Source organism: Arcicella sp. (assembly GCF_964672035.1).
This window is the reverse complement of record NZ_CBABQS010000016.1, coordinates 1-57,671: the sequence shown is the minus strand read 5'-3', so window position 1 is coordinate 57,671 and position 57,671 is coordinate 1. Positions and strand designations below refer to the sequence as shown.

Here is a 57,671-nt window from a genome sequence, read left to right as displayed (position 1 = left end):
TCACAAAATAAGATGAACCAAACAAACTACGGCTTCGATGCCCCAAATATCATGCGAAATATGCTCATTTTGGAGCAATAGCTACTTTATCAGGATTTTTAATTTTAACGTTAATTTTATCTTGAAGTACAGCAGTTATTTGTTAATTTTTGCGGGACTAATACTACTCATTCTTGGCACTTCGATGTACATTTATGGCATCAAAGGAAAGTTTATGATGCGAGATTTTATCCTTTCTAAAATTATTTGGAAAGGCGATGAAACCGTTTTAGACATCGGCACTGGGCTTGGATTGTACATGATTGGGGCTGCGAAATACTTGAAAACGGGTAAATCTTACGGCATTGATATTTGGCGAGCCGAAGACCTTTCTGATAATTCAATCGAAAATGCCTACCAAAATGCAGTTTTAGAGGGTGTGAGCGATAAAGTAGAAATCAAAAATGAAGATGCTCGAAACCTGAGTTTTGCCAATGACTCAATAGACGTTGTGCTTTCTATGTTTTGTATTCATAATATTGATGAAAAAGATGGACAAGAAAAAGCCTGTTTAGAAATTGCGAGGGTGCTGAAACCCAGCGGACGAGCGTTTATTGGCGAGTGGATTCCTACGCATGAATACGCAAACTATTTTACGAAAGTGGGCCTGAAAGTAATAAACTCAAAACAATATTTTTCAACAGCTTATTCTTTAATGTGGATGGTGGAAGTAACAAAGTAAAATCCTAAAATCATGATACAACAATCGACCTTAAACTTTTTTAAGGAAATAAAAGAAAACAATAACAAGCCTTGGTTTGAACAAAATAAACCTCGATACGAAGTGGCAAAAGCAAATTATCTTAGTTTTATGGAAGAATTGTTGGTAGAAATCAGGAAAATTGAACCGATTCATGAAAAAGATTTGAAGAAATATGCTTCCCGAATTTACCGTGATATTCGTTTCTCGAAAGATAAAAGCCCCTATAAAAATAATATCAGCTCATTGATAGAAAGAGCTCCTGATTATAAAAAATGCCCTTTTTACTTGCACATTCAACCTGGCGAGAGTTTTATGGGGGGTGGAATCTGGCAACCAGAACCCGATTTATTAAGCAAAGTTAGGCAAGAAATTGACTACAATGGTTCCGAATTCAATAGTATACTCAACAAAAAACCATTTGTAGATTTATTTGGCAAACTCTCTGGCGATGCATTAGTACGCCCACCCAAAGGCTACGATGCTGATAATCCGAATATTGAATTATTGAAATTGAAACAGTACATCGTTAGTAAAAATTTTAGTGATGAAGTGGTTACCTCAAAACATTTTATCACAGAATTATGTACTTGTTACGAAGTAGCTTTGCCATTTTTTTATTTTTTCGATGTGGTGAAGGGAGAGTAATAATAAACTCCAATGATAAATTGTCATACGTTGAAATTGGCAGAAAATGATGACATTTTAACATCCCAGAACCTCTATTCCAATGCACAAACAACGTTTTCACGATTTGCTGTCTTGTGTTTTGGAACAATAGATTCATTATCGGAGTACGAAAAAGAATTTTTAGAAAATACTGACTAATGAATATTTGGAAATTCTTACGCCGAAAATTTTCCAGAACTTGAAAAAGGTGACTTTACCTTTACATTATCATTATCTAAAAATATAATTGATTTTAACGAAATTATATTACAAATTCCACCTCTTTAAAATCAAAATAAATTACATTTCCATCCGTTTCAATGCCTAACTTTCCAGTCTCATCAATCCCTACAATTTGCCCTGAAAATTGCTGTCCATTGCTTCGGTAATAATGATATTCTTGAAACCTAAATAAATTAGATAAATATTTGATTTTCAAGAATTTGTATTCATTATTCTTGATTTTTAGGTAATTTTTTTCAACGTTTTCTAACAGCTTTTTCAACATCTCAGATAGGTCATATTTTAATGGATTTTGGGTAATATTTCGTAGAGAAGTTGCTCGTAAATTAGTAAATTTTACTTGATTAATATTCAGTCCGATTCCGATAATTGAATGCCCAATTTGATAGCCTTGCAAAGAATTTTCAATCAAAATACCGCCCATTTTTTTATCTCCGTAATAAATATCATTCGACCATTTTACAGAGAGATTTTCATCAATAAATTCACCTAAAAAATCAAAAACACCCATCGAAACTGCCACGTTTAGTTGGAATTGGTCACTGGCTTTCAAGAAATTTGGTTTAAGTATGAGCGAAAATGTTAAATTTTCTCCCGTACTTGCTTCCCAAGTGTTGCCTCTTTGCCCTCGACCAGCCGTTTGATTATCGGTAATTATGACCGTTCCTTCAAAAACCATGTTCTCTGACTGAATCATTTGAACCGCAATATCGTTAGTTGAATGACAGCTTGGCAGATATTTTATCAATTTGCCAGTAAATAGTGTATTGGGTTGAATATTGTACAAGGTTATTGTGTAATTTTATAGTCCGAAATTTTATCTTTATATTACTGCAATATTAGAAATATCATTGCTAATATTAGGTGAGAATACAAAAATTAAATTTTTAGAGCATCATTTTAAAAATTCTTGATTCATAATTAATTAAATGACAGAAGTAAAAACAAAAAGAGATATTAGTTCAGAAGAACTTAGCCAATTGGTGGTGAAGGGTATGCAGGAAAGAAAGGCAACCAATATTGTGGTGATGGACATGAGAAATGTTAAAAATGCTTTCACGGATTATTTTGTGGTGGCATCTGGTACGTCCGACACGCAAGTTGAGGCAATTGCAGAATCTGTTGATAAGGAAGTTTGGGAAGCAACTCGCAACCATCCACGTAGCACCGAAGGAAAAGCAAATCGTGAATGGATTCTGGTCGATTACTACGATGTAATTGTTCACGTTTTCAAAAAAGACCGTCGTGAATTTTATAAATTAGAAGAATTGTGGGGAGATGCGGAATTTACTTACATTGAAGAAGAGTAACTCTGATTGGGAGTAAAATTTTGAGCAAATAAGTCCTTTAAATGAGGTTATTTTAGTGTTATTTAACATTTTCAATATGAAAAAAAATATTCATCGTTTATCATTCATAACTCATCATTTAAAATTTCCACTTAAAATTCAATCTTACCATTCCTCATGAAAAAACAAGGTAGGAAACAAAATTATTAATCAGTACGTTTTAATTAGAAACAGATTTGAGGCAATCTAAAACAGTTTGAAAATGCGTTAATTTGAAAATATTTTTTTTAGATTAATTTATTTTCAAATTATACAAAACCTAACACCTCAAAAATTACTTATATAAAAATGGCAGAAAATAATAGTGAAGATAACAAACCACAGGGCTTTCCGAAACGTCGTTCGACTACCCCTGGTAATGGTTTTCAAGGTTGGTTAGTAATAGGATTGGTGATTGCTTTGATTAGCATTTACTTTTTGAGCAAGACTCATGTCCTCCCAAAGGTCGATCAAGCAAAGTATGAACAAATGATTTTGGATAAAGAAGTTTCTAAACTGGCCATTCTGAAAGGAAAAGAGGTTGTAGAGATTACCCTTAAAAAAGATTTTTTGGATAAGTACCGTCAAGAGTTAAGCGAGCAACCAAATGCGGTTGTGAATCAGAATGCAGGCCCACATTTCGAGAAAGAAATTATCTCGTCGGATGATTTTGTGAGAGAGTTGAATGAATTACAGAAAGATATTCCACGTCCAGAACGTGTGACCCCTACCGCAGAAGAGCGTTACGGCATTTTAGAATTCTTGATGGGACCAGGATTTTTTATCTTGTTTTTCGTAGCCATTTATTTTATGTTTTTCCGCATGGGTGGAGCAGGTGGCCCGGGTGGACAAATTTTTAATATTGGTCGTTCAAAGGCAACTTTGTTTGATGGTGATGCAAAGGTGAAAACCACTTTCAAGGACGTTGCAGGACTTGACGAAGCCAAAGAAGAAATCGAGGAAATCGTTGAATTTTTGAAACAACCAAAGAAATTTACGGATTTAGGAGGTAAAATTCCGAAAGGAGCTTTATTAGTAGGCCCTCCAGGAACGGGTAAAACCCTTTTGGCAAGAGCTGTTGCGGGCGAAGCGGGTGTTCCGTTCTTCTCATTATCAGGTTCTGATTTTGTGGAAATGTTCGTAGGTGTTGGTGCGGCTCGTGTGCGTGATTTGTTTAAACAAGCCAAAGAAAAAGCACCGTGTATTATTTTTATTGACGAAATTGATGCCGTAGGTCGTTCTCGTGGACGTGGTGCAATGCCAGGTTCAAACGATGAGCGTGAGAATACTCTGAACTCATTGTTAGTTGAAATGGATGGTTTCGGAACAGATTCTGGAATTATTATCATGGCAGCAACCAACCGTCCAGATGTTTTAGATCCAGCTTTATTGCGTCCAGGACGTTTCGATAGAACTATTTCGGTTGATAAACCAGATATTATTGGTCGTGAAGCGATTTTCAAAGTACACCTAAAACCTTTGAAATTAGCCGCTGATATTGACCCAAAAGAATTGGCGGCTCAAACCCCAGGTTTTGCGGGTGCTGAAATTGCTAACGTTTGTAATGAAGCGGCTTTGATTGCGGCACGTCGTAATAAGACCGCCGTTGATATGCACGATTTTCAAGAGGCAATGGATAGAGTAATTGGTGGTTTGGAGAAGAAAAATAAATTGATTTCACCAGAAGAAAAGAAAATTGTTGCCTACCACGAAGCGGGTCACGCAGTGGCTGGTTGGTTCTTGGAACATGCAAATCCATTGGTGAAAGTAACGATTGTACCACGTGGTATTGCCGCTCTGGGTTACGCTCAGTATCTGCCAAAAGAACAATTTTTGTATCGTACCGAACAATTAATTGACGAAATGTGTGTAACCTTGGGTGGAAGAGTTTCGGAAGATATTATTTTCGGAAAAATTTCAACGGGCGCTCAAAATGACTTAGAACGAATTACCAAATTGGCTTACAGTATGGTAACGGTTTACGGGATGAATGACAAATTGGGGAACGTTTCGTTTTATGATTCGAAAGGGGGTGATGGATATAATTTTAATAAACCATATTCAGAACAAACTGCTCGTGAAATTGATGAAGAAGCTCGTAAAATTATTGCTTCAGCGTATGAGCGTACAAGGGCTTTATTGAGTGATAAACAAGATAAATTGGAAATTTTGGCTCAGGAATTATTGGTAAAAGAGGTTCTTTTTCAAAGTGATTTAGAGCGTTTGATTGGTCCAAGACCTTTTGAACAATTGACAACTTATCAAGAATTTACCCGTAACGAAGATAGAAAAGCGGCAGATTTAGAGAAAGCTAATAAAGAAGCCGAGGAGGCTTTACCTGCGAGTTAATTTTGAAATGACTTCAAAAAGCTTTATTCATTAAATTGAATAAGGCTTTTTGATTTCTGTATGTAACCAGCATTAATTGACTATATGTCTAAACCTCAGTACCTCCTACTTATTATAAATAATTTGGTAGAAGGTATTTACTGTCTGAAATATCTTTTTTGTCAAATAATAAATGGTCTCGTTTAACTTTAAGGAATGGGAATTCAATAAAGTAATTAACATACTTAATAGAGAGAATAGTTGATTTTGCTAATATATTCTCTGCTTATATAGTACATTGCTTGAATAAAAATTTAACCCTACTCTCGTGTTTCTCCTCCTTATTCTCCCGCTTTTTCTATCTTTTTCCATTTCATTTTTTTATATAAACAACAAATAAAAATATTTGAAATTATTTGTTATACTACATTAAGATTGGTATCGTTTACATAGATGCTTAGCATATCAATATATTACTGAACCATTTCTTATACTATTAAGTATTTTTTAGAGCTTTAATGCTTTAAAAAATAAAAATATAGCAATCAATAATATTATATAAGATATACAATAATGCTGATAAATCAACTTTCCTTGCTTCTTGAAAAGATAAAATTACTCATTAGAGTATCCCTTACGCTGTTAATTTATACTTCCTGTTTTTTTACAATCACCGTATTTGCAAAAAAGAGAAATGATGATTTTAATTTGACAGGAACGGTGTATCCACTTCCATTCATAACAAAAATTAATGAAAGATCCTTTTGGTCAGATAACGTTTTCAATTTAAAGCCTCACTCATTAAACTTGGATAAGGCGTTTAACGATGAACGCTTTGAGATGAAGGGGTTATTGCCCAGTTGTGACAATAGCTCATCGCCGTTTGGAATCGCTTCTGTTAGTTATAATAATGGGGAGGTTACCTTCGTTTTTAATGCATCCAATTTAAGTAATGGTAACTGGAGAATTGTGAAATCATCAACTGTAACCAATCAGGGTACTTTCAATCCATCATCAAACACTATTAACTTAAATGTTGGTACTTTATCTGCGGGAACTTACCAACTAATAATCGATGGTGTTAGTTGCTCGGGTAGTGCTTCTAAAGATTTCACAGTGAACAGCACACCCGCACCTCCTCCTTCGGGCGTTAGTTGTGACAATGGTATTACCCCTTTTTACATAATTTCAACGACATTTAACAAAGGCTCATTAACGTTTGAAGTTAATTCTAATAATTTCTCATCTGGTAAATGGACTGTTCTTCAAGGTTCGACAGTTGTTAATAGCTCCAATTTTTCGGTGATCAGCAATATCATGACCCTCAGTACAGGAAATATTGCCGAAGGTACTTACTCTTTTAAGTTGGACGGAATATCTTGTAATGGTAGTACAAATAAAAGTTTTAAGGTTTCAGCTCCGTATCTGCCAGAGTCTTTGGTGAGTGTAGTTCCGTGTAGTTCAGATAATGTTCTGTTCATTCTGGGGGGTGAAAGTAATGCTGGAGGAAGAGCCCTAAATACTGATCTGAGCCCGTTAGAATTAGGGACGAGAGATTCTTTGAAAATTTTCAACAATGATTCTTTTCAATTCGAGAGCTTAAAAGTAGGTATGAATAATTTATTAGACCATTTTACGCTGATAAATGGAACAACCCATGGTTTGGAAGTAGCCCTTGCGAACAGAATAAAACAACCATTTTATAGTAAAGTTGCTTATTTAATTAAGGCGGGGCAAGGCAAAAGTTTAATTACGGATTGGGATAGTTCGGGGGTATATTATAAAACATTAGTTACTCGTACACAAGTTGCCAGACAACTTTTAGCCAATACTGCTGTAAGTTATAAGACCGTCATTTTATATTCGCAAGGCATTAATGACTTGTTAGCAGGCGTTTCGAGTAGTTCGTGGAAAGCCAATACTAAAAAACATTTTCAAAACCTCAGAAATGAGCTTGGTGCCAATACGATGATTGTCATCACCAAATTTATGTCTCAATATAGCGGGTATAATGGAGTCATTGATGAAATATGCAATGAGTTACCCAACACTTTTTCGGTTGAAACGGGAGATGCCAGTTTGGTAGATGATAAACATTGGAATGCAAGCGGATTCAAGTTGATTGGAGACCGAATGTTGAACATTGTGGAGCGTTTTAATTTTAAAAGTTCAAATCGTGGTGCAAATGTTACTTCCACTGCCACCGTTAGTATTTCACCCACCAATATTTGTGAAGGAACCACCCAACTATTAACAGCATTGCCGACCAACGGAGGAAGTACACCCCTTTATGAATGGTATAAAAATAACGTAGCTCTACCATTCTTCATCAATAAATCCACGGCGGACGGGCTGGGAAATAACTTGGTCAATAGTGTTACCGTGACCAGTGATAACACTATTTATGCTGGTACAACGAAGGGATTAGGCATTTCAAAAGATGGAGGTAATACTTTTACCAACAAAATTACGAATGGTAATTCGAGTAGTAATAGTATCAAGGGAGTGGCAGTGTCAAGTTTAGGGGTGATATACGTGGCAACAGCATTTGACGGAATCAATATCTCAGCCGATGGGGGTAATACATTTACTTCTAAAAATACATCAAATGGATTAGCCAGTAATAATACTCTGGGAATTGCGGTTGATGCCCTTGGCAATATATACGTGGCAACGGCAGGTGGATTGAGTATTTCGAATGATGGAGGAAATAGCTTTAATAACAAGAATACTAATAATGGCTTGGCTACCAATATAATACGATGTATTTTTATTGGAAATGACGGCAAAATCTACGCAGGAACAAGTTCTGGTGGTATTAGTATTTCAAATAACGGGGGGAATAATTTCACTACTTACAATACAAGTAATGGATTAGGTGATGGAAACGTTTTTAGTATTTATGTCAATAATACAGGAAAGATTTTTGTGGCTACTGCTTATGGATTGAGTATTTCATACGATGGAGGAGTTCATTTTGATAATTTTACAGCAGCAGCTAATGGTTTGGGGGACGATTACGTTTATAATGTCTTGGTGAGTGCCGATAACAGAATTTTTGCGGGTACATACGGTGGTGGAGTAAGTATGTCAATTGACGGAGGAAGTACATTCACAAACTACACCACTAACAATGGTTTGGGTGATAATCGGGTAAGGACGATGGGAATGGACGGCAACGGTAAATTATTGGTTGGAACAAATGCAGGTCTAAGTATTGGGAATAAAAATAGTTATAATATTGTTAATGCCAAAGGTAACGATAGCTACTCAGTTGGCATGACGAATGTATGTCCTGTAACTGGCGTTACTAATGCTTCCGTTTCGATAACTTCAAATCCAATCATTCAAGTAGTTGCCAATAAAGAGATTTGTAAAAACACCAGTACAGTACTTACCGCCATTTGTAACACGGGTGTGGCAACTTGGTATAATAGCACAGCAAGTACCAATGCTTTGGGAATCAATGCTTTCACAACGGGAAATATCAACGTTAACACAGATTATTACGTTGCCTGTGAAGTTGGTACATCCCCAAAGTGTGTTAGTAGTAGAGTTAAATTGACCGTAAGTGTTAGTATTCAACCGACTAATCCTACGGTGAGTAACCAAAGTATTTGTACTGGCAATAACACTACACTGATTGGAAGTTGTGCCACTGGAATAATCACTTGGTACGGCAATGCAATGGACACTACCCGCCTCGGAATTAACAACTATGGAACGCCTATTCTCACTGCAAGTACCAATTATTACGCAAGTTGTAATATTACCAACTCGGAGTGTAATAGTAACCGAGTATTGGTTTCTGTAACGGTAATTGTTCCTCCGATTGCAACGAGTGAGAATAAAACGATATGTTCGGGTTCATCAATTGTTCTAACAGCAAACTGCACAACGGGTACAGTACAATGGTTCAGTAGCAACACAAGCACAACGGTTTTGGCCAACGGAGATTACAATGCTCCGATATTGACGGCAAATACCGACTTTTATGTTGCTTGTAAAGTAACAGATAATAGTGGGTTAATTTGTAATAGTAGAACAAAAGTGACCATTATCGTTAATGACATTCCTTCTACTCCCACGGCAAATGGCTTATCCATTTGTTATAATACAACTGCATCTTTAACGGCAACTTGTGTGACTGGAACGGTAAAGTGGTACGGCGATGCTACCAGTGAGATAATCTTGGCTTCGGGTAATTTCACAACAGCAAGTTTGATCACAACAACCAATTATTATGTCAGTTGTGAATCTGGCGGCACTACTAACTGTCGTAGCACACGGTTTAGAGTGATCGTGGCGGTGAATCCTCTCATTCCTACTCCAACGGTTGCGAACCAAAGTGTCTATTTAGGAAACTCTATTTCATTGCAAGCAGTGGGTTGTAGTGGCTCGGGTTTTTCCTTAAAATGGTACGAATCAAGTCAAAATAATCTGATTACCATCCCGTTTTCACCATCCATTACAAAAAATTACTATGCAAAATGTGAACAAGTTGTTAATTTGCTCACTTGCAGTTCACTAAAAAGTACTGATATTTCCTTGTCTGTAATTAAAAGGATATTCGTTGATAGTTCCAAAGTTGCTTCCACAACACAAGACGGCAACGCATGGGCAACTGCCTACGGAAATCTAACTACTGGCTTAACTTCTGCCACGAGTGGAATTGAAGTTTGGGTTGCCAAAGGGACTTATAAGCCTACCAGTGGAACCAGCAGAACCACGTCCTTCATAATTCCTTCTGGTGTTAAAGTTTTAGGCGGTTTTACTGGGAGTGAAAGTGTATTAACGCAAAGAATTGCCTCGGCGAATTCATCCGTTTTGAGTGGTGAAATTGGTAATTTATCCACAACAACTGACAATACTTATCATGTAGTTACTTTTGATGCCTCAGATATAAATACATTCTTAGATGGATTTATAATCGTGGGTGGAAATGCTAACTTTACCAATATTAGTGAAATTGATGTTCCTTACAGCCCGACTTCAACTGCTACTGATAATACCGGTGGAGGAGTCGTCATTAAAAATGGAGCGAATCCCACCTTGGTAAATTGTACTATAAAATTGAATGCTGCCAAAGTAGGAGGTGGCGTATTCTGTGCAAATGGAAGTATTGCTGCTATAAAAAGCTGTAAAATAATTGCTAATACTGCCAGTATTGGTGGGGCAATATATACACAACAGGCAAGTAATATAGTGGTAAGGAGTTCTCAAATTTCAGGAAATAAAGGGAATGGGGAGGCTTTTTATAATAATTCAACCATTCCATCGGTAATTAACTGCACCATCGTGGGTTCGGGTGGAAGTACGCTTGCCGTATATAATGGCGTAAATAGTCCCTCAGTATTTCAAAATTGTATCATCTGGGGGTATTCAACACCCTTCAATGACGGTCAGGCCATAGTGAATTACAGTAACATATCGGGTTCTTATTCAGGGATTGGGAATGCCAATATTGACCCTATTTTTATAAGTTCATTGCCAGTAAGTTCCAATATTTCAACTGGGGGTGATTTTCATTTAACGCCCGTTTCAACCATGATTGATGCTGGCAATAGTCTATCGGTCACATTCAATGAAAAAGACATAGAACTTTATAACCGCATTTTTGGTAATGGACGAGTTGATATGGGAGCTTTCGAATTTCAAGGTGCCAGAACGGGCGGGATAATTACGAGCATAAAAACTGGAAATTGGGAGGATAACACAACTTGGGATGTTGGACGTAAACCTTACGCAGGTGATGTCGTAATTATTTCAAATAATCACACTGTTTCAATTAATAGTATTGCCACCGCAAAGTCTATTCAACACGGTTTGAATTCAATGCTAAAATATACATCGAGTTTAACAGGATTGCAGACAGGAATATAGGGGTATTTGTGATTTGAATCCAGCATAAGTAACCTTGCGCAAGGTTGAAATAAACTTGAAATCTGGGTTCAAAACGTTATTTCAAAAAGGTAATATTCCGTTTTAAACCTTCAAATTTCGTCCGTTTCAAAGGAGACCTTTTGAATATTTCTTTGAAAACTTCTTCTGTGATTTCTTCCCAATCGTTGTTCGTAAAGGTCTGTAAATCAGGATTTAGCTGAAATTGTGGCTCTTTATGAGGTTTTGAAAAACGATTCCATGGACAAACATCTTGGCAAATATCACAACCAAAAGCCCAGTTTTTGAATTGTCCACTAACATCCACGGGAATATTTTCTTTTAATTCAATTGTAAAATAGCTAATACATTTGGACCCATCCACCACAAAAGGTTCAACGATGGCATCCGTCGGACAAGCATCTATGCAACGAGTACAAGTGCCACAATAATCTTTTATTTCATGGTCGTATTCCAATTCTAAATCAATGATTAATTCGGCAATAAAAAAGAAACTTCCTTGCTGTTTGTTGATAAGATTTGAGTGCTTACCAATCCAACCTAAACCTGCTTTTTTCGCCCAAACTTTATCCATTACAGGGGCAGAATCTACGAAAGCTCTACCGCCAACTTCACCAATTTCTTGATGAATAAAACTCAATAATTCTTTCAGCTTTTCTTTTACCACAAAGTGATAATCGGTTCCGTAGGCATATTTTGAAATCTTAATATCTTCTTGGCCTTCGGGTAACTTATGAGCTGGATAATAATTGAAAAGTAAGGAAACCACCGATTTTGCATCGTCCACTAAAAGTCGAGGGTCGAGACGTTTATCGAAATGATTTTCCATGTATTGCATCTTGCCTTGCTGATTGTTTCTAAGCCAATTTTCTAATCTTGGCGCTTCTTCTTCTAAGAATCCCGCCTTTGAAATACCACAAAAATCAAAGCCTATTTCTTGGGCTTTTTGCTTGATTTGTTGAGCGCATTTTGTTGGGTTTTGCATAAAATAGTTTAGGATATTAGGCTAAGTATTTCAACTCATTTTAGGTAAAATAAACGTATCTAAAACATTAAATTTTGTAAAATACTACAAATCTACTAAATTAGAGAAACAAGTAAATTTAAAACCTATGAATTTCAGTTACGATAACTACCAAACCGAAGGATTCTTCGATGAAATGTTTGATGAAAATGGCAAGGTCCGTTTGGGCTATGAGGCATTTAAAGAACGTACCGAACAACTCAAAATTGAGGAATTTGTCCGCCGCCACCAAGCAGCCGAACGCTCATTGATGGCCATGGGAATTACCTTTAATGTGTACGCTGAAAACGAAGGTACTGAACGAATTATGCCCGTAGATATTATTCCGAGGGTTATTGAAGCCGAAGACTGGAAAAAGACAGAAAAAGGGTTAATTCAACGGATTACGGCCTTAAATATGTTTTTGGATGATATTTACCATGATCAACATATATTAAATGATGGCATTGTTCCCCGTGAATTAATTGAAACTTCTAAAGATTTTCTTCGTCCGTGTATAGGTATTCGTCCACCCAAAGGCATTTATATCCACATCACAGGTACGGATTTGATTCGGGGTGATGATGGTAAATTTATGGTTTTGGAAGATAATCTTCGTTGTCCATCGGGGGTATCGTATATGCTCGAAAATAGGGAATTGTTGAAGCGAACTTTTCCAGAAGTTTTGGGTAAAACTCGTGTACAATCTATTTCTGATTATCCGAATAAATTGCTTCAAATGTTGCAACATATCTCAGGCAGACCCAATCCAACGGTGTGTGTGTTAACGCCCGGTATTTACAATTCTGCCTATTTTGAGCATTCTTATTTGGCTCAACAAATGGGTGTAGAATTGGTGGATACTCGTGATCTAGTGGTGCATAATGGTTACGTAAAAATGCGTACTACCAAAGGATTCCAAATTGTGGATACGATTTACCGAAGAATTGATGATACTTTTCTCGACCCAACTGTCTTTAATCCACGTTCAATGATTGGGATTCCGGGCATTTTCGATGTCTATAAAAAAGGAAGAATTGCCTTGGCAAATGCTCCAGGAACGGGTGTAGCGGATGATAAAGTGATTTATGCTTACGTCCCTAAAATTATAAAATATTATTTGGGTGAAGATGCCATCCTTCCAAATGTAGAAACGTATATCTGCGGAGAAGAGGACGATTGTAAATATGTATTGGAAAATATTGAAAAATTGGTAGTTAAAGAAGCTAATGAAGCGGGCGGTTATGGGATGTTGATTGGTCCAAAATCAACGAAGGAAGAACAGGAAATTTTCAAGGCAAGAATCAAAGCAAATCCACGAAATTATATTGCTCAACCAACCATTTCACTTTCGAGAGTTCCTTGTTTAATTGATGACCACGCCGAAGGTCGTCACGTGGATTTACGTCCCTACATTCTCTACGGAAATGGCGTTGAGGTAATTCCTGGAGGCTTAACTCGTGTGGCACTGCGAAAAGGTTCATTGGTGGTAAATTCTTCGCAAGGCGGAGGTTCTAAGGATACTTGGGTTTTGTATTGATAGAACAGGATTGAACACGGATTTGAGGGATTAGACACGGATAAAATTAAAAATCCGTGCCTAATCCCTCAAATCCGTGTTCATTTAGTTTAAATTCAACTCTAAAATGTAAAAAAAGCAATTACTAATGATTAATTTTGCATTATGCAAGCAAAAATTACCGAAATACAACAGCAAATTGCTGATTTCCAGATTGACAATAAAGAACAACTCGAAACTTTCCGTATTGCCTACGTGGGTCGTAAAGGCGTTATTGGCGACCTTTTTGATGGATTAAAGAACGTTCTTCAAGAAGACCGCCGTGCCGTTGGACAAGAGTTGAATGCTTTAAAAGAATTAGCTCAAAATAAATTCAACGAATTCCAAGCCTTAATGGAATCTTCGCAGGATAAATCGGTGGCCATTGAATTTGATTTGACCCTTCCAAATATTCCCTACGAAAACGGAACCATTCATCCCCTTACGCTGGTACGTGCCAGAATCATCGAAATCTTTGCAAAAATGGGTTTCAATGTGTCGGATGGTCCAGAAATAGAATCAGATTTTTATAATTTTACGGCGCTAAATTTTGCCGAAAATCACCCTGCACGTGAAATGCAGGATACTTTTTTTATCGAAAAGAAAGGCGGAGAAGTAGCGGACGATATACTTTTGAGAACGCATACATCAAACGTTCAAATTCGTTTGATGCAAAATCAAAAACCACCTTTACGTTCAATTATGCCTGGGCGAGTATATCGTAATGAGGCAATTTCTGCGAGAGCACACTGTCTTTTCCACCAAGTTGAAGGGCTTTATGTTGATAAAAATGTAGGCTTCAAAGACTTAAAAGATACACTTTATTATTTTGCCAAAGAGATGTTTGGGCAAGATACAAAAGTGCGTTATCGTCCTTCATATTTTCCATTTACTGAACCTTCTGCGGAAATTGATATTACCTGTTTAATCTGTAAAGGAAAAGGTTGTAATGTCTGTAAATATACGGGTTGGGTAGAAATTGCGGGTTCGGGTATGGTTGACCCCAATGTATTGGAACAGTGCGGAATAGACTCAAAAGAATACACAGGATTTGCCTTCGGAATGGGAATTGAACGCATTACCATGTTAAAATATCAAATCAAAGATTTACGATTATTTACCGAAAATGATGTACGTTTTTTACGTCAATTTGAGGGGCTTTGATGCGACAGAACACATTCTAAATCTGTGTTGCAAAGTATCTGTCTGATGTGTGTTCCATTTAATCGCAAAGCCAAATGTTAAAAACGTCTTAGCTTAACACTTTTTAACACCTCCATTCTTCACAAGCCAAAGCTATTTTGTATTTTTGGTAACATTATTGTCGTAAACACAAAAGCCCCCTGTCCCCCAGAGGGGTAATTATATCAAAACTCCCTTTGGGGTTGGGGGCTTCAATTTTCAATTATGAATAATTTCAAAAGAATTAATGACCTTACAGGTTGGGTCGTTTTTGCCATTTCCTTATTTGTTTTTACTGCCACTGTTGAACGTACTGCCTCTTTTTGGGATTGTGGTGAGTTCATCGCCTGTGCTTATAAACTGCAAGTTCCTCACCCTCCTGGAGCGCCATTATTCTTATTGTTGGGACGTATGTTTTCGCTTTTGGCGGGTTCGGATGTAACCCAAGTAGCTTATTGGGTAAACATGATGTCGGTGCTTTCGAGCGCCTTTACGATTCTGTTTATGCACTGGACAATCGTGATGATTGGGCGTAAAATTTATAATAAACCTTTTGCAGAACTGTCAATGGGTCAGTCACTTACGCTTTTAGGAGCGGGTGTTATTGGTTCGTTAGCGTATGCGTTTTCTGATACATTTTGGTTCTCAGCAGTTGAAGCGGAGGTTTATGCGATGTCGTCGTTCTTTACGGCTTTGGTGGTTTGGGCGGCTTTCAAATGGGAATTAATTGAGGACGAAGGAGATGCAAATCGTTGGTTGATTTTGGTGGCCTATATCGTTGGTCTTTCAATTGGAGTCCATTTATTGAATTTGGTAACGGTGCCAGCATTGGCTTTGATTTATTATTTCAAGAAAAATCCAAATCCAACTTATAAGGGCGGTTTTATTGCGCTGTTAGCTGGGTTTTTAATTTTAGGAATTATCAATTCACTAATCATTCCAGGAATTCCTTCAATGGCTTTCCAATTTGAATTAATCTTCACAAATGGACTTGGGTTGCCTTATGGCGTAGGCGTTGGGGTATTTTTAGTGGTTTTTGTCGGAGCATTGGTTTGGGGTGTTCGTTATTCAATCCAAAAGGGAAAAGTCAATTTGAATATTGGATTACTTTCGTTAGTATTCGTTTTGATTGGTTATTTGTGTTATACCTTGGCTTTGGTTCGTTCAACTTACAATACGCCCATCAACGAAAATGACCCAAGTAATATCTTGAATTACGTGAAATATTTGAAGCGTGAACAATACGGCGAGCGTTCATTATTATACGGGCCAATTTATACAGGAACCGTTGAAAGTGTGGAACAGGGCAATCCAGTCTACAAAATGAAAGACGGAAAGTATGAAGTTTACGACCATAAACAGAAATTAATATATTCAAAAGACGGGCAAATGTTATTGCCTCGTGTGTATAGTGGCACGCCCCAACACATTCAGATGTATGAAGAAATGTTGGGTTTGGCATCGGGCGAAAAACCAAGTTTTGGGGATAACCTAAAATTTATGTTTACCCACCAAATGGGACACATGTATATGCGTTATTTCCTCTGGAATTTTGTGGGCCGTGAAAGTGATATTCAAGATGCGGGCGTAATTGATTATACTCGTAAAGGAGCTTTACCCGAATTATTAGCTAAAAATAAAGCCCACAACAACTACTTTTGGTTGCCTTTGATTTTGGGTTTAATGGGTTTTGTGTTATTGGTTCGTAAAGGCGAAAAAGACTTTTTGACTACTACTTTAATGTTCCTTTTAACGGGATTAGCCTTAGTAGTTTTCCTAAATTCACCACCTTCTGAACCTCGTGAACGTGATTATATCTACGTGGGTTCGTTTTATTTCTTTGGACTTTGGATTGGTTTGGGTGTGATGCAATTGGCGGAATTATTGGGTAAATTTATGTCAAATTCAGTGGTTACGGGTGTTGTTGCGACGGTTGTAACGGCGGTAGTTCCTGTCATTTTGATTCAACAAAACTGGGATGACCACGACCGTAATCATCGTTATCAGCAAGTAGATTTTGCCAAAAATATGTTGAATTCTTGTGCAAAAAATGCGATTCTATTCACTGGAGGTGATAATGATACATTCCCATTATGGTACGTACAAGAAGTTGAAGGCTACCGTACAGATGTGCGGGTGTGTAACCTTTCGCTGTTAGGAACGGATTGGTACATCGACCAAATGAAACGTAAAACTTACGAGTCGCAAGCCTTGCCAATATCATTATCGAAAGACCGTTTTATGGAAGGAATCAACGAACAGGTGATGTATTACGAGAATCCGAACGTGAAAAATGGAATCAATCTTCAAGAATATATGAAATTGATTAAAGATGATAGCGAGGCAATTAAAGTTCCGTTGCAGGATGGTTCGATGATTAATACTTTGCCAACAGAAAATCTTTTCTTACCGATTAATGTGGATGCGGTGAAAAAAGCAGGGTTTGTTCCGAAAGATTTAGAACCATTTTTGACCGACCAAATGGCTTGGGCAGCAGGAAAAAATGGTGTGATGAAACCAGAATTGATTCAGTTAGATATGATTGCTCAGAATGCCGCATCGGGTTGGAAACGTCCAATTTATTTTGCAACTACTTTGCCATCAGCGAGTTACTTGAATTTGAAAGATTATATGCAAATGGAAGGATACGCCTACCGATTGATGCCGGTGAAAATTCCAGGAGCAAAAGATGGTTACGTGAATTCAGATATTATGTTTGATAATTTAACGAAAAATATGTTCTGGAGAGATTTAGATAATCCAAAAACGTACTATCATTCAGACTTTTATTTACAAGTACCTATCGTAACCGCACGTTTGAGTTTCTTACGTTTGGTTGACCAATTAATCCGTGAAGGTAAATTGGCAAAAGCAAAAGCGGCCTTGGATTTCTGTGACAAAAAGATGCCAGACAACGTAATTCCTTACGACCAATTATCGGCAAATTTCGTAGCCTTGTACATTGCAGCGGGAGATACAAAAAGTGGTCTGAAAATAGCCGATACGATGATGAATCGTAATAACAAGGCTTTGGATTATTATATGAACGACCGAAGAAATAGTGATAGTCGTGATATTCAAACGGCGCTTTACGAAATGCAAATTATCGTAGAAGGTTTGAAAAATGCGAAAGTCGCAGAAGCAGCGAGATATGAAGCCATGATGCAGAAGCAGATTGCGAGAGCGAATTCTTAGGGATTAGTTATTAGAAACTGGTTATTAGTTATTAGAGTATTTGCTCTCATAACTGATAACCAGTTTTTCGTTTTTAATAATTTTAATATTTTGAAGCAATCTTTTGACAACCAGTAACTAATAACCATTAACCAGTAACCAAATCCCATTCCACCCGCAAAACCTTCGACCGCACATTAATACTTTCAAAAAAACGTAACCAAAAAAGCTGTTGATTCGATAAACTATCAGTTGGTGACTTTACTTCGATAAAACTATATTCTCCATCCCCCCAGATAAAAAGGTCTGGAAATCCCCTTAGATTTTGCCGTAAATTCTTTGCCATTTCTAAAGTAATCAACGTAATTTGTTCGGGGGATAATCTTTCTAATAAAGTCAAAATTAAAGGAAAAAGACCTCCATACCATTCCACAAGTGGATTTGTTAGCCCAAATTTCTCAAAAAATATGCGGTTCATATACACCGTTGTGGCATCTTCATCTTCCAACATTTTCAAGCGTTCTTCCATTTTTTCTTTGCGTTTTTCAAAGAAAGTTGGTTTGAATAAATCCGAAGGCGAACGTTGCAAAGGATGATGAATGGCCAAGGAATCGGTATCAAAAATAATGTCCCAAAATAGTAAACCAAACAAACTCCGCCACAAGTGATTTTCGGTAAATTCTGCCTTCATGCCCCGTTCTTGGTAATAATCAATTACACCAAATTCCACTTGCCTTTTCCATGTTGCTGCAATTGTGATAGAATCTGAATTGTGTAATTGTTGCGTTACGGCTTTTTTAGACTTCTTTTTAAGTAAAACTGCCTCAATTCGATTCAGATAATCTTCCGCAAAGAATTGTTCCGTTGCATTTTGTGGTTCGGCTAAAATGAGTTCACAAAGTGCTTTTGCTTCTTCACGATTCTTTTGTTTATCCAAAATTCTTACTTGTCGTTCCCGTGAAGGTGATTCTTCGGTAAGTCTGAAAACGGTGAGCGCTTCATCTAAGGCTTTTTTCTTTTCTAAGTATAAAGCTACCCGCAACGAAAACGTTCCGTAGGTTGGAATGGCAATTTCTGATAATTCCTTTCGGTGCGTTGCCGTCCAATCCATGAACCAGTTGTAAATATCAAGTATCTCAATATCAGCTTGTTGCATTAAATAAAAGTCCTCACGGGCGAGACTCACTTTCAATTTGTCTTCCACTTCCTGACGGGTTTGGAAATACGCCACCATCTTATCCTCATCAAATTTTTCATACGACTGAAAACCTAAATCACGGGTAACAAATTCGGTCATATCACCGTGTCGAGAGCCAAAGAAAAGGAACTTGAGCATTTGGACTTCCGTTTCTTTCTGTGCCCGCACGAGCGAGTGTGGGAATCCGTGGATGTTGGCATAATCTTGGGAATTTAGGAGGTAAATCATGTCTTCCCAATTGCCAACCGCCAAGAGCCAATCCAACACTTCTTCCTTCTTCAAAGAAGCCTTTCCACGGGATTCGAGGTTGAGCATTTTGGCTAATTCAATCAATTCAGATTTACTAAAAATATCCAAAACCTCCGCTGCTTCGGTGAGGTGATTCTCGGAAAGTGGTTCCACAAAACCCTTGTCAATTAAACCATTAAGTGATTCTGGAATGTTTTCTATTTCGGCATATTTCAATTTTTCCGTTCTGAAAAAAGAGCCTGTACGGTTACAGAAACGAATAAAAAGGCATTTCTCATCCTCCGTTAGCGCCTCAAAATCGGCGAGGAATTGCTTTTCCGTTTCGTTGAGAATATGTTGATATTTCTTCTTGACGAAATCAATGAGATACTGAAAGTAAGTCAAGTAATATTTTGGCGGAAGTTCTATTTTTTCTGGGGGCATTTTCTGAGCGAATAAATATTGATGATTTACCAAATTTACTACACAATTACGAAATTTGAATGAATATATTTTTTCTGTATCTTCACACAATAAAACCGTTTACTTCTGTCTAAAACCAACTCATGCAAACCCAAACCCTCCTCCAAAATCTCCAAGAAAAAGGCATTATTTCGCCTGAACAAAGTAATGTCATTTCGGAATATGAAAAAAATAAATCCTTTTCACTTCACTACGAACTACGGACACTTTTATACTTGGGAATTACCTTGCTAACGGGTGGTTTAGGCGTGTTGATTTACCAAAATTTAGATAGTATTGGTCATGGCGTTATCGTGGCTTTAATTGCTATTACTACCTTGGCTTGCTTTGGTTTTGCCTTCTGGAAACGTGAGCCGCTTACTTGGGAAGCGGTGAAAAATCCACATCATTTCTCAGATTTTGTGCTTTTATTGGGTTGCACTTCTTTTTTGATTTTAGAAGGTTATTTGCAATTTCAGTACGATTTGTTTGGCTTAAAATATGGCTTGGTTACGTTTATTTCCGCAATTCTATTCTTTTTCTGTGCTTATTTTTTTGACCATCGAGGTGTACTTTCAATGGCAATTACGGCATTTTCTTCGTGGGTGGGCGTAAATATTGCTCCATTTACAGTGTTGGAAAAGAATGACTTTTCGGCGCCAAATTTTTTATTTATCGCTATTGTATTGGGTTTGGTTTTATCGGCTACGGGTCTGATTTCGGAATACAAAAATCTTAAAAAACATTTCTCGTTTACCTACCTTTTATTGGGCAGTAATTTGACCTTAATTGCGGCTTTGACTGGTATGTTTAGTCACGGTAATTGGTTTATTTACGCCATCATTACGTTGGCTTTATGCGTTGGATTATTTTTCTACGCTCGTAAAACGCAATCTTATATTTTCTTGTTGATGGGAACAATTTACGGATACTTTGCTTTGACATATATCCTTTTCAAATCCGCAGAAGCCGTTGATAATGGATTTGTGTATATGTTTGCGATGTATTATTTCTTACTTTCTGGTGTGGGCGTTATTGTGTTCTTGATGAAGATTAAGCATATTTTGGGTATTGGAGAAAAGGCTTAAAGAAGGCAGGAAAAATGAAGGAATGGAATAAAGGAGAAACGGAGACGGGAAAAAGGAAGGAGAGAGAAAAACACACTCTTATTTATATTTTTCATATCTCCCTTATTCCTTTACTCTTACTCAGAGCTGATAAAAAATCCGTTTTACCCGTTGGCTTACACTCGTGAGAATTTCGTAAGCAATTGTGCCAATTTTATTGGCTAACTCAATCATTGTGAGGTCGTTACCAAAAATAATTACTTCATCGCCTTCTTGTACGTGGAGTACGTCCGTGATATCCACCATCGTCATATCCATACAAACATTGCCTATCACTTTGCAACGATGCCCGTGAATTAATACTTCGCCCACGCCCCGACTGAAGCGGCGGTCGTATCCGTCAGCGTATCCAATGGCAATGGTGGCGGTTTTAGTGTCTTTTGTTAATTCTCCTTTTCGTCCGTAACCAACTGTATCTGAGGATTTTATGTTTTTAATTTGAGAAATAACCGTCTTCAAAGTCCCAACTGTCAAGAGGTTTTCTTGGTCTTCAGGCTTTGCCGCCAAACCGTATAATCCAACGCCCAAACGCACCATATCCAAACGTGCTTCGGGGAATCGGGCAATGCCTGCGGAATTTGCCAAATGCCGAGAAGGCGTATAACCAAGGGCCTCTGAAATTTGCTTGGCCATTTCGGTAAACTCTGAGACTTGATGGAGCGTAAAATTATCAAATTTGTCTTCATCCGCCGCTACCAAATGACTAAAAATGGTGGAAACCCAAAGGTTAGGATTTGATTGAACAGTTTCGATTAAGTCTGATAATTGATATTTCTCAAAACCTAAACGGTGCATTCCCGTATCTAATTTCAAATGAATTTTAGAGCTAATGTTTTGATTGTCAATATATTCTGAAAATTGTTTTAATATTCGGGGAGAATAAATTTCTGGTTCGAGCGAATAGGTAATTAATTGCTCAAAATCATTTTCAGTCGGATTCATCACCATGATGGGTAAATAAATGCCGTTTTGTCGTAAACTCACGCCTTCGTCTGTATAAGCAACGGCCAAATAATCTACGCCATGAAATTGCAATAAATTTGCCACTTCCGTACTGCCCGAACCGTACGCAAATGCCTTGACCATGACCATAATTTTGGTCTGTTGTCCCACTTTATCACGGAAATAATTGAGGTTGTGCGTAACGGCATCTAAATTGATTTCCAAGACCGTGCCATGCGTTTTTTGAACCAAACGATTCACGATGGATTCAAAGCCAAAACGTCTTGCTCCTTTCACTAAGACTACGCTTTCTTGTAGGTCTTTTAAGGTTTGACTATCCAAAAAATCAACGGTATTTCTGAAAAATTGTACGTTATTATCTTTATGTTGAAATAAATTTCTGTTACGAGTTATTACCTCGCCAATTCCGATAAATTGATACAGATTTCGTTGTTTTATCAAATGCGCAATTTGTCCGTATAATTCATTTTCTGGAATTCCAGTTTCTAATAAATCGCTCAAAATCAATACTTTACGAGTGCGTTGTTTCTGTTGGGTTAAGAAGTTTAGCGCAATCGTAAGTCCCGCCAAATCGTTATTATAAGTATCGTCAATAAGATAATTATTTCGGATTCCTTGTTTCAATTCTAAGCGCATCGACACGGGACGAATAATCTGTAAACGGGCTTGAATTTCAACGGCTTTGTATTTCAAAAACCAGAGCGTAACGATGCAATGAATCGCATTTTCGATGGAAGCATCATCGGTAAAAGGTATATCGAAAGTCTCATTTTTCTTGGGAAAATTTAGGGTTACTTTAGTGTTCTGATATTCAGTTTGCCAATCTACTTTTATGGTAGCATTTGCCATTCTCGACCAGCTAATTATCTCACAATCTACATTTTTCAAAATAAATTCGTTGTTTACAATTTTATCAATTTCCACATAATCAGCGCAATAAATTAGTTGTTTTGCATGTTGAAATAGCAATAATTTTTGCCTAATTTTCTGAAAATTATCTTCAAAAAACTCATTATGAGCATTGCCAATATTAGTAAAAATCCCGATTTGAGGTTGTACCACTTTCTGTAAATTTGCCATTTCGTCAGGGCGAGAAATACCGACTTCAAAAATGCCCAAATTATGCGTTTCGTTCATTTGCCAAACCGACAAAGGTACGCCAATTTGAGAATTATATGATTTTGGACTTTTCACAACTTTAAAACGATTGCCTAATAATTGCGAAAGCCATTCCTTCACCACCGTTTTTCCGTTGCTCCCCGTGATGGCAATTACGGGGAAATTATATTGTTCACGATGTCGTTTTGCTACTTCTTGCATTGCCAAAATACTGTCTTCGACTTGCCAGATTTTTGCTTCCTTCATCCGTCCCAATTCACGAATGAGCGTAGGAGTGAGGGCATCACGTTCGACCACAAATTCACGAATACCTTTGCGGTAAAGGTCGTCCAAAAATTGGTGTCCATCGTGGTGTAAACCCTTGATAGCAAAGAAGATAGACCGTTGTGGTGATGATAACTGACGGCTGTCGTTCAGTAAATATTGAGCGTTGGTTTGTATGGGGAGGTTTTGGAAATTCACGGGGGCTTATTGGTAATTGAGTGATTTGTGATTGAGTGATTTCACGCTGTAAATATTCATAAATCAAAAGTCGCAAATCACAATTTTTAATTATCTGGATAAAAAATATTGCTTGAATTCGGTTAATTCTTGCAATTCTACTTCAACGTATTTAGCAAATAATTTCTCGCCAACTTGGCTTTTAAGGGCTGAAATTCCAACATCAATTAGGCGTAATCCTTGTCGTGTCAGAAAGATGTTATCGTAACGTTCTCCCGATAGATTTGAAGGGCGTTTTAAGTCCCGATGGACAAATCCTTGACGATGTAATTCGTTTAATTCATCTTCAAAAACTTCAATTATCAATTTTCTTTTTTCTACTTCAAAACTCCTAAAATCTAAGGGGTACAGTCGTTCCATCACTAACATTTCCCAAGATTTTTTTTCGTCAAAATCTATTTTGATAAACTTGACAATCAAGGTGTTAATCGTATTCGCAACCTTCATTTTCTCTGCCTCCGAACCAATATCCTAACGAGTATCTCCTTCGTATATTTTGGTAACTTCTGTATCTGAAAGGGCAATGACAAGGTTATTTGCTCCGTATGAAAGTTTATGAATGTATTTGTCCATATTTAGTAATTTTTCCAAAGATAATTGTTTTGAGTATAGTAATTACACAATCATAGAATACGAAATATAGCATTCTTTACCGAATAAGAAGCAACAAATTGGGAGAATTGAAATATAAGGGCTATAACTATCATAAGTGATAATAAAACTTCTATAAAAAAAAGGACAGCATCACTCAAAGCGATGCCGTCCTTTTTTTCTATATTTTAATTAAGTTTTACTCCTACATCAAAGCAGCAACGCCAGGCAATATTTTACCTTCCATGTATTCCAACAAAGCACCTCCGCCCGTTGATACATAAGAAACACGGTCACCGTAGCCCGCATTGTTCACCGCAGCGGCAGAATCTCCCCCACCAATTAATGAAAATGCACTGTTTTCTTCCGTAGCCATAACTACTGCATCCGCAATGGCATTTGTTCCATGTGCGAAGTTTGGAAATTCAAAAACGCCCATTGGACCATTCCAAAGCACTGTTTTTGACGATTCAATAACAGTCTTGAATAATTTTGCTGATTCTGGACCAATGTCCAAACCTTCCCAACCATCAGGAATTTCCCCCGTCGCTACTACTTGACGATTCGCATCATTCGAGAATTTATCTGCACACAAATTATCAACTGGCATATAAATTTTTACCCCTTTTTCTGCTGCTTTTTTCAAAATTTCTTTCGCTAATTCTACTTTATCAGGCTCAGAAATTGATTTACCGATTTTACCACCTTCTGCCAACGTGAACGTATAAGTCATGCCACCACCGATGATAAGATTATCAACTTTATCCAATAATTTTTCAATCAATAAAATCTTGTCCGAAACTTTTGAACCACCCATAATGGCGGTGAAAGGTCTTTCAGCGTGTTCCAATATTTTTTGAGCATTTTCAATTTCGGCTTGCATGACAAAACCAGAAACTCTATCTTGAAAAAACTGACCAATAACCGCCGTAGAAGCGTGAGCTCTGTGAGCCGTTCCGAATGCATCATTTACCCAAACGTTACCTAATTTTGATAATTTTTCCGCAAATGCTACGTCTCCTTTTTCTTCTTCTTTATAAAAACGAAGATTTTCTAATAATAAAATTTCACCTGGTTGCAAAGAAGCAGCTTGGTCGATGGCCGATTGACCGATGCAATCATCCGCAAATTTTACAGTACGTCCAAACACGACTGAAAGTGGATTGACAAGGTGTTTTAACGAATATTTATCCGTCGGTCCATCTTTCGGACGACCTAAATGTGACATCAAAATTACCGAACCACCATCGTTCAATATTTTATTAATTGTCGGAATTGTCGCTTTTATTCGAGTATCGTCGGTTATTTCGAAACGTTCATTCAAAGGAACATTAAAATCTACACGAACTAAGGCACGTTTGCCGGCAAAATTGTAAGAATTGACAGTTTGCATTTTTTGTTAGTTATCAGTTATTGGTTGTTAGTTATTGGAGGATTGGTTATCTGTTATTAGTGATTGGATATTTTTGAAAAGCCAAGTTTGACTACTCCTTAATCGTTAAACAATCAATACGCTAATAACTAAATTACAAGTAACCAATAACTAAACATCAAATATACATTTTTGAAAATGATTCACGAAATAAGTCAATGAAATGAGTAGTTTTCCCTAAATTATCAATGAATAGTTATGAAAATTATTTTTATAATTATAAATATCCAAAGGCTATTCATTATAGCCTTTGGATATTTCACTTTTTCTCTTCTAAAACACTGCAATCAGGTAATTCTTTGGCATCGAAACCAGAACTTACGAAGCACTTTCCGTAAACGGATTGATAATAAATGTTGGTTTGAATGGAATCATGATTGTAGAATAATTGAGCAAATTTATGCCCTTCTTTTGATAAAGAAATTTGAATTGGATAAACGGTTTCGTTGGATGCCATCGTCCGACCTTCAAGACCACTTCTACTGTAGCCATTAGACCCCGTTGATAACTCAAAAATATCAGAAAATTCGTGATAAATTTTCCTTCTGTATTTTATTTCAACTTTTTTGATAAGGGCGGGGCCGATGCCTTTATTGGTAATATTTATTTTAAAATTTTCTTTAATTCCAGAGCCATCGCCAAAATTTGTCCCTGAGAGTTCAATGCAAGGCCAAACACCAGCGTGTTGTTGGTCGATGATGAGACGAGTTTGGATAAAATAAACCACCAATGTCATTATACCAATCAGGATTGCTGAAACTGAAAGAATGCGGTCAGTATTGAGTTTTTCTAAAATTGTGCTCATAACTATTATGCGTAAAATTGTGATTAATAATATCCACCAGCACCGCCACCGCCTGGGTCTCCACCCCCAAAACGGAAAGTATCGCCCTGTTGTGGGATTTTAGATTGAACAATTTGCGACATCAGCATGGCTTCTAAATTAAAGCCCTCAAATTCATCATCGGGTTGGTAGGTGAAGCCCATTTTTTCTGTTTTAAGGTAATGAATCAATCCACCTGCGAGGGCCATTAACAAAACTCCGCCTAATGTCAACGCAATTTCTACGGGAAGAACTGCGAAGTAAAAAAGGTAGGTAAAAATTGAGAATCCCAACGTAATGAATCCCAAAATCATAATTAAACGGTCACGGTAACGAAGTCCAAAGAGAATATAACCAATTGGAATGATGGTCGTAAAAAAATAAAACATCGGAGCAAAAGCCACTTGAGGTGAAATGGATAGATATAAATTATTGATTAACGCATTTCCTTCTCTGACAATTAGATAATTTCCACCCAAATAAAAGGTAACCAATGACAGCGTTTTGAGTATCGTTAAACAGGTTTCGTAGTAGAAATAATCCTTACGGGTTGAAAGTCTTTTTACGATAAAATACATTCCTGCCGAAACAATCATAACAATGAAAGGCAAAAAGGTTTTACCCCAAAAAGATTCTAAAGCAATCGTTACAAAAATGCCTAAGATTAGCAAATAGGTTAAAGTACAAACGACTGATTCTGCGTAACGAACGGTTGTGGCCACAAAAAGAGGAAGAAATAATATCAAAAAAAGCCAAGTGGGAGGGTTTAGTTTCTCGAAAAGGAAATAAATGGTCGTGCAAAATGCGCCTAAAGCCATGTAAATTAAGGCATTATCAACGCCTGAATGATACAGATGACGACCTTTGATGAGGTTTTCGAGGAGGAAAAAGAAAATGCCACCAATAATTAAACTCTGAATAACAGCGGCGGTATTTAGATTGTTTTCATAAATTCCAACTAAGAAAATCGACATGATACCGATGGAAAAACCAGCCGCCAAGAGGGTAAAAATAAACAGCCCAATTTTAAGGAAAACATTGGGGGCGAAATAATCGTGAGGATAGTTTTTCTCAATTTCCGAGGATTGTTCTTTATTCAAAAAGCCTTGTTTCAACCACTTTTGAGTAGTTTTTTGAATAAAGTCATTTTCTGACCAGCGTGGATTGTAGGCTTTCATAGTTGTTTCGATTTTTGATGCTTGTTGTTCGATGGTTGGAATTTAACGGTTTCGTGTTTTCCGAACATCGAAAAACTAACATCTCACATCGAATTACACTCTTTTATAAATTCCTTTTTCCACCAATTTGTATCGTCTTTCCAGTGCAGGAATTCGTTTGAATAATTTTGGAGCCAAATTTACTTTATCAATAATAATATCGGGCGAATCTTTTTCAAAATTTCTAAGAATACTAATTACATTGTCGTAATTATTAAGGTTTTCTAATTCATGTTTAGCTAAATTCCAGTTCAAATAAGGCGTTGCGGCGTAATTATTTTTGTACTCTTCCATGCCATCTCCCAATACTAAAATTCGCTTATTTTTTATTTTTCCGTCCTGATTTTTCCTTAATTTCAAGTTTTTCAATTGCACAAATCCTTCCGAACCTGTCGCATAAACAGCTTGATAATGAATCAATAAAATAGCGCCAAAAACGCCTAAAAATATCAATTCTGCCAACCATTGTTTCTTGAAAGTATTGAAGAAATTAATCGTAAAAAAAGCTAAGGCGGGGACAAAAATAATGAATTGCATGGGCGCTAAAAATGGCATTAATCCAATTGAAATTATACCTGCAACGGCCCAAAGCATCATTACTTGCTGACAGCGAACTTGGAAATAGTTGAATCCGAACGTATTTACCAAACGCAAAAACCCTAAGATTCCGAGAGCGAAGGGAATTAATAAAGTGACAAACAATGATTTAAAATCGTTGAGATTATATTGTCTGATTTGAAATACCGAAGAGATAAAGTTTCTCGAAAATGCTGAATACGTACCGTCAAGATAGAAAAATAAGGCCGTTAATAGTAAAGGAAATAAAAACCCGAAGACCGCTAACGAATATTGGCGAATGGTTGCACCACTAAAAAATACCAGTGATGCCATGGCCCACAAAATAAAAATACAAGCGGGAGGGTAAAATAAAGTAGCTAAACCAATCAAAAAACCAATTTCAAAAACCTCATCAGTTGACTGCAAACGACTAATTTGTCGCACCATTGTGCCAAACGACATCAAGACAAAAGTCGTTGACATCAATACCGGTGAAAGCGTGCAACAGTCGAATGAAATATTAAGAAAAAGTAGATAGATTAGTCCAGGTATATAATTCCTTTTCGTTAAAACGTCACTGTTATTAATCATGACATTAAAGTAAATAACCTGAAACGAAGCCACTGACAAAGCGGCTAATTGATAGACCGTTTGCGAGCGACCGAAAACCTTATCGAGTCCAGCGTAAACTAAGGCAGAAAGCGGAGCAGTGTTGTCCCAAATTTCGGAATACATTACGAATCCTTTATTGATTTGTTCGCCTACGAGCATCCACTGCAATTCTGGAATTAGTTCGGGTAAACCCACCAAATAAACAGGCACACGGATTAGTATGAGCAAAATCAACAAACTGAAAATTTGGTAAACTGCATTTACCTTAAAAAAACTAAGCATAATTTATTTCGAAGTTCGGTTTTCGATGTTTGATATTCGGTTTTCAATATTTATTATCTGACATTTTAATTTAAAAATCCAAAACAAGTATCAAACATCGAATCTCGAACATTAAGAAAATTATTTCATTTCTACAATATCAAAAATATAATCCTTCCGGGTATCATTTGGATAACAAGATTGCCAATCTGAAGTTGAGAAGGATTTTTCAAAATTCTTTCCTCCGTTCGTACAGGCAACAGTAAGGTTAAATTTTGAAGCAACGTTGTACGGATTAATGACTAAAATTGCCAATTTATTCCCTATTCGCATCGTTCTGACCAATAAATTATCCGTATTATCTTTTAATTCGTAGCCTTTCTCTTCACGATACGTTGTTTCTTCTACAAATTTATACTTAGATTTCCACAAATGAAATTCTGCTTGGGGCGTTCTCATGTCCACTGCCGATACATTTTCATTATTCGACATTTTTTTTCTGGTTCCTAATAAATTCAAAGCAAACTGAAAACCGTTGTAACAATCAGAATTTAAGTTAGGCACTGGTCGATTCCATTCGTGAAAATGTAGGCCAGAAAAAAAGACGGACATGGTTGATTTGAATGCTTGGTCACGGGTTAAATAGCCGACAAATCCGTTTTTTGCCCCCCCATCTTTTCTATTGCCATCTTTATACTGCCAACCTGTTACTCTATCACAAATCAATTTTGCTTGGATAAAACACAAATCCTTGCCAATACTGTGGAGGTATGAATAGTTTTTTTCAGCCATGCTCACAACCCTTGCCAAATAATGCTCAATATTTGCATTTCTTCCGTAAGCATTGAGTGTGCGTACGCCATCATTATACCCGTGCATGGCAGTTTCTCCGTAGTGTGAAATCTCCAGAAGAGGAGCAAAATTTTCCGAATCTGTTACTCGATAATCTACCCCATCTAAATTCTGAACGCTCGTATAAATTGGATTGATTTCACTTGGATTAACCCTGCCATTTGCATCTGGATAGCCATTTTTAGTTAAATTTCCCACCTCCGCAATAATTGGATGCACATACATTGCTTGAAATATTCCTTGCAAATTATCACAAAGCGACTTAATGAACCGTAAAGATTTTCGAGGATTTGAACCGTTTTCATAATTATTTTCCCAATCAATATCAACCAATCCAATTCGTTGTTTACCCGGTAAATAATAGTCACCAAATTCGGTAGAACGAGCAGCACTCTTTCCCATTTCAGCAATTTCAGCCTCGGTTTTTGCATCCCAATTATTCAAATCTACGCCCCCCGTTTGCAAACGTTTTTCGATGGTCAAAGCCGATGAAAAAGTGTTCATATTTACTGATTTACGGGTATTGAAATTATTTGGATAAGCTCGCCCTTTTTCGGGGTCAATGAAAAAATTCCAATCTGCCCCTTCTTTACTGTGTTCTTTCCAATCTACCGAACCCCAAATGCCTCGATTTCGCAAAGGAATCTTTTTCTGATTATACACTTTGGATAACGTAGTATGTAAAGTAACAATCCAATTGGGTAAATAAAAACCTAAATTTTTATTGAATGAAGTTGGATAAACGACATCGGCAAAAAGATTAGGCGAAAAAGTATCAAGGCCTTTTTCAACAGAAATAGTACTCAAAGTTGCGGGGAAGGTTGTCACAATTTCAGACATTCCCGCATTTTGGGTTTCAGTTTTGAAACTCGGACCTTTATCTGCTTGTTTTTCAACCGCAGGAGTGGGTTTTGTCGTTTTTTGAGCACCAGTTTTTTCATTAACACATTGAAGACAAAGGAAAATTATGGATAAAAAACTGCTCATAAACATTAATTTAAAGGTAGTTTGTAATCTAAATTTTTGATTTGATTTCATAAGAAGAGATGATTTAGACAATATTAAAATAAAATATCTTTCTTAAATATTTATTGTAGAAAGATAAAAATGAAAGGTTGTGGAAAATATTTCCGAAATTTGTGAATTAAAACGTATAAAAATAGAACAAGGTATAACTTTGAGTTACAGTAAAAGTAAAAGTATAAAGACATAAGTTGATTAAATGGCAGAAATAACGCCTTTATAGGAAATCAAAATGTGTACCTTTTACAAATGCTCATCACTTATTCTATATCATCATAATGGAATCTAAAAGACAACAACAATTCGCTAAATTGATCATGCAAGATTTAAGCGAAATTTTTCAGAAAGATATGAAAAATACCTTCGGGAACGCCTTCGTAACAATTGCGGATGTAAAAATGACTCCCGATTTATCCATTGCTCGTGTTTATTTGAGTTTTATGCTCACCAACGATAAGCAAGGGCTTTTACAAGATATTCGTGAAAAAACGAAAGTGATTAGAGGTATTTTGGGTAATAAAATCAGAAACCAAGTTAGGATTGTTCCAAATCTTGAATTTTTTATTGATGATACCGCAGAATACGCCGCTCATATTGATTCAGTTTTTGCTTCTATCGACATTCCACCGTTAAAAGAAGGAGAAGAAATAGAATTGTAGTAAGTATTGTTTCGTTAGTAGTAGGCAGTTATAGCGCATCATGAAATCTAATGCTTTAACTGTTTACTGCTCATTGCATTACCAACACAACACTGCCTACTCAGCTTTCGCTACTTCCTCTGCATACGCATAGCTCTCTTTCGAGCCAATATCTATCCAAATATCTTCAATCAAAAATGTTCTTAATTGATGGTTATTTTCGGTCAATAATTTATTGATTAATTGCCAAGCTTTGTACGGTTTATTGGCAGGAATTAACTCTAACAATTCCTTTTTAAATAGATAAATGCCACCGTTTGCCTCCATTTCTAAGATTGGTTTTTCATCAATTCGTATCACCTCTCCATTTTCAGAACTGATGAGCCCGTATGGCAAAGGTGTTTTGTAAATAAAGGTTGCGATAGTCATATCAGCATGATTTGCCAAGAAACTGAAATAAAAATCTGATAAATTTATGTTGGTAAATAAGTCGGCATTGATGACTAAAATGGTGTCATATTTGAATAAAGCTTTCTCACAAGTTCCCAAAATCCCAATGTCATCGAGCGGTGTATTTTCATGCAAAATATTAATGTTTGAATAAGAAAAATCGCTTTCCAAAAAATCAATAATTGTTTCCGCCAAATAGCAAACTGACACAGAAATGTCAATGATTTTATGTTTAAAGCATAAATCAATTATCCCTTGAATAATAGGTTTTCCATTGATTTTTAATAGTGGTTTTGGAACAGTTGAAGTTAGTGGCAAAAGCCGTGTTCCTCTACCTCCAGCCATTATTATTGCGGATATGGGTAAATTGGATGGCAAATTATTCATAAATTTAGGTTTGGTAAAAGGTGAAAATACTATTAATAACTTCGTCTATTTCATGGTTGGTAATAGAAGTTGAGCAAGGTAACATTAAGCCCAATGCAGATATTTTATGAGAGTGATTGTGCGTTGAAACATACAAATCATTCGAGAAAATTGGCAATTTATTAATCGGAATCCATAAAGGACGAATCTCTATTTTTTGATTTTGAAGATGTTTAATTAGATTTAATTTATCAGGAAAGAGCGCTACATATTGCCAATAATTGCTGATTACCTCGGGGCTAATTTGTTGAATTTTTATACCTTCAACCAACGTTAATTTCTGATTATAGCGTTGGGCAATTGCTTGTTTTTTCTGAACAAATGCGGGTAATTGTTCAACTTGCGCAACCCCCATAGCGGCTAAAATATTAACCAATCGGTAGTTATAACCCAAATCATCGTGGTAATAATCAAACGTAGATGCTTTTGCTTGGGTCGTAAGATGTTTGGCTTTTTTGGCTAAAATTTCATCATTGGTCAAAATCATGCCTCCGCCTCCCGTAGTAATTATTTTATTGCCATTGAAACTTAACGTTGCCATTTTGCCCCAATTGCCTGCGTGTTTTTGTTTGTAAAGCGAACCCAACGATTCGGCAGCATCTTCAACGATGGTTAAGTTGTATTTTTCTGAAAGAACGATTAGTTCATCCATTGCTGCCATGTTTCCTAACACATGAACGGACAAAAGTGCTTTAATTCTTCGTTTTGAAGGCTTATGATAGCAAAAACCATTTTTAATTTCACAATCGGTAGCTAAAAAATTTGTCAATAATTCTGTATCTATTTGCCAAGTATCGGGCGTAATATCCATCAAAATTGGATCAGCTTTCAAGTATTTTATAGCATTGGCAGTTGCTACAAAAGTCAAATTATTGGTTATCACTAAATCATTTTGTTCAACGCCCGCCAATAGCAAACTAATGTGCAATGCCGTGGTTCCACTACTCACCGCTACGGCATATTTTGTTTGGGTATACTCGGCAATTAATTTCTCAAATTTATCTACATACGAACCCGTCGCCGACACCCAATTGGTATCTAAACAATCTTTTATATAGAGCCATTCGTTACCAGCAAGGTTTGGAACTGAAAGTGGAATCATATTCTTGAGGTAATTTAGAGGTTTTTATATTTTGCTGAGAATGGATCGCTAATTAAACCAGATTGAATTAGCTTATGAATTTCGGCGATGCCATCAGGAACCTTTTTGGTTATTTTAAAGCCTAATTTTAACTGAATTTTATCACAATTTACTCTGTAATCACGGGGGTCTTCGTGCTTGCTCACAAAGGTTACTGTTATTTTAGGAATCACTTTTTTAATTTCATTCGTTAGCATTTCTTTGGTATAATTTTCATGGGTATCGCCTACATTGAAAACTTCATTTTTAATCAACTTTTCATCCGATTTTAATACCAAAGCTACTGCATTTGCCAAGTCATAAACGTGACAATACGGTCGCCAGAATTTTTCACCATAAATTTGTAATTCCTTGCCAACGCTCACATCCCGAGTAAATTCGTTAACCGTTAAATCAAATCTTGTACGTGGAGAAACCCCATAAACCGTTGAAAAACGAAGTATTGTTGAGCAAATTTGAGTATTAATTTGGGTTAATAAGTACTTTTCAAAGGCGACTTTTGTTTCGGCATAATGAGAAATAGGCTTCAAATCTGCCGATTCATCTAAGAATATATTGGGGTCAACCATTTTGCCATAATTACTACAGGTAGAGGTGAAAATAAATCTTTTTATACCAATTTCTTCGGCAATTTGATGAATTAGGATGGAAGCATCAACGTTCACATGAGTGGCTTCTTCGGGATATGCCTTGCAAGTTGGGTCGCTAACGATAGCGGCTAAATGGCAGACAGCATCCATGTTTTTTAGGGCTTTTCTAACATCATTTTCTTGACAAATATCGCCTTTCATGAATTCAAATTTAGGATTGGTATAAAGGTCAATTAAGGAGTCCCCTCCAAACTTTAGGTTATCAATTGTTCTAACAAAATAGCCTTCATTGAGTAAAATTCTAACTAATTGTGAGCCAATATACCCTGCTCCACCCGTCACAAGTACCGATTTTATCATAATTTTATGGGTTTAATATGGTATCAAAAGCCTTCATAATATCATCACAAATTAAATCAGGATGAAACGGAGCAACTAATAATTTTCCTTTATTACCCATTGTTTTATGTGCCAAAGTATTATTCATCATCAAGCACATTTTTTCAACTAATTCAGCTTTTTTTGTTGGATTGAAAGTATAGCCATTCTCTCCTTCTTGAATTAAATCAAAGGCACTTCCACAACGATTTGACACGATAATTGGCATACCATAAACTAAAGCTTCATTCACTAAAAAACCAAAAGGTTCGAATAGACTTGGTAGAATTGCTACATCCGCCAGCGCATATCGAGCGGGGACTTCGTGCCATTCGCAGGAAGGTAGAAAAAATATTCTTTCAATATTATTTGAAGAAACTAACGATTTTAGGTTCTCTTTTTCAGCACCATCACCACTAAGAATTAAACCCCAATTGTCGTATTTTTTTGTAACCTCAGCAAAAGCTTCCACAAGTATCGAAAGGTTTTTTATAGGAGAAAATCTGCCTGCATAAATAAAATTAAACCGGGGCAAATTATAATATTTTTTTACAGAATCTCTTTCAGAAAGGCCATCTTGATAAAGTGTAGATACTTTATCATTGGCAATACCGATATTTCTTGAGCTTAATATTTTCTCTTTTTTTACCCCTAATTTGATAATATATTCTGTTGCTTTTGTTCCCAAACATAAATATCCATCCATTCGTGGAATGACTATTTTTTTTAACATTTCTTTCCACCAAAAACGCTCTCGACTGGACTCTGTTGATTCACTATCAATAATTATTTTGATGTTTTTGAGTTTTGCATAAACAATAACTGCCCAATACGAAGCATCATAATAGCCATTTAAATAGATTAATTTTGGGTTATGAAAAGCAACCCTTTTGAGCAAGGAAATAATTTTGTGGCGGGTTAGAATATGGTCTAATTCTGTATCAAACAAAACTTCATAAGGATATTGATGCTCGTTTAAATCAGCACTTCCTAAGACACTTCGTCCATTTTCAGTGGTTGCCAAGTGAATCACACAGAAATCATACACGTTTTCTTGTTGCGAGCGTTTGTAAATACGGGAATATATATCACCTTTGTAGTGAGTCCATAATGTGTTATGGATAGCGACAATTTTCATAGTGTTTAAGGTAATAGCTATTAATGCACTAAGAAAGTGATAATTATCTGACTTTCCAATAGTTACAATGAAAATTTTGTCTTAAAATATTATTTATTTTTTAATATAATCCATGAATTTCCCATTTTACATAGCCAAAAGATATTTCTTCGCCCGTAAGAAAACATCATTCATCTCACTCATTTCCATCATCTCGATGTTGGGTGTGGGTGTGGGAACGATGGCTTTGGTGGTGGTTTTGTCGGTTTTTAATGGCTTGGAGGATTTTCAGCGAAGCCTTTACAAAAGTTTTGATGCTGATTTGAAAATTAGTCCACTCAAAGGAAAAAACTTCGATTGTCCACCCGCACTTTTGCAAAAATTAAGTAAAATTGAAGGCGTAAAAAACATCAATCAAGTGATTGAAGAGAACGTTTTAGTGCGCTATCGGGATGCGCAAATGGTCGTGAATTTGAAAGGCGTAGATGATAATTTCCTAAAACAAGAACGTTTGAAAAAAGCACTCATTGATGGCAAATTGTCGCTCAAAGAAAACGGAATTAGTCAGGCAATTGTGGGTTCGGGCGTAGCGATTACCTTGGGAATTGATGTAGATGCTTTTTTTACGCCTTTAGAAATTTGGTTTCCAAGAAATACTAAATCAAAAACGATTGATTTTACGTCTTCGGATGCTTTTAATAAAATGAGTTTGATTCCTTCGGGAGTTTTTGCCATTGAGCAACAATACGACGATAATTACATTTTTGCACCTTTGACTTTCGCTCAAAATCTGTTTGAATATAACAATGAACGAACCTCTCTGGAAGTGCAAGTGGCTGATAGTGAGGAAATTAATACTGTTCAGCAAGCGCTAAAGGAAACACTTGGGAATACTTTCAATGTTCAAAATCAGGATGAACAACACGCCAGTCTTTTACGAGCCATCAAAATTGAGAAACTATTCGTTTTTCTTACGCTCACTTTTATCATTGGCATTGCCAGTTTCAATATTTTCTTTTCACTTTCCATGTTGGCGATTGAGAAAAAAGAGGATGTAAAAACGCTTTACGCTATTGGGGCAAATACTGGAATGATTCAACGCATTTTTCTATCGGAAGGAGCCATTGTGGCATTTTCGGGCGCTATTGTGGGACTGGTGTTGGGATACGGCTTGTGTGTTCTGCAACAAACTTACGGACTAATTTCAATGGGAATTGTGGGTGCTTTGATTGATGCTTATCCTGTAAAAATGGAATTCTCAGATTTCTTTTTTACGGCATTGGTTGTAATAATTATTACGATGATTGCTTCGTATTTTCCTGCTAAAAAAGCAGCTTTTGTTAAGTAGGAGGAATGTAAAAAGGGAGAAATGGAGGCAGTTTTTTATCATTCCTCCTTTCTTCCCTTTTTCCATTTCTCCTTAAACCCTTTCTCCTATCAACTGTATTTTTCTTTAATCTGAAACAAAATCCAAAATCCAATAAATGCTCCTATCAATCCGCTGAGCCAATGTCCCATGCAAAGATTATAGATAACACTCACAAACTGAGCATAATACATATACTTCCAACCGTCCTTTTTTTGATTAAATAAACCTGGAATTGCCAAGCCTTCTAATACCACCATTACCAATAAAAAAACCATCCCAAGTCCGTACACAATACTACCTGTAAACCAAGCAAAAGGAGATAAAACAGCCGTTATTCCAACGCCTAAAATACCAAAAACAACGCCAATAATGGCTAAGAATGGGGCAATTTTAACGAATAAATCTTTGATATTTTCGGGAAAAGCGGGTAATTGTTTGGTAAAAATTGGTTCTAACTCAGCTTCGAGTAGAAGGGTATTGGTTTCCATGATTGTTGTGGGTTTATGTGAAATTAAATTTAACCGTTCAATTTGGATAAACTCCTATTCATTATCAAGGAATTAGTAAGATATTGAGTAAACGGTTTTTGTTAATGAATGTTAAACCTAATAAAGCATTCATTTTTCGACTATTTTCTGCTTAAATTCGTTTGATTATAGAACCAAACTCGAACAACAGAATTTTACCAATGAAAAATATTATCGCCCTAATTTTCTTATTTTTTATTTCCCAAAATGCTTTCTCCCAACATCGTATTGAGCTAAAAATCAAAGGATTGCGAGATTCTACGCTTTATTTGGTGCATCATTACGAAGATACTTTTCTTTCTCAGGACACCGCCAAAGTGAATACTGTTGGACTTGCCGTTTTTGAAGGAAAAAAGAAATTACCCGCTGGATTTTATGTGGTGGCTATGGGAAGAAGTAGAATTTTTGATGTAATTATCGATGACCAAAATTTTTCGATGGAAACGGATACCGCTGATTATGCCAATAATTTGAAAATTACGGGTTCGGTTGAAGCGAAATTATTTCAAGATTTTATCAGTCAAGCAAATGCAAAAGCTCAAAAATTGAGAGGAGCAAACGATGCACAAAAACGCTTGATTTACAGTGATTTAGAGCAATTTCAGAAGGATTATGTAAAAAATCATGCGGGAACTTTTACGGGAAATATTCTTCAAGCGGGGGTAGATATTGAGGTGCCACCGTTGCCGCAAAAAGCCACTTTGCAAGATACCATCAATCAATCAAATTACTATTTTAAGCACTATTGGGATAATATAAATCTGTCGGACGAGCGGATGTTGCGCACGCCTTTTGTGGGTAAAAAAATGGATGCGTATCTAAAAAATATCAGTTTTTTTGAGCCTGATACGATTATACAAATTGCCGATGCCATTATAGAAAAAACGCCTCGAAAATCTGATTTGCGCAAATATGTTGTGGGTAAATTTGCTCAAAAATTTATTGCTCCCGAAATTATGGGCCGTGAAGGCATTTATATTCACGTAGCCGAAAAATACATCATCAAAGACCCTGAATCGGGTTGGGATACGTCTTCGATTCGTCGCAATAAAGAATATGTCATGAAAATGAAACCTGTGATGATTGGTAACAAAATTTTGAACATGGATATGACCGATACTTTGGACGTTTATACACCTTTGTATGGCGTGAAGGCCAATTATACCCTCGTGATGATTTATGACCCCGAATGCCATCATTGTCAAGAAACGACCAAAAAACTGTTGGATGAATACCCAAAATTATCAGCAAAAGGCGTGAAAATTTACCTGGCTTGTGGGACAAGAGATAAGAAAAAGTGGCTCAATTTTGTGAGAGAATTCAAGACTAAACCTTTTATAAATGTCTATGATTCTTATAAAATGACCGATTTTGCGAATAATTTTAACACGACAGTTTACCCAAATTTGCTTTTCTTAGACAAGGATAAAAAGATTCTGGCCAATAAGAAATTGGATGTTGAGCAATACTTGAAAATTATTTCTGTGGAGCAAGCTAAAAAAGTTGGTAAGAAGTAATTGGAGTTTCTGTGAAGACACAGGTAATTTTATTAGGCAGTAGAAAGTAGGCAGTTATGTATTTATTGAAATATAAAATAAATACATAAATTCTGAGGAATAACGCATTATATTTGACTTGGAGGAACTTCCCGAAAGTTTTAAACTTTCGGGAAGTTGAACCATAAACTAAAATCATGAAAAAATATTCAAAAACAATCTTATCTTTTACGCTTATCGTATTGTCTTTCGAAGGTTTAAGCCAAGAAGTTAAAACCACAAAAGGTATTAACATTCTGTCGTATAACCATGTAGGTTTAGCCGTAAAAGACCTAAAAACCAGCGTGGTTTTCTATCGTGATATCATTGGATTATCCCCTTTGGATGTGCCTGATAATATGTTGGCAATACGCAGATGGTTTAGAGTTGCACCAGGGCAGGAATTACATTTATTATTAGGAAGAGAAAATCCAGTGGCGAATAATGATAAAAATGGCGCTCATTTTTCGTTATCAATTCCCACAAATTCTGCCGATGAAATTGAGGCTTTTTTGAAGGGAAAGAACATCCCGTATCATCGTCAAAAACGTTTTGATGGAGCGTATCAAATTTATGTTACCGACCCAGATGGCTACGTAATTGAATTGAATGAGCCAAAAAAATTATAAAATTGATTTTAACAAAAACGCCTCAAAATTGATATTTTGAGGCGTTTTTGTTATTTAGAGTGCGATAAGAATTTCCCTGATGGTAAGGCTGAATCATCCACCACCATCGTATCCGACCATTTGTCGTGCCAGCCAATTGAAGTCTCGCCTAAAAAACTAAGTCCATCAAAAGGAACTGTTCGAGAAAATCCACGAGTTACCAATTGATTAACGGTAGGTTTTGAGCCATCCCAAGAAACTGCTCGGGTTTTAGTGATAAATTTCCCAAAACTTTTTCCTGCAAATAGTATTTCAACCAAGCTCATATATAGCCCATAAAGCAACATTGTAATAATTTTATCTAAAATATTGGGCGTGTTTTCTAATCCCCGAAAAAATGACATCGCTGCTTGCGCATTAAATAAACTCAAAATAGCCCCAATAAAAATGGCTCCTGCGAAAACAAATACGTAAAAACCAATTAGGTCAATCAGATAATTGGCAAAGCGTTTGCCTTTTGAAGTGGGAACAAGTGCTGAACGATAGATTTCATTTTCATCCAGTAGATTTTGTGGCGATTCCATAAATAGTAGTTAAAAGTACAGATATAATTAATTTAAAATCTTCTTGCGAAATTCTTCCAAATGTGCATCGGTAAAATCTAAATGGGTAACAAATCTTACTAAATGTTTGCCAAATGTGGAAGATTTTATGCCTTTCTCATTCAATTTTTGTACGTATTCGGAAGATAAAATTTTGTCATTTACCCTGCAAATCACAATGTTCGTATCCACTGGATAAATTTCTTCAACTTCAGAAATTCCTTCCATAATCTTGCCAATTTCTCTGGCACGTCTGTGGTCTTCTTTCAACCTTTCGATGTTATTGTCCAAGGCATAAATTCCTGCGGCGGCTAAATATCCCGCTTGTCGCCAACCTCCGCCCCAACGTTTGCGAACTTTTCGGGCTTTCTTGATGAATTCCGTTGTTCCTAAAAGTACCGAACCTACGGGAATTCCTAAGCCTTTTGATAGACATACCGAGATGGAATCAAATTCTTGGCCAAATGCCAAAGGACTTTCTTGGGTTTCGACTAAGGCATTAAAAATCCTTGCACCGTCTAAGTGTAAAGCCATATTGTTGGCCTGACAAACACGTTTAATCTTCTCAATTTCTGCTAATTGATAATAGCATCCTCCGCCCTTATTGACGGTGTTTTCCAAAGAAACTAATCTCGAAACGGGATAATGTACGTTATCCGCTTGCACTGCTTCTGAAATTTGTTCAGCCGATAAACGTCCACGGTTGCCTTGCAATAAATTAACCGATGCCGATGAATTTGCCGCAATGCCCCCGCCTTCATACAAATACACGTGCGAGAGGGCATCACAAATGACTTCATCGCCCTGATTTACGTGAACATTTATCGCAATTTGATTGGTCATTGTTCCAGACGTACAAAAAAGCCCTGCTTCGTAGCCAAATATTTTAGCGGTTTTTTCTTCTAATGCTTTTACGGTAAAATCTTCCTCAAAGACATCATCGCCCACTTCTGCCGAAAACATTGCTTCCAACATCGCTGGAGAAGGTTTTGTGAAAGTATCACTTCTTAATTCTATGGTCATGGTATTATTTTTTTAATTTTGTCAATGGAGTGTAATATAAAACCCTTTCATCTCTCTTCAAAATGAAATCAAAAATAACGATTGAATACTGCCCAAAATGCCATTGGTTGATGCGTTCGGCATGGTTGGCTCAAGAATTATTAACCACCTTCGAGGATGATTTGTTGGAAGTAGGTCTTCGTCCGAGTGAAGTGGCGGGGCGTTTTCAAGTAATTTTAGACGACCAACTTATCTTTGATCGCAAGCGTGAAGGGCATTTTCCCGAAGCCAAAGAATTAAAACAGATTGTAAGAGATATTATTTGTCCAGAGCGTAGTTTGGGGCATTCGGATAGGAAATAATTACCGCTTTTTATTCACTAAATATACCCCAAAAATCACAATAAATCCACCCAAAATTTGCTCTTTTCTCAAGATTTCATTTAATAAGAAAAAGGAAATTATGGAAGTCAAAACGGGCTGGATTAATAGCGTTGGCGAGACAATGGCAGCGGGTAGAAATCCCAAAGCGTAATTAATTGAAAGCCAACCCACTAAATGGCAAATTAATCCGGCCGCCACGAAAGAAAGCCATGTTTGATTGTCAAAATTAAGCATGGGTGAATCCTGTTGCCAACAAAGTAAATAGGAGAAAAAAAGGCAAGTAATCAAAGACCAACCCATGAAATTAACCACATCAATACTTTCTCTAACTTGCTGAGTGATAAGTAAATAGCCCGCATAAAAGACTGCCGCTCCAATGGCCATTAAATGTCCCGTTCCTAAGTTTGGATTCTCTAAAAAATCACGACCTGTTACGGTAAAAACGCCAATAGTTGCCACAAAAAGTCCAAGCCAATAAATAGGAGGAAGATATTGTTTGAAGATAATTAAAGAGCCTAAACCCACAAAAATGGAAGCATTATTGGCTAATAAAGTAGAAACAGAGGCGGAGGTTTTCAAGATTGAAAGATTCCACAAAGCCATGTCGCAAGCAAAGAAAAAGCCTCCCAATATTATCCATAAAAGTGTTTTTTGAGTCGGTATTTTTATCTTTTTATAAATCCAAATGGGCAACAAGCCTAAGAAGCAAAAAAAGTAACGATAGAACCCCGAAGTAAGGGCAGGTGCATGAGCAACTTTTACAAATATTGCCGACCAAGCAATGCAAAAAACACCTAACAGTAAAAACAAATAGGCTTTTAATGGAACAGGATTAGTTTCAGATTTCAAGGAGTGGTTTGTTTTATGATGAAGAAAATTATTTCTACCTTTCTTTCGTAAATTTACTCAATTGATTAGAATTCACAACCATAATACTGGAAATGACGTTAATTACTAATAACCAATAAAAAATACCCGTCTCGAATGTCAGAAAACGAATTATTCAAATTATTAAAGCAAAAAGAATCTACCCATTTAGAATTTAAAAGTAGGTTTGAAAATCCTCATAAAGCCGCCAGAATTTTGGCCGCTTTTTCCAATACTTCGGGAGGAACATTATTGGTCGGCATTGGGGATGATAAATCTATCAAAGGCTGTTCCGAAATTGAAGAAATGACTAAAATAGTTTATGCCGCCACCGAGTTAGTCGTCCCGCCCATCGAAATTAAATATAGTTCCTATAATCACGAAGGGAAACGCAAAGTATTGATTATTAGTGTTTTAGAAAGCAAAGAGAAGCCGCACGAAGCCATTGACGAGCAAGGAAACCACATTATGTACGTTCGTGCTAATGATGAAACTACGCCCGTAACCAAAGAAATGACCAAGATTTTGGATAAAGATGATACAAAAGTAGATGAGGAATTATTGGCTCAACCAAATGTTAAATTCTTGGTAAAATATCTCCGAAAAAATAATAAAATCACTTCCAAAGAATACGCAAAATTGGTTAATATTTCTGATTATCGAGCTAATAAATTACTGCAAGGCTTGACCTATGGAGGCATTTTGTTGATGCTCGCCAAACAACAACCTACGCAGTTTGTTTTGAAAAAGTGAAAATTCGATGCGACCGTTGCTCGGTTCGGTTTTCGATGATAGATGTTCGTTAGTTAGCTGAACTTTAGAAACTATTTGCCCATAAAAATTGTCTTTATTGCAGAACTAAATATAAAAAAATATCATGAATTGGATTGCATTAACAGAATCAAATCAGCTACAAACTATCAAGGAAGAATCATTTAATCACCCTGTAATGATTTTGAAACATAGTACCACTTGTTCCATTTCAGGAACTGCCTTAAATCGTTTAGAAAGAAATTGGAAGCAAGAAAAAGTAGGGGAATTAAAGCCCTATTATTTGGATTTATTGCGATACAGACCCATTTCGGCAGAAATTGCTTCGCTTTTTAAGGTCGAACATCAATCACCACAAGTAGTGATTATTCAAAATGGCGAATGTGTGTATGATGCGTCACATTTCGATATTTCCTTTGCGGAATTGGAAACCGCTATTTAGGAGAAAGGAACATAAGAGAAACGGAGACGGGAGAAATAGAGAATTTTAAACTACTCCTTTTCTCCTGTCTTCATCGTTCCGTTTCTCCTTCACATCCATTCAAACATCAAAATTTGTTCAACATCGGGGTGTAAACTCAACGAAACTGGGCATTTATGAGCGGTGTTTTGCAATTTTATTATTTGCTCGGGTGATAATACAATATTCGACTTCATTTTCAAGTTTATTTCTAAACGTGCCACACGGCGTGGAGGAGTTTGAGTCATAATTTTGGTCACTTCTACTTCCGAACCCGTTAAATCAATTTCATCTCGTTGCGCCACAATTGCCATCGTTGTTAGCATACAAGTACCCGTTGCGGTGGCGAGTAAATCGGTTGGAGAAAAGGCTTCACCCTTGCCCATATTATCGGTTGGCGCATCTGTAATTAATTTGTTTCCAGATTGCAAATGGATTGAATCAGTGCGGAGATCGCCCAAATATGTGGTTTTTACGGTTGGCATGGGTTTAATTTTATATTGTTTATTGATTTTTGATTCTAAATTTTACTTAAATTTAGGGGAAACGTTTTGAAAATTGTCTTTTATAAACATTTAATCTCCAAATCGGAGTCAAATACATCGTGAAAAAGCTACTAAATTTATCAATTATTGCCTTTTTTTCATTCTTAATAAGCAATGCTGTGGTTGCTCAACGTAGAAATATCACTAATCAAAATACCCTTAAAGAGAGCGTAGATGAAGAAAATTTTAGGTCGATTCTTTCTTTTGGACTTACTACAAATACGAATTCAGGGCTATTGGGAGGCATAGTAGCACGTAAAGAAATTCTTATCAATAACAAGGCCTTTCACAAACAATTCCATTATATAAATTTTGAAATTGTAACCGTAAACCACTACCGTGAATCTACTTCAACCGTAGGTGGAAACGGAAGTGGATACGTGTATGGTAAACAAAACTACTTATTTGCCATCCGCCCACAATATGGTCGTGAATTTAATTTATTCCGTAAATCATCAGAAGGTGGCGTGAATGTAAATGGAATTATAGCGGGGGGACCGACCATTGGTTTACTAAAACCTTATTATGTGCAAGTATATTATGGAAGAGGGGCAATACGGGACGAAATTTTCGACCCCAAAAAGCATACACCCACCAATATTGCGGGAAGTGGTGGTTTTTTTGAAGGTTTAGGGGAATCAACGGTTGTACCTGGCATAAATTTAAAAGCAGCCTTAAATTTTGAATTAGATGCTTTTCGACAATCAAATATTAGTTTAGAAATTGGATTTTTAGCGGAGGCTTACACCAAGAAAGTAAACATCATGGCTTTATCCGAAAATAGAAATCTGTTTACTTCTGGATATGTAACGATATTTTTTGGGGGAAAGAAATAGAAAATAAGTTGTCATAAAAAAGGCTCAAAACTAAAGCAGTTTTGAGCCTTTTTCGTTATCTTATCTCTTATCTCGATACGCCCGAAACGTTCCCCAAAAGCGATTAAACATCGCTTCTTTATCAATTTTAGTGTACACATTCACTTTATGTTGATGATTTTCGGGAGGCGTTTTTACTGATTTGACTTTTGCCATATCGGGTGATAAATAGGCTTCAACGGCCGCTAAATCCCAAATGATTCGAGTTTTATCGTCGGGATTTGATTCTATCCATCGTTGTTTTATTAGTTTTTCGATGGGATATTTAGAGTCTAATTTGGCGTAAGTATCTTCTCGGTCGAAGGTCAAAACTTTGCAAGTTTCAACGGGCATAATATACCATTCAATATCCTGATTATTGAACAAATAATTGACCGCATTCAAATCTCCCCGAACATTAAATTCATCTTTATTCCATATTTTTCCCTTCGCATCGTATTTTCCACCCATACAAAATAGTCGCATTTTCTTGGCAATACTTGGTTCAATGGCTATCGCAGAGGCAATGTTTGTGGCAGCGCCAATAAATATTACGTCCAAGCGTTCACCATCTGGAAGAGATTGTACCACTTCAATCAATTTTTTGGTCATATCCGAAGGTCTGGGCGTATATTCTCCCCAAGAGCGCCCCATTTGTCGGTCGGCTCCCATCGGATGAGGAATATTCATCATTTTGAAAGCACCTAATAATTTTTCATTCTCTTCTTGACTGATTTTTACGGTATTAATTCCCTTCGTTGGATACTGATTCCAATGATCAAAAACCACTAAATCGGCATTGTTGAAATGTGCAGAACTCACACCCACAATGTCGTACTTATCAGCCTCAACCAATAGGCGAGTTAGAGCAAAAATATCATCCATTTCATTACCCATATCCGTATCAAGCCATACTTTTTGTTTTTGGGAAAAAGTATTGAATAAAATAGAAAATGAAAGGATTGTTATGGTTAATGTTTTGATAATCATTGGGTTGTAAATTATGGAGAAAATTATACTAAATATTTTTTAAAGAAATCAATCGTTCTTTGCCACGCTAATTTTGCGGCAGCTTCATTGTAACGTGCCGCCGAAGTATCATTATGAAAAGCATGATTTACGCCTTCATACATATACAATTCGTATGGTTTTCCATTTGTTTTCAAGGCTTCTTCGTAATCTTTAGCGCCTGCATTTACCCTTTCGTCAAGACTTGCGTAATGCAATTGTACGGCAGATTTTATTTTTGGAACATCAGCAACAGCAGGTTGGCGACCATAAAAAGCAACGGCTGCTTTGAGGTTTGGAACTTCAACGGCCAAACTATTGGCCATTCCGCCACCCCAACAAAAACCAACGCAACCGATTTTTCCGTTTGAGTCTTTTCGGGTGGGTAAATAATCAAAAACTTTAATGAAATTCGCTAAATTATCTTCCGCTTTTAGTTTGGCAAAAGCCGTTCTCGCTTCATCTTCATTGGCGGGAACGGGACTCACAACCGACAAGGCATTTGGGACAATTGCCAAAAAACCAGCCTGAGCCGCACGGCGAGCCACGTCTTCAATGTGGGGAGTTAATCCTCGGTTTTCGTGAATAACAATAACCGTAGGATATGCCTTCATTTCTTTGGGGCGAGCAACGTACGCTTTCATATCTCCATTAATACCTTTGTAAGTCACATATTCTGTAAATAATTCATTATCAGAAACTTGTGCGATGGCGTAATTGCTTTCGAGCGAGGGTAAAATCGTTAAAGCAGCTGTCATTCCACCCGTGAGTAGGCTTAATCTTTTCAGAAACTCACCCCTCGAAAGTGGCTTGTGCGTGTATTCGTCGTACAGATTTATTATTTCTTGTTTCATGGGCTTTATTTGTTTTTGATTGTCACTCAAATATAGACTAATTTAGAATTTCAAAATCAAAACTGTAAAAATATACGTTGAATTTACCTTAAATTTAAAACTGCGAAATTACCGTTTTGTATTTTATCTCGTTAAACGATAAATCAAAAGTGCTGTTCGTTGAATTAATTTCGGAAATTCTTTGATATTCATGGTTTCGCCAGGTGCATGAGCGCCTCTGCCAGAAGCACCCAAACCGTCTAAACAAGCAACATATTTAGCGATGTAAGAAATATCTCCCGCTCCTCTTGAACCCGGGTCACCAGCTTTTACTTCGCCAAAACCTAAATCTAAACTCACTTGATTGAGTGTAGCCAATATTTTTTCGTTTTCAGGGGTAGGTTCCATAGCAGGAATTCCATCTTGAAAAATGATTTCTGCTTTCGTTTTGTTTAAATTTTGAGCAACGATTTCTTTCATTTTTATGCGGGCATTTTCCTTCTGAATTTCAGTTAAAAATCTTAAATCGCCCGTAACGGTTACTCTGGGCGAAATGATATTGTCTTTTCCGATAGCTTCTTTATTATCGTTAATTTCAGAACCTCCCACAATCAATCCTGGGTTAAAAGTTAGGTATTTTTCTTGACTTAGCTTTTCCCTAAAATCATTCAAAATTCTGGCCGCTTCGTAGATTGCTCCGAACCCTGCTTGCTGACTAAAAATGGTGGATGAATGGCCCATAACGCCCTTTACGTTCAACTTCCAACCACTCGAACCCCGTCTTGCCGTAGCGACTGTATTTAGGCCAATGGCGGTTTCAAAGGCCAAAGCAATTTCAGTTTTTTGGGCTCGTTCAATGAAGTCTTTTCGGCTAACACTGGTGGGTTTTCCAGAACTTTCTTCGTCACCCGTAAAATAGATTGTTAGATTTGTATTATCCAGTAATTCGTTGTCTTTCAGAGATTTAAGGGCAGCGAGCAGCACCATGTCTCCTCCTTTCATGTCATTTACGCCTTGTCCCGTAACGGTGGAATCGTTTAGATATGTATAAGGGGTAAAAGACATAGCTTTTTCAAAAACGGTGTCCAAATGACCAATCAAAAACAGTTTTTTGCCTTTGGTACCTTTGCGTTCAGCCACCAAATGTCCCGCCCGATTGAGTGAATCAGGCAAAGAAATCCATTCAGTTTTGAAGCCTAAATCCTCAAATTCTTTGCTAAAAATAGCGCCAACTTCCCGAACGCCTTCTTTGTTGAGCGTACCACTGTTGATATTAACCACTTTTTTCAAAAGTGCCTCGGTTTGCGGCATTTGCGCATTGATTTGCGCAATAATTTTTTGTTCAATGGGACTCAGTTTCTGAGCGAAACTCACAGAAGAAATGAACAAAAATGGCAAAAATAGTTGAAATATTTTTTTCATGGTAATTTGTTTAATTACAGAAAGTTGATAAGTGATTTCTTAAATTACAACATTATTACGAAATGAACAAATACGGGTAAGATTCCTTCAATATACTCAAAATACCTTTACCACCGTCCTCAACTGATTATACCCAGAAAATACACCATAACCGCCTTTGATATTCGTGAAAATCTGGACGGGTTCTGTGAAAGGAACACCATTGACACTATTTTGCTCAATCACAGAAGAAAAATATTGATAGCCATTCAAATCATAATTAGCAAGAATGATTAGGTAATTAGGATTGCCGTTTCCACAAAAAACATTGGTATTAAATGTAAAACTAAATTGTTCGCCATCTCTATTTTTATCACGAAAATAAAATGGTGCGGAAGAATTACATCCTTTCTGCACGGTCTCAAACGTACCAGTAATCGCATAATAATTTTGCTCATTAGCAAAGTCAGTCCATTTTATGGATATTTCTTTTGTATCAGTATTGTTTTTTTGAACATCCACCGAAAGCTTTCTATTATCTACTGTATTTGGGATTGTACATTCACCCGAAACCAATCTTCTATCTGGTGTGCTGATTTTCAAAAAGTAGCTTTTACCAGTTTTTACCAATAATTGATTAGCAGAAATCCGATAATAGCCGTCTTTATCGTAAGACAAGGAAATTGTTTTTGTGCCATCACTCATCGAGACAACAGCATTTGAAACATAACTAACTCCTTTGGTAACTTGCCCATAAATGGCACTGGAATTACTGACACGTACTGATAAAACGGTATCTTGTGGTGAAATATAGGATTCTACCACCAACTTGTTTTCATTTGGAATATCAACTTGCGTAAGTTCTGATTGACAGGCACTTATGCTAAATATGAAGGCTAATAATACAGGTAATTTTTGCATAATTTTAAAATTTTACTCGATAACTAATTGATGGAATAAAGGGAAATAAAGCCACTTTTTGTAAAGAATTTGTCGTTGTTCCTTGAATGTCTGTGGTGGTTTTTGTTTCATAATAAAAGGGATTGTAGTGATTATAGACGTTATAAATTCCGATGTCCACGAAACGCTCCCGCCTTTTAGTTTTTTTATGAAACTGCACATTTACATCCAGACGATGATAGGCTTCGGATCTAAAATTGTTCTGATTGCCCAAGCCTACAACGTTATAAGAGTTCTTACGGTCGGAAAGTAAAATCGTAGGCAAATTGGCTTGAAATACAGAAACGGGCAAGGTAAAAAGATTGCCAGAGGCATAAACCCATGTACCCGAAAGCCTGATTTTTGGCGTTAATTCATAGATTCCGACTACGGAGGCATCATGTCGGCGGTCGTATTTGGCATAAAATTTTTCTCCAAAATTGAGTTCATCAAATTGGTGTTGTGTCCAAGAAAGCGTATAGCCAATCCAACCGGTGAGTCTGCCCACCTTTTTCTGAAAAAATAGCTCTGCTCCATACGCCCAGCCTTGTCCAGAGATGTCCTTATCGTCCCAGTTTGGATTCTTTTGATTTTCTTCAATCAAACCCATCGGACCATCAATCCAAATTGTATTCGTAGAAGATTTATAGGCGATAATGTTGTCCATTTTTTTGTAATATCCTTCTAATGAGATACTTATATTTGATTCTGGAATGTCTTTTGCTAAACCCAAAGCCACTTGTTCAGAGCGTTGCGGGGGTAATTTTGCCGTAGCTGGCACCCATAAATCAGTAGGTAGCCCTGCCCCAGAACTACTCAGCAGGTGAATATATTGATTCATCAAAGCATAAGAAATTTTGATAGCCCAATGCTTTGGTAAAGTATAAGCTATCGAAATTCTGGGTTCTGGATTGAGATAAGTTTTATCGCTAACTTTGAAAAATGTTCCTCTAAATCCAAGATTCATACGCAGGTTTTCAGTAATTTTCATCTGGTCTTCGGCATAAATTCCAGCCTCAGTCGTAAGGATTTCTTGGGTTTGATTGTTATTGATATTTTTAATACTATTTATTTCAACCAAAGAACTTGGTCTGAAACGATGTGCCGTTGTTAATATGCCAAATTTGAATGTATGCTGTGGATTTGGTAGCCAATCTATATCCATTTTTACCCCCAAATCATCAATAGCAGACCCATAACTCAAATCGTAGATTTGGTTGTTAGTACCTGTTTGAGTATCATAAACTTTGTATTGATAATCACTAAAAATTAGGGAAGTATTCAAAAAGATTTTCTCAGAAAATAAGTGATTCCAACGAAACGTAGCCGTGGCATTTCGCCAATTTAAACCCCTCTTGTCAGACTTGGCACTTTCATCTAAAGATCCATCATCTTTTCCAAAATACCCACTGATGTACAATTTATTGGTTCGTCCTAAATCAAAATTTGCCTTGGCGTTGAAGTCATAGAAATAAAAGGTCGCAAGCCCTCCAAGCGCATTGGGCTTATAAAATAAATCAAAATAAGTACGCCTTCCCGATACCAAAAATGATGATTTGCCTTTCTGAATAGGGCCTTCCAAAGTTGCTTTTGCAGATACCAAACCCAAGGAAGCATCTCCGTGCAAGGCTTCCTTATTTCCTTCCTTCATTTGCATCTCAATCACTGATGATAGACGCCCACCAAAACGGGCAGGAAATCCGCCTTTAGTGAGTTCTACATTTTTGAGAGCATCGCCATTAAACAAAGAGAAAAATCCGAATAAATGAAAGGCATTATAAACCGGGGCATCGTCCAAAATAATCAAGTTTTGGTCGGGTCCGCCCCCACGTACATATAAGCCCGAACTTCCCTCCGAACCTTTATGTACTCCTGGCATGAGTTGCAAAACTTTGAGCATATCCTTTTCTCCCAAGAGGGCTGGCACGTCTTGCATTTGCGTAATTGGCGTGTTCAAAACGCTCATTTGCAGGTTTTCTGAAATCAATTTTTGATCCTCACTTTTTACAACAATTTCATTTAAAACCGTACTTTGATTTTGTAAATAAATATCTTTTTGTATATTTTTTGAAAAATCAAACTCTTGATTATCAATTTGATAGCCAATAAAAGAGTATAAACACTTTAACTTTTCAGAAGAAGGAAGCGTGATGGAATAAAAGCCATAATTATTCGTAGAAGTACCCGTTTTTAGTTCGGGGAAATAGACCGTAACTCCTGTCAATAATTCGTCACTCCCTTGTTCACGGACATAACCACTTAGGGTAAATTTTTGAGTTGAAAGATTTGATTCTTCTTTGATTTGAATGTTTTTACGAGCGTTTTCTTCGGGAATAACGGTGTAAGTATTCTCTGAAATTTTCTTAAAAGTTAGCCCCGTATTTTTAAGAATTTTTGCGAGAATTTGCTCAATATTTCCAGAAAAATCTGTGATTTTATTGACTTGTTTATTACCCAATTTTTGTTGGTCAATCGCAAAAGAAATGCCTCTTTTTTGGTTCAAAATCTGTAAGGCTTCGCTCAAATTTTGTTTGCTATTTTGAGCAAATCCATTGAAAATCAAACAAGTAAAAAATATAATATGTAAGAGATTCGTCCATCTGCGAATCGTTTTATGATTTGGAAAAGTGTGCATACTTTTAATTGTTTAGATTTTATTACTACAAAATAATCTTTCTCCGTGGTGTCAGATTTGAGAATCTGACACCACACTTCTCTACATTTTACTCCAAAATTACCCTCCCATTTTCGACCTTTTTTTTCAATCCAAAAGTCGTTACCAAAGCATCAAGCACCACATTAATATCTTGAGAAGGAAGGACGGCAGTGCATTGTTTTTGGGCTAATTTTGGACTCAATTCAATATCCAATCCGTATAAATCTTCCAAACGTTCAACTACATCTTTCAGTAATATAGCCTTGAAAACCAATTGATTACGAATCCAAGCGTTATAATCTTGGGCCGTAACAACTGATTTTTTTAATCCCTTATCTGACCACGTGATGAGGTCGTTGGGCTTCATGATTTCATCAGAAAATCCGTTGGTTTTTACCTGTACTTTCCCTTCTTCCAACATCACATTATTGGTAGAAGCTCGGGCGATGACATTAAAAGTCGTTCCTAAAACTTTGATATTTAGCTTGTTGGTATGAACCTCAAAACTATTTTTCTGAACCTTCTTTTTTACTTTAAAATACCCCTCGCCTTTCAACCAAACTTCTCTCGGTGAACCCTCCTCCCAAGCGAAATTTATCGTCAATTGGCTATTTGAGTTAAGTACAACCTCAGAGCTATCGGGTAAAAAAATGGTCTTAGTTTCACTGAAATTAGTAGCGTAAGTGATAGGCGTTTGCAGCGTATTTTTCCAGAAATAAAAAGCCAATCCACTCACCAAAACAACCGCAGCCGCCACTGCTACCCGTAGCCACGTAGAATACCAAGGTTTTTTAAGCGAAATAATTCGTTCGTTTTGGAGGCGAGTCCAGCGTTTAGAGATTTCTTCTTCGGAAATCGTATCGTGATTTACTTGCGTATGAAGCAATACCAAGCGGGCTTTGGCTAAGGTATTTTTCTCGCTTGGATAGTTGTCCATGTAGCGAGTGAAGAAAGTTTCGTCCTCTGTTGTAGGATTCAGAACCCAACGTTTGAATTGTTCGTTCGAGAGCCAATATTCAAGATTTTTCTGTTCCATGATGCTTGTCAAAATGAGCGTTCATGGAATACAGTCAGTAACCTTTATTTTAAACCCTTTCCTTTTGAAAAATTTTTAAAAATAATTTGTATTGGAAAAATAAGTGAGTATATTTTTTGGGATAATGGGCTGATATTGAGGGATTTTTCGAGATTTTTAAGAGCCTTTTGGAGAAAATTAATTACCGACTGATAGTTTACACCCATCACCTCTGCTATCTGTTGATTGCTAAGTTCTTGGTAAAATTTGAGATTAACAGCTTCACGCTGACGAGGAGGCAAACCCGCCAGAGCCTGATTGATTATGTATATCTGATTTTCAGACAATTCCCGAAGAATTAGGACTTCTTCAATAGATATTTCAACGTTAGTTTCAATATCTATTTTTGGGGTGAGTGTATCAAAACGAGTAATAAATTTCAACTCTTTGAACATTGTATTTTTGAGACTTACCATCAAATACGGAAGAATAGCATCGACAGGTTTGAGGGTTTTTCGGTAGCGGTGCAGATTCAAAAACATTTCCTGAATGGCATCTTCTACCAAATCTTCCTTATGAATTATGGAACGTCCATAACGAAAGAGAGAATTGTAAAAAAGCCGATAAATTTCCTCAAAAGCCTGTTCATCATCAGCTTTAAAGGCACTCCAAAGATCAGTTTCAGTTGATAGGCTCATAGAATTGGGCAATATTTTTCGGATGATTATGGATTAAATTGTTGCTGTATTTTAATCAAGATTCAGTCAAATTACAATAATTTATCAAAACTAATTCTTTTTTCAATTTTCTACATAACTTTAAACAAACATCAACCCAAACTAATCATGAAAAAACAATACTTCTTCCTCATTTTCCTTCTCATTTCCGTAAAATCTTTCGCTCAATTTACCATAGACCAAGTTTTATCCGCCCCATTTCCCACTGAACTTAAAGCATCGCCAACTGGTAATAAAGTGGCTTGGGTGTTCAATCAGCAAGGTTCTCGCAATATTTTTGTGGCAGAATCGCCTGATTTTAAACCTCTTAAAATCACTAATTATGAAGGCGATAATGGACAAGAAATCAATAGTTTGACCTTTGCGCCCGATGGTAATTCTATCGTTTTTATCCGAGGAGGAGCCAATAATGCGGCGGGTGAAATCCCCAATCCCATTCAACTGCAAGAAGGGGTAGAAAGGGCTATTTTTATCGTCGGAACGGATGGTAAAAATCTTAGAAAGATAGTCAATGGAACGTATCCAAAAATCTCTCCCCAAGGCGAAACTTTGGCGTATTTGTCTGGTGGTCAGATTTTTACGGTAAGATTGGATAGTGCAAAAGCAACGGGAAGGAAATTGTTTCAATCTCGTGGAAGCCAAAATTCAATCCGTTGGTCGCCCGATGGTTTGCAAATCGCTTTCATCAGTAGTCGGGGCGACCATAGTTTTGTGGGAGTTTGTGAAGTCGCTTCCAAAACAATTAAGTTTTTGGATATGAGCGTTGATGGCGATATAGACCCCGTTTGGTCGCCCGATGGAAAATCGTTAGCTTTTATCCGAAAACCATTCGCCAAAGATGCGTTAATATTTGGACCAGAACGTGAAAGTAATCCGTGGTCAATCCGAATTGTAGATATTCAAACGGGCAAAAGTCGTGAAGTCTGGAAAGCAAAAATTGGTCGTGGAAGTGCATTTTTTGAAAATGGATTAGTATCCGAAAATCGCTTATTTTGGACGGCTGAAAACTACTTGATTTTTGGCTACGAAGGCGATGGATGGCATCATCTTTATAGTATTTCTGCGGATGGTGGTGAACCAAAATTATTGACTCCCAACGATGGAGAAGTGGAATGTGCTACCCTTTCTGCCGATAAGAAATCTATTATTTATAACGCAAATATTGGTGATATAGACCGCCGACATCTTTGGCAAGTTTCGCCGACTGGCACAAGTCCAAAACAAATTACATCTGGTGCGGGAATTGAATGGTCGCCTGTGCAACTGCCTAATGAACAAGTACTTTGCTTACATTCGGATGTGCGTACGCCCGCTCGCCCTTGCCTTATACAAGCCGATGGAAAGATGAAGGATTTTACTTCGGAAATGATTTATCCTGATTTTCCTTCCACACAATTGGTTCAACCACAGGCGGTTATGATTACAGCGAAAGATGGAATGAAAATTTCTGCTCAATTATTTTTACCTAAAAATCATAAGGCTGGCGACAAACATCCTGCGGCAATTTTCTTTCACGGAGGTTCTCGAAGACAAATGTTATTGGGCTTTAATTACAGCGATTATTACCACAAAGCCTACGCCATGAATCAATATTTAGCGAGTCAAGGCTACGTGGTTTTGGCGGTAAATTATCGTTCGGGGATTGGCTACGGTATGGAATTTAGAGAAGCTTTAAATTATGGTGCAACGGGAGCCAGTGAGTATAACGATGTAGTAGGAGCGGGGCTATTTCTCAAAAATAGTCCAGAAGTTGATGGTTCAAAAATTGGACTCTGGGGAGGTTCTTACGGTGGATATTTAACGGCTTTGGGATTAGCGCAAAACTCAGATTTATTTGCGGCGGGCATTGATATCCACGGCGTACATGACTGGAATACAACCACCAAAAATTTCATTCCTTCCTACGATGCTAACAAACGAAGTGAATGGGCAAAAACTGCCTATGAATCTTCTCCGATGTTTTTCGTAAATACTTGGAAATCACCCGTTTTATTAATTCATGGCGACGATGACCGCAATGTTCCTTTCAACCAAACGGTTGTGATGGCAGAGGCTTTACGAAAAAACAATGTCTATTTCGAGCAATTAATTTTCCCTGATGAAGTGCATAGTTTTCTATTGCATAAAAATTGGTTAAGTGCTTATAAAGCCTCTGCTGAATTTTTTGACAAGTTTCTGAAGAAAAAATAAGTATTTTAATACAAATGATTGGCTTTAGTTATCAGAAATACAAAAATTAAAACCGTAAACATGAAAAACAAACTTATATTATTATTTCTCTGCTGTTGTTTTGCGGGATTTTCACAAACAAAATCCCTTAAAAATTCTCCTCAATTGGTAGAAGGCTCACCAGAAAGTGTGGGGATGTCGAGTGAACGAATTGCCCGAATGGACAATATTTTCCAAAATTCGGTCAATAATAAAGAAGTACCAGGCGTGGCGGCTATCGTAATTCGTAACGGTAAAATTATTTACTATAAATCGTTCGGAATGGCTGATAATCAAAGCAATAAAGCGTTAAAGAAAGACGATATTTTTAGAATTGCGTCCATGAGTAAAGCCATTACTTCCACAGCGGTAATGATGCTTTGGGAAGAAGGAAAGTTTCAATTAGATGACCCAATTTCAAAATATATTCCTGAATTTAAGAACCCGACTTTGGTGAAATCTTTTACTTTCAGAGATAGTAGTTATACCACCGAACCCGCCAATAGAGAAATCACCATTCGCCATCTGCTCAGCCATACTTCGGGCTTAGGATATGGGGAAATTGACGGCGACGAGCGTTTTAAAGCCATGTATAAAAAAGCGGGTATTACCGATTTATTTACCACCGAATCCATAAAAATTGGTGAAAGTGTTAGAAAATTGGCAAAACTTCCGCTTCATCATAATCCTGGTGAGAAATATACGTATTCAGAAGGATTAGACGTTTTGGGCTATTTTATTGAAGTAGTTTCGGGTATGCCTTTCGATGAATTTTTGCGCAAAAGAATATTCGAACCTTTGAATATGGCAGATACCTTTTTTTATTTACCTGAAAATAAAGCCGCTCGTTTGGTTTCAATTCAACGTCCTAATAAAGATGGACAATGGGAGAAATTTCCAACCACTTTTTACGACCCAGAATACCCCATTAAAGGCGCAAAAACTTTCTTTTCGGGCGGGGCAGGACTTTCGAGTACGGCAAAAGATTACGCAACTTTCTTGCAAATGTATTTGAACCAAGGAGAATTAGGCGGTAAAAGATTTTTGAGTCGTACTACGATTGATGCCATTCTTTCAAACCAAACGGAAACTCTTTTTGGGGGAGAAAAAGGCGACAGTTTCTTTGGATTAGCGTACAGTGTTTTACGGGCAAACGGAGAAGACAAAGGTGGAATTGGTAGCGAAGGAACGTTTACGTGGGGAGGATATTTTAACACCAATTATTTTGCCGATCCCAAAGAAAAAATCATTGGTGTAATCATGAAGCAAACCCAACAAACGAAGGGAGATAATTTGAATAATTTATTTAGACAAATAATTTATCAATCTTTAGATGATTGAATAATAAAGGTCCTTCAAATCAATTTGAAGGACTTTTATTATGAGGTACGCAAATTTTTGTACCCTAAGTTTAAAAACGAAAAACCCTTCATACGCCATGTATGAAGGGTTTTTTCAATTTTAGAGCCTTCTATCGGGATCGAACCAATGACCTACTGATTACAAGTCAGTTGCTCTA

Annotated in this window: 45 protein-coding genes; 19 read left to right on the top strand and 26 right to left on the bottom strand. The window is 36.8% G+C overall.

Annotated features, from left to right (window positions below):
* Positions 1–37: 37 nt before the first annotated feature.
* Entirely contained in the window at positions 38–721 is a 684-nt protein-coding gene (locus tag AC1W31_RS06745) for a class I SAM-dependent methyltransferase (protein WP_481733654.1), read from the top strand.
* A 12-nt stretch (positions 722–733) separates the two neighbouring features.
* Entirely contained in the window at positions 734–1,387 is a 654-nt protein-coding gene (locus tag AC1W31_RS06740) for a DUF2461 domain-containing protein (protein ID WP_481733653.1), read from the top strand.
* Between the two features lie 283 nt (positions 1,388–1,670).
* Here the strand turns inward: AC1W31_RS06740 and AC1W31_RS06735 are convergent, their stop codons facing one another.
* Positions 1,671–2,438, bottom strand: a complete 768-nt coding sequence (locus AC1W31_RS06735) for a biotin--[acetyl-CoA-carboxylase] ligase (protein ID WP_481733652.1) — start codon at positions 2,436–2,438, stop codon at positions 1,671–1,673.
* A 142-nt stretch (positions 2,439–2,580) separates the two neighbouring features.
* Between AC1W31_RS06735 and rsfS the strand changes: the two genes are divergently transcribed.
* From rsfS to AC1W31_RS06720, 3 genes are all read left to right on the top strand, one after another.
* Positions 2,581–2,961: a ribosome silencing factor gene (rsfS, locus tag AC1W31_RS06730; RefSeq protein WP_481733651.1), complete on the top strand. Its 381-nt coding sequence runs from the start codon at positions 2,581–2,583 to the stop codon at positions 2,959–2,961.
* A 327-nt stretch (positions 2,962–3,288) separates the two neighbouring features.
* Positions 3,289–5,328: an ATP-dependent zinc metalloprotease FtsH gene (ftsH, locus tag AC1W31_RS06725; RefSeq protein WP_481733650.1), complete on the top strand. Its 2,040-nt coding sequence runs from the start codon at positions 3,289–3,291 to the stop codon at positions 5,326–5,328.
* Positions 5,329–6,114: 786 nt separating this feature from the next.
* Complete coding sequence (locus tag AC1W31_RS06720) at positions 6,115–11,190, top strand: Ig-like domain-containing protein (RefSeq protein WP_481733649.1); 5,076 nt, start codon at positions 6,115–6,117, stop codon at positions 11,188–11,190.
* 76 nt (positions 11,191–11,266) lie between these two features.
* On the opposite strand, the gene queG is transcribed toward AC1W31_RS06720, so the two are convergent.
* Positions 11,267–12,193: a tRNA epoxyqueuosine(34) reductase QueG gene (gene queG, locus AC1W31_RS06715; RefSeq protein ID WP_481733648.1), complete on the bottom strand. Its 927-nt coding sequence runs from the start codon at positions 12,191–12,193 to the stop codon at positions 11,267–11,269.
* 127 nt (positions 12,194–12,320) lie between these two features.
* Between queG and AC1W31_RS06710 the strand changes: the two genes are divergently transcribed.
* The 3 genes from AC1W31_RS06710 to AC1W31_RS06700 all read left to right on the top strand — a co-directional run bounded on the left by AC1W31_RS06710 (position 12,321) and on the right by AC1W31_RS06700 (position 18,146).
* The gene (locus AC1W31_RS06710; protein WP_481733647.1) at positions 12,321–13,751 is read left to right on the top strand and encodes a circularly permuted type 2 ATP-grasp protein; all 1,431 of its coding nucleotides are present in this window, start codon (positions 12,321–12,323) and stop codon (positions 13,749–13,751) included.
* Between the two features lie 144 nt (positions 13,752–13,895).
* Entirely contained in the window at positions 13,896–14,933 is a 1,038-nt protein-coding gene (pheS, locus tag AC1W31_RS06705) for a phenylalanine--tRNA ligase subunit alpha (protein WP_481733646.1), read from the top strand.
* A gap of 243 nt (positions 14,934–15,176) precedes the next feature.
* Positions 15,177–18,146 (top strand): glycosyltransferase family 117 protein, encoded by a 2,970-nt coding sequence (locus tag AC1W31_RS06700; protein ID WP_481733645.1) that lies wholly within the window; start codon positions 15,177–15,179, stop codon positions 18,144–18,146.
* 127 nt (positions 18,147–18,273) lie between these two features.
* Here the strand turns inward: AC1W31_RS06700 and AC1W31_RS06695 are convergent, their stop codons facing one another.
* Positions 18,274–19,995, bottom strand: coding sequence for a VRR-NUC domain-containing protein (locus tag AC1W31_RS06695; RefSeq protein WP_481733644.1), 1,722 nt, complete (start codon positions 19,993–19,995; stop codon positions 18,274–18,276).
* Positions 19,996–20,117: 122 nt separating this feature from the next.
* Here AC1W31_RS06695 and AC1W31_RS06690 point away from each other — a divergent pair, with 122 nt between their 5' ends.
* Positions 20,118–21,101, top strand: a complete 984-nt coding sequence (locus tag AC1W31_RS06690; RefSeq protein WP_481733643.1) for a DUF2157 domain-containing protein — start codon at positions 20,118–20,120, stop codon at positions 21,099–21,101.
* 120 nt (positions 21,102–21,221) lie between these two features.
* Here the strand turns inward: AC1W31_RS06690 and AC1W31_RS06685 are convergent, their stop codons facing one another.
* The 7 genes from AC1W31_RS06685 to AC1W31_RS06655 all read right to left on the bottom strand — a co-directional run bounded on the left by AC1W31_RS06685 (position 21,222) and on the right by AC1W31_RS06655 (position 31,107).
* A complete protein-coding gene (locus AC1W31_RS06685) occupies positions 21,222–23,684 on the bottom strand; it encodes a bifunctional UDP-N-acetylmuramoyl-tripeptide:D-alanyl-D-alanine ligase/alanine racemase (protein WP_481733642.1) in 2,463 nt (820 codons plus the stop codon).
* A 90-nt stretch (positions 23,685–23,774) separates the two neighbouring features.
* Positions 23,775–24,170 carry a hypothetical protein gene (locus AC1W31_RS06680; protein WP_481733641.1) on the bottom strand — a complete coding sequence of 132 codons (396 nt, stop codon included), beginning with the start codon at positions 24,168–24,170 and terminating at the stop codon, positions 23,775–23,777.
* Between the two features lie 349 nt (positions 24,171–24,519).
* Complete coding sequence (locus AC1W31_RS06675) at positions 24,520–25,707, bottom strand: phosphoglycerate kinase (RefSeq protein WP_481733640.1); 1,188 nt, start codon at positions 25,705–25,707, stop codon at positions 24,520–24,522.
* 298 nt (positions 25,708–26,005) lie between these two features.
* Positions 26,006–26,551 (bottom strand): hypothetical protein, encoded by a 546-nt coding sequence (locus AC1W31_RS06670; protein ID WP_481733639.1) that lies wholly within the window; start codon positions 26,549–26,551, stop codon positions 26,006–26,008.
* A 23-nt stretch (positions 26,552–26,574) separates the two neighbouring features.
* Entirely contained in the window at positions 26,575–27,747 is a 1,173-nt protein-coding gene (locus tag AC1W31_RS06665; protein ID WP_481733638.1) for a hypothetical protein, read from the bottom strand.
* Positions 27,748–27,840: 93 nt separating this feature from the next.
* Positions 27,841–29,238: a hypothetical protein gene (locus AC1W31_RS06660; protein ID WP_481733637.1), complete on the bottom strand. Its 1,398-nt coding sequence runs from the start codon at positions 29,236–29,238 to the stop codon at positions 27,841–27,843.
* Between the two features lie 120 nt (positions 29,239–29,358).
* Entirely contained in the window at positions 29,359–31,107 is a 1,749-nt protein-coding gene (locus tag AC1W31_RS06655; protein WP_481733636.1) for a hypothetical protein, read from the bottom strand.
* Between the two features lie 263 nt (positions 31,108–31,370).
* Between AC1W31_RS06655 and rbfA the strand changes: the two genes are divergently transcribed.
* Entirely contained in the window at positions 31,371–31,751 is a 381-nt protein-coding gene (rbfA, locus tag AC1W31_RS06650) for a 30S ribosome-binding factor RbfA (protein ID WP_481733635.1), read from the top strand.
* Between the two features lie 96 nt (positions 31,752–31,847).
* Here the strand turns inward: rbfA and AC1W31_RS06645 are convergent, their stop codons facing one another.
* The 4 genes from AC1W31_RS06645 to AC1W31_RS06630 are packed head-to-tail and all read right to left on the bottom strand — an operon-like array spanning position 31,848 to position 35,853.
* A complete protein-coding gene (locus tag AC1W31_RS06645) occupies positions 31,848–32,567 on the bottom strand; it encodes a sugar phosphate nucleotidyltransferase (RefSeq protein ID WP_481733634.1) in 720 nt (239 codons plus the stop codon).
* A 4-nt stretch (positions 32,568–32,571) separates the two neighbouring features.
* On the bottom strand, positions 32,572–33,708 hold the full coding sequence (locus tag AC1W31_RS06640) for a LegC family aminotransferase (RefSeq protein ID WP_481733633.1): 1,137 nt from the start codon (positions 33,706–33,708) through the stop codon (positions 32,572–32,574).
* 14 nt (positions 33,709–33,722) lie between these two features.
* Entirely contained in the window at positions 33,723–34,697 is a 975-nt protein-coding gene (locus tag AC1W31_RS06635) for an NAD-dependent epimerase/dehydratase family protein (protein WP_481733632.1), read from the bottom strand.
* Positions 34,698–34,701: 4 nt separating this feature from the next.
* Complete coding sequence (locus AC1W31_RS06630) at positions 34,702–35,853, bottom strand: glycosyltransferase family 4 protein (RefSeq protein ID WP_481733631.1); 1,152 nt, start codon at positions 35,851–35,853, stop codon at positions 34,702–34,704.
* 112 nt (positions 35,854–35,965) lie between these two features.
* Between AC1W31_RS06630 and AC1W31_RS06625 the strand changes: the two genes are divergently transcribed.
* Positions 35,966–37,180 carry an FtsX-like permease family protein gene (locus tag AC1W31_RS06625; RefSeq protein ID WP_481733630.1) on the top strand — a complete coding sequence of 405 codons (1,215 nt, stop codon included), beginning with the start codon at positions 35,966–35,968 and terminating at the stop codon, positions 37,178–37,180.
* Between the two features lie 89 nt (positions 37,181–37,269).
* On the opposite strand, the gene AC1W31_RS06620 is transcribed toward AC1W31_RS06625, so the two are convergent.
* Entirely contained in the window at positions 37,270–37,689 is a 420-nt protein-coding gene (locus AC1W31_RS06620; protein WP_481733629.1) for a hypothetical protein, read from the bottom strand.
* A gap of 200 nt (positions 37,690–37,889) precedes the next feature.
* On the opposite strand from AC1W31_RS06620, the gene AC1W31_RS06615 reads away from it, so the two are divergent.
* Positions 37,890–39,245: a DUF5106 domain-containing protein gene (locus tag AC1W31_RS06615; RefSeq protein ID WP_481733628.1), complete on the top strand. Its 1,356-nt coding sequence runs from the start codon at positions 37,890–37,892 to the stop codon at positions 39,243–39,245.
* A gap of 176 nt (positions 39,246–39,421) precedes the next feature.
* On the top strand, positions 39,422–39,892 hold the full coding sequence (locus tag AC1W31_RS06610) for a VOC family protein (protein ID WP_481733627.1): 471 nt from the start codon (positions 39,422–39,424) through the stop codon (positions 39,890–39,892).
* A 50-nt stretch (positions 39,893–39,942) separates the two neighbouring features.
* Here AC1W31_RS06610 and AC1W31_RS06605 read toward each other — a convergent pair whose 3' ends face one another.
* Positions 39,943–40,455 carry an RDD family protein gene (locus AC1W31_RS06605; protein ID WP_481733626.1) on the bottom strand — a complete coding sequence of 171 codons (513 nt, stop codon included), beginning with the start codon at positions 40,453–40,455 and terminating at the stop codon, positions 39,943–39,945.
* 27 nt (positions 40,456–40,482) lie between these two features.
* The gene (locus tag AC1W31_RS06600; RefSeq protein WP_481733625.1) at positions 40,483–41,496 is read right to left on the bottom strand and encodes a threonine aldolase family protein; all 1,014 of its coding nucleotides are present in this window, start codon (positions 41,494–41,496) and stop codon (positions 40,483–40,485) included.
* Between the two features lie 62 nt (positions 41,497–41,558).
* Here AC1W31_RS06600 and AC1W31_RS06595 point away from each other — a divergent pair, with 62 nt between their 5' ends.
* Entirely contained in the window at positions 41,559–41,837 is a 279-nt protein-coding gene (locus AC1W31_RS06595; protein ID WP_481733624.1) for an Rdx family protein, read from the top strand.
* Here the strand turns inward: AC1W31_RS06595 and AC1W31_RS06590 are convergent, their stop codons facing one another.
* Positions 41,838–42,707, bottom strand: a complete 870-nt coding sequence (locus AC1W31_RS06590) for a DMT family transporter (RefSeq protein ID WP_481733623.1) — start codon at positions 42,705–42,707, stop codon at positions 41,838–41,840. It lies immediately after the preceding gene.
* A gap of 135 nt (positions 42,708–42,842) precedes the next feature.
* Here AC1W31_RS06590 and AC1W31_RS06585 point away from each other — a divergent pair, with 135 nt between their 5' ends.
* Positions 42,843–43,478, top strand: a complete 636-nt coding sequence (locus AC1W31_RS06585) for an AlbA family DNA-binding domain-containing protein (RefSeq protein ID WP_481733622.1) — start codon at positions 42,843–42,845, stop codon at positions 43,476–43,478.
* Between the two features lie 124 nt (positions 43,479–43,602).
* Positions 43,603–43,938 (top strand): bacillithiol system redox-active protein YtxJ, encoded by a 336-nt coding sequence (gene ytxJ / locus AC1W31_RS06580; protein ID WP_481733620.1) that lies wholly within the window; start codon positions 43,603–43,605, stop codon positions 43,936–43,938.
* 89 nt (positions 43,939–44,027) lie between these two features.
* On the opposite strand, the gene AC1W31_RS06575 is transcribed toward ytxJ, so the two are convergent.
* Positions 44,028–44,441, bottom strand: a complete 414-nt coding sequence (locus AC1W31_RS06575; RefSeq protein WP_481733619.1) for an OsmC family protein — start codon at positions 44,439–44,441, stop codon at positions 44,028–44,030.
* A 119-nt stretch (positions 44,442–44,560) separates the two neighbouring features.
* Here AC1W31_RS06575 and AC1W31_RS06570 point away from each other — a divergent pair, with 119 nt between their 5' ends.
* The gene (locus tag AC1W31_RS06570; protein ID WP_481733618.1) at positions 44,561–45,337 is read left to right on the top strand and encodes a hypothetical protein; all 777 of its coding nucleotides are present in this window, start codon (positions 44,561–44,563) and stop codon (positions 45,335–45,337) included.
* A gap of 60 nt (positions 45,338–45,397) precedes the next feature.
* Here AC1W31_RS06570 and AC1W31_RS06565 read toward each other — a convergent pair whose 3' ends face one another.
* From AC1W31_RS06565 to AC1W31_RS06535, 7 genes are all read right to left on the bottom strand, one after another.
* Positions 45,398–46,345 carry a nucleoside hydrolase gene (locus AC1W31_RS06565; RefSeq protein ID WP_481733617.1) on the bottom strand — a complete coding sequence of 316 codons (948 nt, stop codon included), beginning with the start codon at positions 46,343–46,345 and terminating at the stop codon, positions 45,398–45,400.
* A 23-nt stretch (positions 46,346–46,368) separates the two neighbouring features.
* A complete protein-coding gene (locus AC1W31_RS06560; protein WP_481733616.1) occupies positions 46,369–47,217 on the bottom strand; it encodes a dienelactone hydrolase family protein in 849 nt (282 codons plus the stop codon).
* Between the two features lie 123 nt (positions 47,218–47,340).
* The gene (locus tag AC1W31_RS06555) at positions 47,341–48,618 is read right to left on the bottom strand and encodes a M20/M25/M40 family metallo-hydrolase (RefSeq protein WP_481733615.1); all 1,278 of its coding nucleotides are present in this window, start codon (positions 48,616–48,618) and stop codon (positions 47,341–47,343) included.
* Between the two features lie 96 nt (positions 48,619–48,714).
* Positions 48,715–49,518, bottom strand: coding sequence for a DUF4249 domain-containing protein (locus AC1W31_RS06550; protein ID WP_481733614.1), 804 nt, complete (start codon positions 49,516–49,518; stop codon positions 48,715–48,717).
* Between the two features lie 4 nt (positions 49,519–49,522).
* On the bottom strand, positions 49,523–52,171 hold the full coding sequence (locus AC1W31_RS06545; protein WP_481733613.1) for a TonB-dependent receptor domain-containing protein: 2,649 nt from the start codon (positions 52,169–52,171) through the stop codon (positions 49,523–49,525).
* Between the two features lie 88 nt (positions 52,172–52,259).
* Complete coding sequence (locus AC1W31_RS06540) at positions 52,260–53,228, bottom strand: FecR family protein (RefSeq protein ID WP_481733612.1); 969 nt, start codon at positions 53,226–53,228, stop codon at positions 52,260–52,262.
* Between the two features lie 44 nt (positions 53,229–53,272).
* Positions 53,273–53,905 carry an RNA polymerase sigma factor gene (locus tag AC1W31_RS06535; RefSeq protein ID WP_481733611.1) on the bottom strand — a complete coding sequence of 211 codons (633 nt, stop codon included), beginning with the start codon at positions 53,903–53,905 and terminating at the stop codon, positions 53,273–53,275.
* A 147-nt stretch (positions 53,906–54,052) separates the two neighbouring features.
* Between AC1W31_RS06535 and AC1W31_RS06530 the strand changes: the two genes are divergently transcribed.
* Complete coding sequence (locus tag AC1W31_RS06530) at positions 54,053–56,134, top strand: S9 family peptidase (protein WP_481733610.1); 2,082 nt, start codon at positions 54,053–54,055, stop codon at positions 56,132–56,134.
* A gap of 60 nt (positions 56,135–56,194) precedes the next feature.
* A complete protein-coding gene (locus tag AC1W31_RS06525) occupies positions 56,195–57,493 on the top strand; it encodes a serine hydrolase domain-containing protein (protein WP_481733609.1) in 1,299 nt (432 codons plus the stop codon).
* Positions 57,494–57,671: the final 178 nt, after the last annotated feature.

Excerpts from the sequence above, each read along its gene's own strand:
- AC1W31_RS06745 (WP_481733654.1), top strand. The coding sequence starts at position 38 with ATGCCCCAAATATCATGCGAAATATGCTCATTTTGGAGCAATAGCTAC.
- AC1W31_RS06740 (WP_481733653.1), top strand. The coding sequence starts at position 734 with ATGATACAACAATCGACCTTAAACTTTTTTAAGGAAATAAAAGAAAAC.
- rsfS (WP_481733651.1), top strand. The coding sequence starts at position 2,581 with ATGACAGAAGTAAAAACAAAAAGAGATATTAGTTCAGAAGAACTTAGC.
- ftsH (WP_481733650.1), top strand. The coding sequence starts at position 3,289 with ATGGCAGAAAATAATAGTGAAGATAACAAACCACAGGGCTTTCCGAAA.
- queG (WP_481733648.1), bottom strand. The coding sequence starts at position 12,193 with ATGCAAAACCCAACAAAATGCGCTCAACAAATCAAGCAAAAAGCCCAA.
- AC1W31_RS06710 (WP_481733647.1), top strand. The coding sequence starts at position 12,321 with ATGAATTTCAGTTACGATAACTACCAAACCGAAGGATTCTTCGATGAA.
- pheS (WP_481733646.1), top strand. The coding sequence starts at position 13,896 with ATGCAAGCAAAAATTACCGAAATACAACAGCAAATTGCTGATTTCCAG.
- AC1W31_RS06700 (WP_481733645.1), top strand. The coding sequence starts at position 15,177 with ATGAATAATTTCAAAAGAATTAATGACCTTACAGGTTGGGTCGTTTTT.
- AC1W31_RS06695 (WP_481733644.1), bottom strand. The coding sequence starts at position 19,995 with ATGCCCCCAGAAAAAATAGAACTTCCGCCAAAATATTACTTGACTTAC.
- AC1W31_RS06690 (WP_481733643.1), top strand. The coding sequence starts at position 20,118 with ATGCAAACCCAAACCCTCCTCCAAAATCTCCAAGAAAAAGGCATTATT.
- AC1W31_RS06680 (WP_481733641.1), bottom strand. The coding sequence starts at position 24,170 with ATGAAGGTTGCGAATACGATTAACACCTTGATTGTCAAGTTTATCAAA.
- AC1W31_RS06675 (WP_481733640.1), bottom strand. The coding sequence starts at position 25,707 with ATGCAAACTGTCAATTCTTACAATTTTGCCGGCAAACGTGCCTTAGTT.
- AC1W31_RS06670 (WP_481733639.1), bottom strand. The coding sequence starts at position 26,551 with ATGAGCACAATTTTAGAAAAACTCAATACTGACCGCATTCTTTCAGTT.
- AC1W31_RS06665 (WP_481733638.1), bottom strand. The coding sequence starts at position 27,747 with ATGAAAGCCTACAATCCACGCTGGTCAGAAAATGACTTTATTCAAAAA.
- AC1W31_RS06660 (WP_481733637.1), bottom strand. The coding sequence starts at position 29,238 with ATGCTTAGTTTTTTTAAGGTAAATGCAGTTTACCAAATTTTCAGTTTG.
- AC1W31_RS06655 (WP_481733636.1), bottom strand. The coding sequence starts at position 31,107 with ATGAAATCAAATCAAAAATTTAGATTACAAACTACCTTTAAATTAATG.
- rbfA (WP_481733635.1), top strand. The coding sequence starts at position 31,371 with ATGGAATCTAAAAGACAACAACAATTCGCTAAATTGATCATGCAAGAT.
- AC1W31_RS06645 (WP_481733634.1), bottom strand. The coding sequence starts at position 32,567 with ATGAATAATTTGCCATCCAATTTACCCATATCCGCAATAATAATGGCT.
- AC1W31_RS06640 (WP_481733633.1), bottom strand. The coding sequence starts at position 33,708 with ATGATTCCACTTTCAGTTCCAAACCTTGCTGGTAACGAATGGCTCTAT.
- AC1W31_RS06635 (WP_481733632.1), bottom strand. The coding sequence starts at position 34,697 with ATGATAAAATCGGTACTTGTGACGGGTGGAGCAGGGTATATTGGCTCA.
- AC1W31_RS06630 (WP_481733631.1), bottom strand. The coding sequence starts at position 35,853 with ATGAAAATTGTCGCTATCCATAACACATTATGGACTCACTACAAAGGT.
- AC1W31_RS06625 (WP_481733630.1), top strand. The coding sequence starts at position 35,966 with ATGAATTTCCCATTTTACATAGCCAAAAGATATTTCTTCGCCCGTAAG.
- AC1W31_RS06620 (WP_481733629.1), bottom strand. The coding sequence starts at position 37,689 with ATGGAAACCAATACCCTTCTACTCGAAGCTGAGTTAGAACCAATTTTT.
- AC1W31_RS06615 (WP_481733628.1), top strand. The coding sequence starts at position 37,890 with ATGAAAAATATTATCGCCCTAATTTTCTTATTTTTTATTTCCCAAAAT.
- AC1W31_RS06610 (WP_481733627.1), top strand. The coding sequence starts at position 39,422 with ATGAAAAAATATTCAAAAACAATCTTATCTTTTACGCTTATCGTATTG.
- AC1W31_RS06605 (WP_481733626.1), bottom strand. The coding sequence starts at position 40,455 with ATGGAATCGCCACAAAATCTACTGGATGAAAATGAAATCTATCGTTCA.
- AC1W31_RS06600 (WP_481733625.1), bottom strand. The coding sequence starts at position 41,496 with ATGACCATAGAATTAAGAAGTGATACTTTCACAAAACCTTCTCCAGCG.
- AC1W31_RS06595 (WP_481733624.1), top strand. The coding sequence starts at position 41,559 with ATGAAATCAAAAATAACGATTGAATACTGCCCAAAATGCCATTGGTTG.
- AC1W31_RS06585 (WP_481733622.1), top strand. The coding sequence starts at position 42,843 with ATGTCAGAAAACGAATTATTCAAATTATTAAAGCAAAAAGAATCTACC.
- ytxJ (WP_481733620.1), top strand. The coding sequence starts at position 43,603 with ATGAATTGGATTGCATTAACAGAATCAAATCAGCTACAAACTATCAAG.
- AC1W31_RS06575 (WP_481733619.1), bottom strand. The coding sequence starts at position 44,441 with ATGCCAACCGTAAAAACCACATATTTGGGCGATCTCCGCACTGATTCA.
- AC1W31_RS06565 (WP_481733617.1), bottom strand. The coding sequence starts at position 46,345 with ATGATTATCAAAACATTAACCATAACAATCCTTTCATTTTCTATTTTA.
- AC1W31_RS06560 (WP_481733616.1), bottom strand. The coding sequence starts at position 47,217 with ATGAAACAAGAAATAATAAATCTGTACGACGAATACACGCACAAGCCA.
- AC1W31_RS06555 (WP_481733615.1), bottom strand. The coding sequence starts at position 48,618 with ATGAAAAAAATATTTCAACTATTTTTGCCATTTTTGTTCATTTCTTCT.
- AC1W31_RS06550 (WP_481733614.1), bottom strand. The coding sequence starts at position 49,518 with ATGCAAAAATTACCTGTATTATTAGCCTTCATATTTAGCATAAGTGCC.
- AC1W31_RS06545 (WP_481733613.1), bottom strand. The coding sequence starts at position 52,171 with ATGCACACTTTTCCAAATCATAAAACGATTCGCAGATGGACGAATCTC.
- AC1W31_RS06540 (WP_481733612.1), bottom strand. The coding sequence starts at position 53,228 with ATGGAACAGAAAAATCTTGAATATTGGCTCTCGAACGAACAATTCAAA.
- AC1W31_RS06535 (WP_481733611.1), bottom strand. The coding sequence starts at position 53,905 with ATGAGCCTATCAACTGAAACTGATCTTTGGAGTGCCTTTAAAGCTGAT.
- AC1W31_RS06530 (WP_481733610.1), top strand. The coding sequence starts at position 54,053 with ATGAAAAAACAATACTTCTTCCTCATTTTCCTTCTCATTTCCGTAAAA.
- AC1W31_RS06525 (WP_481733609.1), top strand. The coding sequence starts at position 56,195 with ATGAAAAACAAACTTATATTATTATTTCTCTGCTGTTGTTTTGCGGGA.